Below are 57,414 nucleotides of genomic sequence, written 5' to 3'. Positions count from 1 at the left end.
GCGTATAGGTAGCGATCCCGCCAGTTCGTCGGCTTTCGCCATCAGCTGCACGGCGATACCACGACCAAAGTAGTCGGGATGTACATTCATGATGCCCAGCCCGAGATGAGTTTCACGCGGGTGAAAGAAGCAGGAACCGCACAGCACGCCCTGTTCATCGTGCGCAACCCAGTGCTGTCCGGGATCCAGATGGCGATAGACGTCAACAAACAGCCCGCAGCTGGTCGGTGCTGCGGAAAAGATGGCGCCCATGCCGTGGCGTTGATACCAGGCATTGGTCGACAGATGAATCAGTTGTGCGACCGCCTGGCGATCACTGTTTTCCGCTACTCTCAGTTGCACCTGCATCCGCCCCCTCTTTTCAGATTATGGGTTCAGCGAAATAACGTGAAATCGCAAAATGTAATCGATTTCATTTTCACCATGAGCAAAATGTAATCGATTTCTTTTTTTCGGCAACCTGATTAATCTGTTGAAAGGGGCTGATAAGATGAATTTGTAACCCACATCACAATCCTGAGGCCAGGCGCAGACTTTTTGCCGCGCTTGGGCATATTGTGCGGGGCAATTGGGCAGAAGGAACAGCAAACCATGTCGATCGAAAAGGTGGCGAAACTCGCCGGCGTCTCTGCCGCGACGGTCTCACGGGTATTGAACGGCCAGCAAATCGTCAAACCGGCCACTCGCGACAAGGTACTGGCGGCGATCCGCGCATGCGACTACCAACCCAACCTGCTGGCACGTCAGCTACGCACTTCGCGTAGCCGTATGCTGCTGGTACTGGTTTCCAGTATCACCAATCCTTTTTGTTCCCTGGTAGTACGCGGTATCGAAGAAGAAGCCGAACGCCACGGCTACCACATTTTGCTGTGCAACTCCGAATCCAATCCAACCCGGGAGTCCGCCTATCTCAGCCTGCTGAGCGGTAAAGTGGTCGACGGCGTGATTACCATGGACGCCGTCAGTTGCCTGCCCGGCCTGACCGCAATGATTGGCGATTTTCCCTGGGTACAATGCGGCGAAGGCGATCCCGAGTTCCGTGCCTCTTCAGTCACCATCGACAACCATCAGGCGGCGAGGGCCGGCGTGCGTTATTTAGCTGCACGGGGCCGACGACGTATTGCCCTGATCAACAGCGACATGCGCTATCTCTACTCGCAGCAGCGAGAGCAAGGTTATCGACAGGCGCTGGCCGAAGCCGGATTCGACTATTGTCAGGTGGAATACGTCGAGGGGTTGGAATATGCCGCCGGTGCGTTGGCCATGGCTCGCCTGCTGGATGCCGGGCCGCGACCGGATGCGGTATTCACCATCTCCGACGTGATCGCCGGTGGGGCGATGAGCACCCTGCACCAACAGGGATTGCGCATTCCCGAAGATGTCGCGGTAATGGGCTTTGACGGCGTGCCATTCGGGGCCGTCACCACGCCACCGCTGACCACCGTCGAACAACCGATGCACCAGTTCGGCGTGCGCAGCGTGCAGTTGCTGCTGGAAAAAATCAAAAATCCGCAACAACCACCGCGCAATGAAGTACTTGAGTGGCGGCTGGTTGAGCGTGGCTCAGCCTGATTACAAGCTCAATTCCCCACGCAAAAACGTGTGCGCATAGCCGCCAATCAAGGTGCGATCGCCCTTCAGCTCACAGAACAACTCGCCGCCGCGCGCCGAAATCTGCCGGGCGTGCAGCTGATGGCGACCAAGACGTGCGCTCCAGTAGGGCATCAGCGTGCAGTGTGCGGAGCCGGTCACCGGATCTTCGCCGCCGTCGAGGGTAAAATAACGCGAGACAAAATCCGCCGTCTCACCCGGAGCACTGACAATCACGGCCCGGCCAACCAGGGCAATCAGTGCCGGGATATCCGGCTGTAATGCCCTGACCTGCGCTTCGTTTTCCAATACCACCAACAGCGCATTGGCCTGCCACACTTCCTGCGGATTAGCCCCCAGCAGCGCCGCCAACCCTTCAGGCTCCACAACCTTCAGCGGCGGCCGGGACGGGAAATCCAGGACCAGGCGTTCGCCATCTTCGGCGTCGCGTTTAACGTACAAGTCGCCGCTCGCCGAGCGGAAACGAATATCCTGCAGCGCCGGGTTCACCACGCTGAACATCACGTGTGCCGCCGCCAGCGTGCCATGACCGCACAAATCGACCTCTCGCTGGGGAGTAAACCAACGGATGGCCGACATATCGCCATCGTCCCAGACAAAGCTGGTTTCCGGCAGGCTCAGTTCATTGGCGATAGCCTGCATCTCCGCAGCCGACAACGGCTGCTTCAACAGGCAGACGCCGGCCGGATTGCCCCGAAACCCTTTACCGGTGAAGGCCGCAATATGGAAGTAATTTTCTGCCATTCGCAATTCCTTAATGCCAGATGAGTAACACACAGGCCGCGGTGAGCAACCCCATAGAAACGTTAAAAATGATCCAGGCCTTTTTGCTCCGCAGCAGTCGGCCAATCACCGTGCCAAATCCCAACCAAATCACGCCGGCAATGATGTTCACCACGAATATGCCCAGTGAGATCGCCAGAATCGAGGCGTTGTATTGAGCACCCGCCAGGCTGAAGCTGGCCACCGCCCCCAGCGCCATCAGCCAGGCTTTGGGATTAAGGAACTGTAGCAGCCAACCCTGGTAGAGCCGTATCGGTTTGGGCGGTGCCACGTCGGTTTCCAGCTTTTCATAAGCGGCGGTAGCCACTTTCCATGCCAGCCACAGCAGATACAGGCTACCGAGAATTTTCAGCACCAGATGCAGCGCCGGATAAACCAGAATCAGGCTGCCGACGCCGAACGCCACCAGCAGCAAAATGCTTTGCATGCCGAGCATGATGCCAATCATCAGCAACAGTGAACGCATAAAGCCAAAGTTGGCACCGGAAGTGGTCAGTAACATATTGTTGGGGCCAGGTGTGATCGCGGCCACCCACAGAAAACCTAACATCGAAAGAAATAAACTCGCATCCATCAGGCGGGCGCTCCTCACCCAGGTCATTTTTTGCAGTATTATTGTTAACTCAGGCTAGTGAAGCTAACAGCGCACTAATCATCCCACAATAGTTGCCAATAAGAATTTTACTCAGGTTATGCATGAATCCTTTCGCCCTTTGACCGGGGCCAGTAATCCACACCTGCAAACGCTGCTGCCACGGCTGGTGCGTCGCCGCGTGCAGTTGAAACCCCACTGGCAACGGCTGGAACTGCCCGACGGCGACTTTGTCGATCTCGCCTGGAGCGAAGATCCGGCTCAGGCCAGCGGCAAGCCGCGAGTGGTGCTGTTCCACGGCCTGGAAGGCAACTTCTACAGCCCCTATGCCCATGGCCAACTCAATGCCTGGCGTGAAAAGGGCTGGCTCGGGGTGGTAATGCATTTTCGCGGTTGCAGCGGTGTGCCGAACCGCAAGCAGCGTATCTACCATTCCGGTGAAACGGAAGATGCACGCTTCTTCCTCCAGTGGCTGCGTGCTACCTACGGAGAAGCCCCCACCGCTGCCGTTGGCGTTTCGCTCGGCGGCAACATGCTGGCCTGTTATCTGGCACAACAGGGCGCCGACAGCCTGCTGCAGGCGGCGGTGGTGGTTTCTGCACCACTGATGCTGGAGCCCTGTTCGTGGCGGATGGACCAAGGCTTCTCGCGGGTCTATCAGCACTACCTGCTCGGGCAGTTGAAACAAAACGCCACCCGCAAACTGCTGCACTATCCTGATACGCTGCCGCTCAAACTGCCGCAGCTCAAGGCATTGCGTCGGATCCGCGACTTTGATGATGCCATTACCTCGCGCATCCATGGCTTTAGCGACGCCACCGATTATTACCGCCGTTGCAGCGCCCTGCCGTTGTTACCGTCGATCCAAACGCCGCTGTTGATCATCCATGCCAAGGACGATCCTTTTATGACCGACGAAGTGATCCCCGAAACCGCCACGCTGCCGCACAATATTGAATATCAATTGACCGAGTTTGGCGGTCACGTCGGTTTTGTCGGCGGCACATTGAAAAAACCCCATATGTGGCTGGAATACCGTATTCCATCCTGGCTTGCCCCTTACCTGGAAACAACCAAGTGATCATCCCCTGGAAAGAACTGGAAACCGAGACCCTCAATAGCCTGATCGAGTCCTTTGTGCTGCGCGAAGGTACCGACTACGGCGAGCATGAACGTTCGCTGGAACAGAAAGTGGAAGACGTGCGCCGCCAGCTGAAAAACGGCGAGGTGCTGCTGGTGTGGTCCGAACTGCATGAGACCATCAACATCATGCCGCGCGGGCAGTTCCGCGCCGGACAAGAAGAAATTTAGTGCTTATCGGTTCTATGACTGACGGAAAAAATCAGGTAACAATGAGGGATTGCAAACCAACGCGCAGTATTTTGCCCTAGGCGAAAGGGTGTCAAACAGACCAATAATGATATCTGACACCGGCGCATTAAACACGGAGTGACCCATCACCATGTCCGCCAAACATCCCGTTATCGCAGTGACCGGCTCCAGCGGCGCCGGCACCACCACCACCAGCGTGGCGTTCCGTAAAATCTTTCAGCAGTTGAACATCCGCGCCGCGGAGCTGGAAGGCGACAGTTTCCATCGCTATACCCGGCCGGAAATGGACGCGGCGATCCGCAAAGCGCGCGATCTTGGCCGTCATATCAGCTATTTCGGCCCCGAGGCCAACGACTTTGGTCTGCTGCAACAAAGCTTTAGCGAATACGGCACCAACGGCACCGGCCGTTCACGCAAGTATCTGCACACCTACGATGAAGCGGTGCCCTATAACCAGGTACCAGGTACCTTTACCCCGTGGGAAGCCTTACCGGCACCGACCGACGTGCTGTTTTATGAAGGGCTGCACGGCGGCGTAGTGACCGAGCACAACGACGTGGCCAAGCATGTCGATTTGCTGGTCGGCGTGGTGCCTATCGTTAACCTGGAATGGATCCAAAAGTTAATCCGCGATACCGGCGAGCGCGGCCACTCTCGTGAAGCGGTGATGGATTCGGTGGTACGTTCGATGGAAGACTACATCAACTACATCACGCCGCAGTTTTCCCGCACCCATATCAACTTCCAGCGGGTGCCGACGGTAGATACCTCCAACCCATTCGCCGCCAAGGCGATCCCCTCGCTGGACGAGAGCTTTGTGGTGATCCACTTCCGTGGCCTGGACCAGATCGATTTCCCTTATCTGCTGGCGATGCTGCAGGGATCTTTTATCTCGCATATCAATACGCTGGTGGTGCCGGGCGGCAAAATGGGGCTGGCGATGGAGTTGATTATGGCGCCGCTGGTGCAGCAACTGCTGGAAGGCAAAAAAATCGAATAGCTTACCGGAGCGCGGCAACAAGCCGCGCTCCTTTATCCGTCAGGACACTGCGCGGATCTCAAAGCTGTGGGTCACGCTGGCGGCCTTGCTCAGCATCAATGACACCGAACAGTATTTCTCGGCGGAAAGATTCACCGCGCGCTCAACAATTTTGTCACTTAAATCTTTACCGGTGACGATGAAATGCAGGTTGATATGGGTAAACAGTCGTGGTGCCTCCTCACGCCGCTCGGAGGTTAATTTCACCTCGCAGTCGCGCACATCGTTACGTCCTTTTTGCAGGATCGACACCACATCTATCGCGCTGCAACCTCCCACCGACATCAGTACCATTTCCATTGGGCTGGGGGCTTTATCCCCGGCGTTGCCGTCCATCAGCACCTGATGGCCAGACGCGGATTCACCCAGAAACGTCAACCCTTCCACCCACTTAACTCTTGCCTGCATACTGGTCACTCCGGTTAATTTCTTAAAATCAGACTACGCTTTCGCATAGAAACTGGCAACGGAACCTGATGCTAATCATGCTGAAGCGAGACAACACAAGACACCCGCCTCACTCTGTGCTACAAACAGAGCCGCAATAAATCTTTCCGGGACACTGATTTCAGGGAAACTCCCAGGGAAAGGCTCCTTTACCGGTATGTTAACAGAATGTAGCTTGCAGCTCTCCCGGCAAGTTAATATGCTAGGGCGACAGCGTATATTTATGACACGCCTCAAAACCTGCTGCCAGCCACCATTAAAAGAACGGCGACAGCACGTTTTACAGGGAACTCTGACCCCTGTGACACAAGGCAGCGATAACAACAGAGGATAACAGCGAATGGTTCTCGGCAAACCGCAAACAGACCCTACTCTCGAATGGTTCCTGTCTCATTGCCATATCCACAAATATCCATCCAAAAGTACGCTGATTCACCAAGGTGAAAAGGCCGAAACGCTTTACTACATCGTCAAAGGCTCCGTCGCGGTGCTGATTAAGGATGAAGAAGGTAAAGAGATGATCCTGTCCTACCTTAACCAGGGGGATTTCATCGGCGAGCTTGGATTATTTGAAGAAGGTCAGGAGCGTAGCGCCTGGGTTAGGGCGAAAACCGCCTGTGAAGTGGCTGAAATTTCCTATAAGAAATTCCGCCAGTTGATTCAGGTTAACCCGGACATCCTGATGCGCCTGTCAGCTCAGATGGCAAACCGTCTGCAGATCACATCTGAGAAAGTGGGTAACCTTGCTTTCCTGGACGTTACGGGCCGCATCGCGCAAACCCTGCTGAACCTGGCGAAACAGCCTGATGCCATGACCCACCCGGATGGTATGCAGATTAAAATTACCCGCCAGGAAATTGGCCAGATCGTCGGTTGCTCACGTGAAACCGTGGGTCGTATTCTGAAAATGCTGGAAGATCAAAACCTGATCTCCGCCCACGGCAAAACTATTGTCGTTTACGGCACGCGTTAATTACTGAAAAAACGGCGCGATGATTCGCGCCGTTTTTTTATGCCCCGAGTCATCATGTGGCGCCGACTGATCTACCACCCGGAAGTTAATTACGCACTGCGGCAAACGCTGGTGCTTTGCCTGCCGGTACTGCTTGGCCTGCTGATCGGCCAACTGCAATACGGCCTGTTATTTTCCCTGGTTCCCGCCTGCTGTAACATCGCCGGGCTGGACACGCCTCACAAACGTTTTTTCAAACGCCTGATCGTCGGCGGTTCACTGTTCGCACTCAGCAGTTTGTTACTGCAGCAAGCCCTGTTATGGCAGTTGCCGCTGCCGATACTGATGCTCGGCCTGGCGCTGCTGCTCGGCGTCAGCGGTGAAATCAGCCCGTTACACGCCCGTCTGCTGCCCGCTGCGCTGGTTGCCGCCATCTTCTCCCTCAGCATGGCCGGTTCAGTACCGCTTTGGCATGCGCCGCTGTTATATGTGGTCGGCACCGCCTGGTACGGGCTGTTCACCTGGTTCTGGTTCAAACTGTGGAAAGAGCAGCCGATGCGCGAGTCGCTCAATCAGCTCTATCTGGAGTTGGCGGACTACTTCGAAGCCAAATACTCACTGCTGACCCAGCATACCGATCCACAGACCGCGTTACCGCCGTTGTTGGTTCGTCAGCAAAAGGTGATGGACCTGATCACCCTGCTGTATCAACAGCTAAACTTTCTGCCGCACGCCAGTAACCTCGAACAAAAACGTCTGCAACGAACCTTTCAGGTCGCGCTGGATTTGCAGGAACACATCACCGTCAGCCTGCACCTGCCGGAAGAGGTACAAAAACTGGTAGAACAGAGCCAGGCCGAAGCGATTATCCGCCGCAACGCACAGGTGATTGCCGGCCGGCTACGCACGGTGGCGCACGATATTCTCTACCACCAGCATTCGCAGCGCTTCAATATGGGCAATGAACTGGCAGCATTGGAAAAAGTGGCGGCACAGCACCCGGATAATCCGGTGGGTCAGTTCTGCTACTACCACTTCAGTCGCATCGCCCGTCTGCTACGTACCCAGCATCCACTCTACCGGCGTGACCTGATGGCCAATCAAAACCGCCTGCCGTTTTGGCCGGCGCTGGTCAGTTATCTGTCGTTCAAATCCAATGCCCTGCGTAATGCGGCACGATTAGGCGTCACGCTGGCGGCAGGCAGCAGCCTGGGGATGATTTTCAACCTGCCGAAACCCTACTGGATCCTGCTCACTATCATGCTGGTAAGCCAGAATGGCTACAACGCCACCCGGGTGCGCATCCAGCACCGTGCGCTCGGAACCCTGGCCGGGCTGGTGATCGCCGCCGGTCTGCTGCAATTACAACTGCCCGAGGCCGAAACCCTGAGCGTGATGCTGGTGATTACGCTGCTGGCCTATATGGTGTCACGTAAAAATTACGGATTGGCGGTGATTGGTTTTACGGTGACGGCGGTCTATACCCTGCAATTACTGGCGCTGAACGGCACGAATTTCCTGGTGCCGCGTCTGATCGACACCCTGATTGGCTGCGTGCTGGTGTTCGGCAGTACCATTTGGCTGTGGCCTCAGTGGCAAAGCGGGCTGCTGCGCAAGAATGCCCATCAGGCGCTGGAGAACGATCAGCAGGCGTTACGTTTGTTGCTGGAAGAGCAAGAGCCGGATCCCACTGCACTGGCCTACGCACGCATGCAGGTCAATCAGGCGCACAACGCGTTATTCACCTCACTGAATCAGGCGATGCAGGAACCGGGGTTTGAATCGAACTATCTGGCGGATATGCGCCTGTGGGTGACGCACAGCCAGTTTATTGTCGAGCATCTGAATGCGATGACTATTCTGGCGCGCGAGCACTATATGCTGACGCCAAAACTGGCGGAGGAGTATCTGCAATCTTGCGAGATCGCGCTGCAGAGCTGTCAGCAACGGCTGGAGTACGACGGGCCGAGCAGTGGCAACAGCATTATGCAGCCGCCGGATTTGCACCCAGATATGCCGGTGACCGAAATGGAGCGCCACCTGCGGCGTATTCTTTCACACCTGAGCGTGATGCATACCATCTCGTCATTGGCCTGGAGCCAACGCCCACACCACGGCATCTGGCTGAAACGCAAACTGCGCGATCAATAAGGGCGCCGTCTGGCACCCTTGTCATCAATGCAACGCATTACGCGTTAATCACGTCCTGCACCGCCAACTCAAACAGCGCCATCCCTTCGTCGATGTCCTGGGTCTCCACCACCAGCGAAGGCGCAAAGCGGATTACGTTTGGCCCGGCATTGAGGATCATCAGCCCACGTGCGGCGGCTGCGGTCAGAAAATCGCGCGCCTTACCCTGGTATTGCGGCGTTAATTCAGCACCAATCAGCAGGCCCATGCCGCGAATATCGCTGAAAATACCGTACTTATCGCCAATTTTCTTTAATGCCTGCACGTATAGCCCATGACGCAACTCAATGCCGCTCAGCACTTCCGGCGTATTGATCACGTCCAACGCCGCTTCCGCCACCGCACAGGCCAGCGGGTTGCCGCCGTAAGTGGTGCCGTGGGTACCGACCTGCATCACCGAGGCAATCTCTTCGGTGGTCAGCATGGCGCTGACCGGGAAACCGCCGCCAAGCGCTTTGGCCGTGGTGAGAATGTCCGGCGTTACGCCATAGTGCATATAGGCAAACAGTTTGCCGCTGCGCCCCATGCCGCTTTGCACTTCGTCGAATACCAGCAGTGCCTGGTGTTTGTCGCACAGTTCACGCACGCCCTTGAGGAATTCGGCATTAACCGGAGTAATGCCCCCTTCGCCCTGGATTGGCTCCATCACCACCGCACAGGTATGGTCGTCCATCACTGCTTTCACCGCCGCCAAATCGTTGAACGGCACGTGCACAATGTCGGCCGGTTTTGGCCCAAAACCATCCGAATACTTGGCCTGCCCACCCACCGAGACGGTGAACAGCGTGCGCCCATGGAAAGCGTTATAAAACGCGATAATTTTGGTTTTATACGGACTGTGGCGGGTAATGGCGTAATGACGCGCCAGTTTGAAGGCCGCTTCGTTAGCCTCTGCGCCGGAGTTGGCAAAAAATACCCGGTCGGCAAAGGTGGCGTTGATCAACTTGGTGGCCAGCCGCAGCGCCGGCTCGTTAGTAAAAACGTTGCTGGTATGCCACAGGGTTTCGCCCTGCTGTTTCAGCGCTTCGACCAGAGCCGGGTGACAGTGCCCTAACGCCGTCACCGCAATGCCGCCAGAGAAATCAATGTACTCTTTCCCTTGGCTGTCCCACACGCGGCTGCCTTTGCCCCTGACCGGAACAAACTGCGCGGGTGCATAAACAGGCAGGATAACCTGATCAAAGGTACTGCGGCTTACTGCGGTTTTTTCGGTCATTATGTGGTCCACCCTGAATATGACTCAGTCTTTTGGTTGCAATTGAGTGAAAATATAATCACAAAATATGCATAAAAAACCAATAAAGGGCAAACGCAAATCGTCTTCGCGGTTAAAAAAAACCTAACCGACTAACTTTTAAGGAAATTATCCAACAGCTGGTGCCCCTGCTCGCTAAGGATGCTCTCCGGGTGGAACTGCACCCCTTCCAGCGCCAGTTGGCGGTGGCGGATCCCCATAATCTCATCGCGTACGCCCTCGCGCTCGCTCCAGGCCGTCACTTCAAAACAGTCCGGCAAAGTAGCGGCTTCAAGCACCAGCGAGTGGTAGCGGGTCACGGTCAGCGGGTTGTTCAGTCCGTGAAAAACACCACTGTCGAGATGGCGGATCGCCGAGGTCTTGCCGTGCATCACCTCGCGGGCACGCACGACCTTGGCACCAAAAGCCTGCCCCAGTGCCTGGTGCCCCAGGCAAACACCGAGGATCGGCAGCCTGCCGGCAAAATGCCTAATGGCCGCCAGCGAGATACCGGCCTCGTTCGGGGTGCAAGGGCCAGGAGAGATCACCAAATGCTGCGGGGCCAGCCTTTCGATATCAGCCAGTTGCAGTTCGTCGTTACGCTTCACCAGCACTTCGGCGCCTAATTGGCAGAAGTACTGGTAAAGGTTATAGGTAAAAGAATCGTAGTTATCGATTAGCAGCAGCATAGGGGTTCCAACGGACAGCAGGGTAAGGGGCTCGCCCCGATTGATACCGGTGCATTATACAACGCCCCTGCAATGCTGCCGCCAGCGATAATTTCAGCTTACTTTTTACGGCCGCCCATAATCGAGCCCAGCACCCCACGCAGGATCTGGCGACCAAGGTCACGCGCCATGCTCTTGGCGGCGGTCTGGACGATGCCATCACGCTTACCACCGCGCGGGCCGGTAGAGCCGAACAGGATATCGTTCAGACCGCCCATCAGGCCACCGCCCGGCTGCTGCTGTGCCTGCGGTTGCTGTGTCGGCTGGCCCGGTTGCGGTGTGCCGACGGTAGCAAAACCTTCCGACGACAACTTCTCATAAGCGGACTCGCGGTCAACCATATCCTCGTAGCGACCATACAGTGGCGACTTGTTGATCGCACTGTTCAGCCCTTCGGCCCCCAACATGCCCATCTTGGATTCCGGTGCGATCACCATCGCTCGCTCCACCACATTTGGCCGCCCTTTCTCATCCAGGAACGACACCAGCGCCTCGCCGACGCCCAGTTCGGTGATCGCCGTTTCGGCGTCGAAGGCCGAATTGGCTCGCATGGTTTGTGCCGCAGCCTTCACTGCCTTCTGATCGCGAGGGGTAAAGGCACGCAACGCATGCTGTACGCGGTTGCCTAGCTGGCCCAGCACGCTGTCCGGGATATCCAGCGGGTTCTGGGTCACGAAGTAGATGCCGACGCCTTTGGAGCGGATCAGGCGTACCACCTGTTCAATTTTGGTCAGCAGTGCCGCAGGCGCATCGTTGAACAGCAGGTGTGCTTCATCAAAGAAGAACACCAGCTTCGGCTGTTCCGGGTCGCCCACCTCCGGCAGGTGTTCGAACAGTTCGGCCAGCAGCCACAGCAGGAATACTGAATACAGTTTCGGTTGGTTAATCAGTTTGTCCGCCGCCAGCAGGTTAATCACTCCGTGACCGTTGGCGTCGGTTTTCATCAGGTCATTGATATCGAGCATCGGCTCGCCGAAGAACTGGTTGGCCCCCTGCTCTTCCAGTGTTAACAGCCCGCGCTGGATAGCGCCCACCGAAGCCGAAGAAATATTGCCGTATTGGGTCTGGAACTGTTTGGCGTTGTCACCCACGTACTGCACCATGGCGCGCAGATCTTTCATGTCCAACAGTAGCAACGCGTTATCGTCGGCAATTTTGAACACCAACTGCAGCACGCCACTTTGTACTTCGTTCAGATCCAGCAAACGGCCCAGCAGCAGCGGACCCAAATCAGACACGGTAGCGCGGATCGGGTGCCCCTTCTCACCGTAGATGTCCCACGGAATAATAGTGCAGGCCTGCGGCTGCCAGTCAGTGACGCCAATGGCCGTCAGGCGCGCCTGCAGTTTTTCGGAAGGCACGGCTTCGGTGCCAATCCCCGACAGGTCGCCCTTCACGTCGGACAAAAATACCGGAATGCCGATACGCGAGAATTGCTCAGCCATTTTTTGCAGCGTCACGGTTTTACCGGTCCCGGTCGCGCCGGTGATCAGACCATGGCGGTTGGCCAACGCGGGCAAGATAACCAGATCCTGTTCGGGTTTCCCGTCTTTCATCGCTTTGGCAATAATCCGTGCTTCACTCATTTTCTTTTCCTTGGACGCTGACGTGGCGCGAAAAGCGCCAGTGGATGTCAATAAAGCTATAAGCGTGGCGTAACCCCGTCAAGGACAAACAAAAACGTAGCTACCAACCTGCTCGCGGGAGAATGAATTTAGGATTCCGCTTAACACAGGGTTAGCCGATTATGGTCGACTTGAACAATAAAACAGCAGTGATATAGTAAGCAAGACGCTGTATATACGAGGTACATATCATGTCTGAATCTACCGTTGTGATCCGAGTGGATGATGAATTAAAAATGGCTTTCGCCAGCGCGGCAAAAGCAGCAGATCGTACTGCATCTCAACTGTTACGGGATTTCATGCGGGATTTTGTTAGTCGCCAATCTCAACAAAAAGAATACGAACAATGGCTACAAGAAAAAGTGGAATTAAGCCGGAAAGCGCTTCATGAAGGGAAAATCGTTGATGATGAAGATGTTGAAGCTTACTTCGCCGAACGCAGGGAAAAATCAATGCGGTAATACGATAAGGAAATATCGTGAAACTGAAACTCAAGTGGACGGAACCCGCCATTGCCGACCGTATTGCAATTTATGATTATTTGGCGTCAAAGAACCCAACAGCCGCCGCAGAGATTGATGCTTTAATTTCCGCGGCTGCTGCCCGACTAGCCCAAAACCCATCAAGTGGAAAAGCGGGCCGGGTTCCGGGTACTCGTGAATGGGTTATTCATCATTCTTATTTGCTGATTTATGAATTAACCAACGACCTGCTTATCATATTGGCGGTAGTACACGCCCGACGCCAATGGCCAAAGGGTTAATCAACCACGCAGCCCCAGCTCTTCTTTCAGCGCTTTAAGGTAGCGACGGCTGACCGGTACCGGCTCGCCGACCGGCATGATCATTTCCGCCGCGCCGTTGTCATCAAAGCGAATTTCACGCACCTGCTCCAGGTTAACCAGATACTGGCGGTGACAGCGCACCAGCGGCGTTCGCATTTCCAGCGTGCGCAGTGTCAGCTCGGTGAAGCACTCCATGCCGTCATTGCGGACCACAAACACCCCACTCAACCGTGAACGGATAGCCACCACCTCATCAAAACGCAGCAAATAGATGCGGCTATGGCCGGTGCAGGGAATGTATTTCAGGTAGCCGGCGCTTTCGTCCAGCGCGGCGATATTCTGCTGCCCCCGTTGTTGCTGCAGGCGCTGCAACGTTTTGCTCAGCCGCTTCGGTTCCGCCGGCTTCAGCAGATAGTCAAACGCATGTTCTTCAAAGGCCTGCACCGCGTATTCGTCATAGGCGGTCAGAAAGACGATGTGCGGCATACGGTTGGGATCTAGCATGCCTACCATCTCCAGCCCGGTGATTCGCGGCATCTGGATATCCAAAAACACCACGTCCGGCTGCAGGCGATGGATCCCGCTGATGGCCTCTATCGCATTGGCGCATTCGCCGACAATAGAGATGCCTTCTTCCGCCTCCAGCAAATGCCGCAGGTTATCGCGCGCGGAGGGTTCGTCATCGACAATCAGTACGTTTAACATCAGGCAGCCCTCGCCAAGGGGACATTGATTGTAATCCGGGTGAATGTTTGCGGCTCGCAGGCTACCTGTACACCATAATCATCGCCGTAGCGTACGCGGATACGCTTATCCACCAGGTTCATCCCCAGCCCACTGTTGTTCGGCTGCGATTGGAATAATCCGGCATTGTCGGTCACCTGCAGCAACAGGCATTCCCCTTCGCGCCGCGCACCGATATCAATCCGCCCCACCCCCAACAGCTGCGAAGTGCCATGCTTAATGGCATTCTCCACGATCGGCTGCAGTGAAAATGCCGGCAACCGTACTGCCAACAGGTCTTGCGGCAACGAAACCACGACTTCCAGCCGATCGGCAAAACGCGCCAGTTCGATTTGCAGGTAGGCATTCACATGCTCGAGTTCGTCCGCCAGGCTGACCTCATCGCCGGAACGCTTGAGGTTCTTGCGGAAAAAGGTCGAAAGTGACTGCACCAGCTCACAGGCCCGGTCGCCGTCACGGCGGATCACCGCTACCAGCGTATTCAGGGCGTTAAACAGAAAGTGTGGATTGACCTGCGCATGCAGTAATTTGATTTCTGACTGCGCCAGCAGCTGTTTATGGCGCTCATACTGGCCGGCCATAATCTGCGCGGATAACAGGCTGGCGATACCTTCCCCCAGCGTACGGTTGATGGTGCTGAACAACCGGCTCTTCGGTTCATACAGTTTGATGGTGCCGATCACCCGCTGATTCTCACCGCGCAGCGGGATCACCAGTGTCGAACCCAGTTTGCAACCGGGGTTAATCGAGCAGCTGTAGGAGTGCTCATTGCCGTCGGCGTAGACCACTTCGTTGTTGTCGATTGCACGGTGCGAGTGCTTTGATGAAATCGGCGTGCCCGGCAGGTGGTGGTCGTCACCGATGCCGATAAACGCCAGCAATTTATCGCGGTCGGTTATCGCTACGGCACCGATACCCAGCTCCTGATAGATCACCCGCGCCACCTTCATGCTGTTTTCCTGATCAAACCCCTGTCGCAAGATCCCTTCGGTACGTTCGGCAATCTTCAGCGCCTTGGCGGAAAACGCACCGGTGTATTTCTCGAACATCGCTCGCCTGTCCAGCAGGATTTGCATGAACATCGCGGCCCCCACCGTATTGGCGATCAACATCGGCAAAGCGATATGTTCCACCAGCCGCAGCGCCTCGTCGAACGGCCGCGCAATCGCCAGGATAATCACCATTTGCAGCACTTCGGTCACCAGCGCGACCCCGGCGACAAACAACGGATTAAACAGCAGGTCGATACGCCGGTGACGCATGGCGATGCTATGCACCAGCCCGCCCACCAGCCCTTCCGCCACGGTTGATACCGCACAGGCGATATCGGTCATGCCCCCCAGGGTATAACGGTGCAGGCCACCGGTCAGCCCCACCAGCAGCCCGACCGAAGGCCCACCCAACAGGCCGCCCAATACGGCGCCGATAGCGCGGGTGTTGGCAATGGAACCTTCGACATGCAGACCGAAATAGGTGCCCATGATGCAGAACACCGAGAAAATGACGTAGCACAATAGCTTGTGCGGCAGGCGAATGGTCACCTGCGTCAGCGGAATGAATAACGGGGTTTTGCTCAGTAAATAAGCAATGACAAGATAAACGCACATCTGCTGCAACAGCAGCAGAACCTGGCTAAATTCAAACATGGCAGCAGCTCATCCCTTAACAAAACAGATGCAGAACGCCGGGTTTCCGGTCTGGTTATAAGCTGGCGATTAAAGCATGTGGAGGGGGAAAAAACAGTGATGCAGGCAAGGCTTCCGGGGAAAGCAACGCAGCCGGCCCACCTGGGGCCGGCGCAAAATCATTATGGCAGCACTTTTGCTGACAGGATGACGATAGGTTTGCTCGGAACATTCTGGTACGGACCGACGTTGCCAGTCGGTGCCTGGGAGATTTTATCTACCACGTCCATCCCTTTGACCACTTTGCCGAATACCGCATAGCCGAAATCGCGCTGGCCGTGATCCAGGAAGGCGTTATCTGCCACGTTGAGGAAAAACTGGCTGGTGGCACTGTCTTTGTCAGCGGTACGCGCCATCGAAATGGTGCCGCGCAGGTTGCGCAGGCCGTTATCCGCTTCGTTCTTGATCGGTGCCTGGGTGGATTTTTGTTGCATGTCAGCAGTAAAGCCACCGCCCTGAACCATAAAGCCCGGGATCACACGGTGGAAAATGGTGTTGTTGTAATAGCCGCTGTTCACGTAGTCGACGAAGTTCTTGGTGGAAACCGGAGCCTTCTGACTGTCGAGCGCCAATTCGATATTCCCAGCCGAGGTAGTCAGCATGACATGAGTTTCACCGGCGGCGAGCGCGGCAGGTGCCATTGCTGTCAGGGAACACAGCGCAACGAAGGTCACTAAAGTACGTTTGAACATTAACGGGTCCTTTCTCTAAGAGACAAACAACGGAAAAGCGCATTGATTCTAAAGAGCTGCACCTGCGAGTGCCAGCCATTTACCTATATTTACTTAATAGTGGGACTTATCTCAGTCAGCCCCGGATTTTACTGCCAAAAGTATGATCGCCTTAGACCTTTTTGCCAACTGCATCACGCATTTTTTGCCCTTTTTACGCCTTGGTCGTTTTTTGCGACACAACTCCCGGTTTCATTTCCCATTCCCGTTACTCTAGATAAATGAGAGCGCTCTCATTTAGCGCAAAGATAAGAATAATGAATGTCCGCCGGCACCACCGCCGTGCAATACAGGAGAAATAATGTGAGTGAATTGATGACTGAAACTGAAATCAGCCCCGATTTTGAAAGCACCATCATGGAGCTGCTGGTGTTCTCCGGTGGCGCCCGCAGTAGTGCGCTGATGGCGCTGCAACAAGCGCGTGCCGGCGACTTTGAAGCTTCAGCCAGGCACATGGCCGAATCCAAACAGTCGGTAAAAAAGGCCCATCTGATCCAGACCCAGCTGATCGGCCTGGACGAAGGCTGCGGCAAACTGACCATCAACCTGATTACCGTTCATGCCCAGGACCATCTGATGAACGCCATGGTGATCCAGGATCTGGCGGATGACATGATTGAGCTTTACCGCCGTCAGGCCAAAATGGAGATTCGTGCATGAAATCGTTAAAAATCGCTGTCATCGGCGGCGGCAGCAGCTACACGCCAGAATTGGTCGATGGCTTGATCCAGCGTATCGAAGAACTGCCGGTCACCGAACTGGCGCTGGTTGACGTTGAGCCTGGCCGCGAAAAGGTCGAGATTATTGCCGCGCTGACCGAACGCATGCTGGCGCGCCACGGGCTGGAGCAGGTAAAGGTCAGCGTGCATTTCGAACTGGATGAGGCCATTCGCGACGCCAATTTCGTCCTGACCCAGTTCCGCGTGGGTCAGTTGCCGGCACGCGCCGCCGACGAGCGCCTGGGGCTGAAATACGATTTAATCGGCCAGGAAACCACCGGCGTTGGCGGCTTCGCCAAGGCATTGCGTACCATTCCGGTGATGCTGGATATTGCACGCCGGGTGGAAAAACTGGCGCCTGACGCCTGGATCATCAACTTCACCAACCCAGCCGGCATCGTCACCGAAGCGGTCTCCCGCTACACCAAAGCGAAAATCATCGGCCTGTGCAACGTGCCGATCAGCATGCATCACATGATTGCCAACATGCTGAAAGTCCCTTCTCAAGAGGTACAGCTGCAGTTCGCCGGGCTGAACCACATGGTGTGGGTACATCAGGTGCTGCAAAACGGGCATGACGTCACCGGCAAGGTGATCGACATGTTGTGCGACGGTGCCGCGCTGACCATGAACAACATCAAGGAAGAACCTTGGCAGCCGGACTTCCTGCGCGCCGTCGGGGCGATCCCTTGCCCCTATCACCGCTATTTCTACCAAACCAAAGAAATGCTGGCCGAGGAAATTGCCGCAGCAGCCGAACGCGGTACCCGCGCCGAGCAGGTGATGAAGGTGGAGAAAGAGCTGTTTGAGCTGTATGCCGATCCACATCTCGACAGCAAACCGGAGCAGTTAAGTTTCCGCGGTGGATCATATTATTCGGAAGTGGCGCTGGAGCTAATTCGTGCGATCCATAATAATCTCGGTACGCAATTAGTCGTTAATACCGCAAACCGTGGCGCTATTCGCGGTTTACCGGACGACGCGGTGATAGAAACCAACTGTATCGTCGATGCTCAGGGTGCTCATCCGCTGACCTTCGGCACGCTGCCGGATTCCATGCATGCGCTGACCCAACAGGTGAAAGCCTATGAGCGCCTGACCATCGAAGCCGCAGTGCACGGCGATCGCCGCAGTGGCCTGCTGGCGTTGGTCACCAACCCGTTGGTCGGCAATGCCAATGTGGCGCAGCCGCTGTTGGATGAAGTGCTGGCGGTGAACGCGCCTTATTTGCCTCAGTTTAAATAACCGTCGGGCCAACCGCGGTTGCTGATACATTGCTATACCTAGTATACAGGGGTCGCTGAGTCGGCCCCATTTTTGTCGTAATCAGGAGTCGGATGATGGTGACACTGGAAGATGTCGCAGCCCTGGCGGGCGTGTCCCGCGCCACCGTGTCACGCGTAGTGAATGGCGATACCAACGTTAAGGGGCAAACCCGCGAGAAGGTTGAAAAGGCGGTGGCCCAACTTGGCTACACGCCCAACCCGGCCGCCCGTGCGCTGGCCTCCAGCCACAGCAACACCCTGGGATTGGTCACTACCTCCTATCGCGGCGGTTTCTTCGGCGCACTGATGGACTTTGTGCAAACCGAAGCCGAATCCCACGGCAAGCAATTGCTGGTGACCCAGGGGCGTAACAGTGCGGAAAACGAATGGCAGGCGATCCAGCGGCTGTTCAATCTGCGCTGCGATGGTGTGATCCTGCACGTCCGTTTCCTCAGCGATGACCAATTGCGCCAACTGGCAGCGGAGCAACGCCGCTTTGTGCTGCTCGATCGCCTGGTGCCCGGCCTGGAAGCGCACTGCGTCACTTTCGATCACCAGTACGCCAGCCGCATGGCAACACAACAATTGATTGATGCCGACCACCGCCACATCGCCTGTATCAGCGGCCCGCGCGACCGCCCTTCCAGTCTCTTGCGGCTGCAGGGTTTTGAACAGGCCATGCAGGCAGCGCATATCAAGCCGGTCGCCTGCGCCGAAGGGCTTTACGATCTGGAGAGCGGTTATCGCTGCGCCGATCAACTGCTGAAAATGAAAACCCTGCCCACCGCCATCTATTGCTGCAATGAAGAAATGGCTATCGGCGCACTGCTGGCCGTCAACGAACACCGCCTGCGGGTGCCGCAAGATATCTCGCTGATCTGTTACGACAGCGGCGAACGCGCCCCCTTTGTCCGCCCGGCGCTGACCAGCGTGCATTTCCCGATTAGCGAAATGGCGCAATATGCCGCACGCCTGCTGATTGACCCGGCCACGCCACCGGTTAGCTTTGCGCCGATAGTCATCAGCCGCGACTCGATCGTGACGGCGAGCAAATAGATCACAAAAATATTTCAGAACTACTCATTGATTGCATCAAAAAGTAGATAGGCATCACAAAAACTCCCGTTGTCTGTGCTAGGATCCGCTCCCTGGTGGCCTGATCGGGACTTTTTTCTGCTTTGCCAGGAAAAGCCAGCGGCCTTAATCCAGTTTTAAACTCTTTATAGACTTAATCAGGCCTAAATAATGAATGATAGCAACCGTCTACGGCTTACCTGGATCAGCTACTTTTCTTACGCGCTGACCGGTGCTTTAGTTATCGTCACAGGGATGGTGATGGGGAACATTGCAGAGTACTTTAATCTGCCGGTTTCCAGCATGAGCAATACTTTCACCTTCCTTAACGCCGGTATTTTGATTTCGATCTTCCTCAATGCCTGGCTGATGGAAATTATCCCGCTTAAACGTCAACTGATGTTTGGCTTTGTGCTGATGGTACTGGCTATTGCCGGGCTGATGCTCGGTAAAAGCCTGACCATGTTCTCGTTGTGCATGTTTATCCTTGGCGTGGTCAGCGGTATCACCATGTCGATAGGCACCTTCCTGATCACCCATATGTATGCCGGCCGCCAACGCGGTTCGCGCCTGCTGTTCACTGACTCCTTCTTCAGCATGGCCGGGATGATCTTCCCGATTGTCGCCGCGATGCTGTTGGCGCGTCAGATCGGCTGGTACTGGGTGTACGCCTGCATCGGCCTGCTGTATGTAGGTATCTTTGTGCTGACCCTGTTCTCCGAGTTCCCGGTACTGGGCAACAAGGGCGCCGACGCCGGCCAGCCTGTAGTGAAAGAAAAATGGGGTATCGGCGTGCTGTTCCTGTCGATCGCCGCACTGTGCTACATCCTCGGCCAGCTTGGCTTCATTCAGTGGGTGCCGGAATACGCCACCAAGTCGTTCGGGATGGATATCAGCCAGGCCGGTAAGCTGGTGAGCGATTTCTGGACCTCGTACATGATCGGCATGTGGGTATTCAGCTTTATCCTGCGCTTCTTCGATTTGCAGCGCATCGTCACTATCCTGGCCGCATTGGCGACCGGTGCGATGTACCTGTTCGTCAGCACCGATAACCCGGAACACCTGAGCTATTACATTATGGCTCTGGGCTTCGTTTCCAGCGCGATCTACACCACCCTGATCACTCTGGGCTCGCTGCAGACCAAGGTTTCCTCACCGAAACTGGTTAACTTCATCCTGACCTGCGGCACCATCGGCACCATGCTGACCTTCGTGGTTACCGGCCCGATCGTAGCCAAAGGCGGCGCACACGCGGCGCTGACTACCGCCAATGGTCTGTACCTGGCGGTGTTCGTGATGTGTCTGCTGCTCGGTTTCGTAACCAAGCACCGCAGCCACGGTCACGTGACCCACTGATCTGTCGTCAATGACGTGATATGAAAAGGGCGCCTCGGCGCCCTTTTTTATGCTGATAACCCCCAGCTCAACGCCGGAAATCCACCTTCTCATCCTGCGCCAGATACAGCGTGGTTTCTGCCGGCAGGGTTTCGGCAATCACCGTGCCCTGACGTATCGAGTAACGCACCGGCGTCTGTCGGCGCACCGCATCAAAGCCGCTATCGGCCGGTAATATCACCAGATTGGCGCTGTTGCCAGCCTTCAAGCCATAGTCGCTCAGGTTCAGAGTACGTGCACTGTGGCTGGTAATCAGTTTCAGCCCGTCGTCGATCTGGCCATATCCCATCAGTTGGCACACGTGCAGCCCCATATGCAGCACCTGCAGCATATTGGCAGTGCCCAGCGGGTACCAGGGATCGAACACATCATCATGGCCGAAGCAGACGTTAATTTCCGCCTCCAGCATCTCCTTCACCCGGGTGATGCCGCGTCGTTTCGGGTAGGTGTCGAAGCGCCCCTGCAGGTGAATATTGACCAGGGGGTTGGCGACAAAGTTGATGCCGGACATTTTCAGCAGGCGGAACAGCCGTGAAGTGTAAGCCCCATTGTAGGAATGCATCGCCGTGGTGTGGCTGGCGGTGACCCTGGCGCCCATATCCAGCTTCAGCGCCAACGCCGCCACGGTTTCGACAAAGCGCGACTGTTCGTCGTCTATCTCATCACAGTGAACATCCACCAGCCGATCGTATTTCTGCGCCAGAGCGAATGCCTTGTGCAGGGACTCCACGCCGTACTCGCGCGTAAACTCAAAGTGCGGAATGGCTCCTACCACGTCAGCGCCCAGCCGCAGCGCCTCTTCCAACAGCGTCTCGCCGTTGGGATAAGACATAATGCCTTCCTGTGGAAAAGCGACGATTTGCAGCGTGACCCAGGGTGCGACTTCCTGTTTCACTTCCAGCATCGCACGTAGCGCGGTCAGGGTCGGGTCAGAAACGTCAACGTGGGTACGCACGTACTGTACGCCGTTGGCGATCTGCCATTTCAGCGTCTGCCAGGCGCGTTGTTTGACGTCCTCGTGGGTCAGAAGCGCCTTGCGCTCGGCCCAGCGCTCAATGCCTTCAAACAGGGTGCCTGACTGGTTCCAGGCCGGTTGCCCGGCGGTCTGGGTGGTATCCAGATGGATATGCGGTTCGACAAACGCCGGCAGCGCCAGCCCGCCCTGCGCATCCAGCACGTCGCTGCGCCATTCCCGCCCTTCCGGCTGCGGCACGATATGAGCGATGCGCCCCTGCTCAATGGCCAATTGCCACAGCCCTTCATGCCCGCTCAGACGCAGGTTATCGATAAACTTCAATGGACTCTTGGCCACCCTTCACCTCTGCTGTTCCAGCCTGTTTCATTCATCATACTGGCAGCTCATCCTACTGACAAAGACGCCAATAATTTATTACCCCCACCCATTACTCCCGAATGGGTAGAATTCGCATTAACTGGCTCGTTTCAGCTAAAGATGAATAAAAACCGCAACTTATCAAATAACGATAAAAATCATTCATATACCACATTAGAGGTATATGGAGGGGCGCTTGATTTGCATCAATAAATTGCCCACAGGGAGGAATAAGGTAACGCTAGGAAACCAGAATTTTGAGGCAATAATGAGCAGAGTCAAACTCGCTGTCATCGGCAATGGCATGGTCGGCCACCGGTTTATCGAAGATCTGTTGGAAAAAGCAGACAAAGACCAATTCGACATCACCGTATTTTGTGAAGAGCCGCGCATCGCCTACGATCGCGTACACCTTTCTTCTTATTTCTCCCACCACACCGCCGAAGAACTTTCACTGGTACGTGAAGGCTTTTACGAGAAGCAGGGCGTGAAGGTTTTGGTTGGTGAACGCGCCATCACCATTAACCGCAGCGAGAAAGTCATTCACTCTAATACCGGCCGCACCGTCTACTACGACAAACTGATCATGGCCACCGGTTCTTATCCGTGGATCCCGCCGATTAAAGGCTCCGAAAGTCAGGACTGTTTCGTCTACCGCACCATTGAAGATCTGAACGCCATCGAAGCCTGCGCCCGCCGCAGCAAACGCGGCGCGGTGGTCGGCGGTGGCCTGTTGGGGCTGGAAGCCGCCGGTGCGCTGAAAAGCCTCGGGGTTGAAACTCACGTCATCGAGTTTGCACCGGTACTGATGGCCGAACAGCTCGATCCGATGGGCGGCGATCAACTGCGCCGCAAGATCGAACGCATGGGCGTCAAAGTCCATACCGGTAAAAATACCCAGGAAATCGTCAACGGCGGTGAACAGGCGCGCAAAACCATGCAGTTTGCCGACGGCACCGCGCTGGAAGTGGACTTTATCGTCTTCTCCACCGGCATCCGCGCCCAGGACAAACTGGCCCATCAGTGCGGTCTGGCCACTGCCCGCCGCGGCGGCATCGTGATTAACGACAGTTGCCAAACCTCCGATCCTGACGTTTACGCCATCGGCGAATGCGCCTCATGGCGTGAGCGCACCTTCGGTCTGGTAGCCCCAGGCTATAAAATGGCGCAGGTTACCGCCGACCATCTGCTGGGTCGTGAAAATACCTTCATGGGTGCCGACATGAGCGCCAAGCTGAAACTGCTGGGCGTCGACGTCGGCGGTATCGGTGATGCTCACGGCCGCACCGAAGGCGCACGCAGCTACGTCTATCTGGACGAAAGCAAAGAAGTTTATAAGCGCATCGTGGTCAGCGCCGACAACAAAACCCTGCTGGGCGCAGTACTGGTGGGCGACACCAGCGACTACGGCAACCTGCTGCAGCTGGCGCTGAATGCTATTGAACTGCCGGAAAATCCGGACGGCCTGATCCTGCCAGCGCATGCAGGCAGCAAACCGGCCATCGGCGTCGATTCACTGCCTGAAAGCGCGCAAATCTGTTCCTGCTTCGACGTCAGTAAAGGCGATATCATCAAAGCGGTCAGCATGGGTTGCCATACCGTAGCCGCGCTCAAGTCAGAAACCAAGGCCGGTACCGGCTGCGGCGGCTGTATTCCACTGCTCACTCAGGTGCTGAACGCCGAATTGAGCAAACAGGGCATTGAGGTGAACCACCACCTGTGCGAACACTTCGCTTATTCACGCCAGGAGCTGTACCACCTGATCCGCGTCGAAGGCATCAAATCCTTCGACGAACTGCTGGCCAAATACGGCAAGGGCTACGGTTGCGAAGTCTGTAAACCGACCATCGGCTCGCTGCTGGCCTCCTGCTGGAATGAGTACATTCTCAAGCCGCAACACACGGCGCTGCAGGACACCAACGACAACTTCCTCGGCAATATCCAGAAAGACGGTACCTACTCGGTGATCCCGCGCTCCCCCGGCGGCGAAATTACCCCGGAAGGGTTGATGGTGGTTGGCCAGATCGCCAAGGAATATAACCTTTACACCAAACTGACCGGCTCCCAGCGCATCGGCATGTTCGGCGCACAAAAAGACGATCTGCCGGCCATCTGGAGCAAACTGATTGCCGCCGGTTTTGAAACCGGCCACGCCTACGCCAAGGCGCTGCGCATGTCAAAAACCTGCGTCGGCAGCACCTGGTGCCGCTTTGGCGTCGGTGACAGCGTCGGGTTTGGCGTCAAACTGGAACATCGCTACAAGGGCATTCGCACCCCGCACAAAATGAAGTTTGGCGTTTCCGGCTGTACCCGTGAATGCTCCGAAGCTCAGGGCAAAGACGTCGGTATTATCGCAACCGAAAACGGCTGGAACCTGTACGTATGCGGTAACGGCGGGATGAAACCACGCCATGCCGACCTGCTGGCAGCCGATCTCGACCGCGAGACGCTGGAGCACTACCTCGATCGCTTTATGATGTTCTATATCCGCACCGCCGATAAACTGCAGCGCACCTCGGTATGGCTGGAAAGCCTGGAAGGCGGTATCGATTACCTGCGTAAGGTGATTATTGACGACAAACTGGGGATCAACGACCAACTGGAAGCCGAGATCGCCCGCCTGCGCGATGCGGTTGTCTGCGAGTGGAAAGAAACCCTGGAGCACCCTGAAACCCAGGTGCGCTTCGCCCACTTTATCAACAGCAACCTGCGCGATCCTAACGTCCAGGTGGTCGCCGAGCGCGAACAGCACCGTCCGGCACGTCCGGATGAACGCATTCCCGTCACCCTGCTTGAAGCCGAGGAGAACAACGTATGAGCCAGTGGACAACCCTTTGCGCCATCACCGATATTCTGCCTGGCACCGGCGTGTGTGCCCTGGTCGGCGACCAACAGGTGGCGATTTTCCGCCCCTTTGCCGACGAGCAGGTGTTTGCCATCAGCAATATTGATCCCTTCGCCCAGGCCAGCGTGTTGTCACGTGGGCTGATTGCCGAACATCAGGGTGAGCTGTGGGTCGCCAGCCCGCTAAAAAAACAGCATTTCCGCCTGCACGACGGCTACTGTCTGGAAGATGACAGTCGCTGCGTCGCGCATTTCACCAGCCGGGTTGTGGACGGCATGGTGCAGGTCGCGGCCTGATATTTTTATTTAACCTCAGGGGAAGCAGCATGTTCACCGATACCATCAACAAATGTGCCGCCAACGCGGCGCGCATCGTCAGGCTGGCAAAGCACAGCCCGCTGGGCTTTTGGATCAGCTCGGCGATGGCCGGGGCCTACGTCGGCCTCGGCATCATATTGATCTTCACCCTCGGCAATCTGGTCGATCCATCTCTTCGTCCACTGGTGATGGGTGCCACCTTCGGCATCGCGCTGACGCTGGTGATCATCGCCGGGTCGGAGTTGTTCACCGGTCATACCATGTTCCTGACGCTGGGCGTCAAAGCTGGCACCATTACGCAGGGCCAGATGTGGGCCGTATTGCCGCAAACCTGGCTGGGTAACCTGTTGGGTTCGGTGCTGGTGGCGCTGATGTACTATTACGGCGGCGGCAGCCTGTTGCCGGTGGACACCAGTCTGGTACACAGCGTGGCACTGGCGAAAACCACTGCACCGGCAGAAGTGCTGTTCTTCAAGGGCGTGCTGTGTAACTGGCTGGTTTGCCTGGCGATTTGGATGGCTATCCGCGTTGAGGGTGCCGCCAAATTCATTGCCATCTGGTGGTGTCTGCTGGCCTTTATCGCTTCCGGCTACGAACACTCGGTCGCCAACATGACGCTGTTTGCCCTGTCCTGGTTCGGTAATCACAGCGAAGCCTATACCCTGAGCGGGATCGGTCATAACCTGCTGTGGGTGACACTGGGCAATATCCTGTCCGGGGCCGTGTTGATGGGGCTGGGTTATTGGTACGCCACGCCGCGCGCCGAACGGCCACAGGCTGATAAAGCCGTAGCTCGCCAGACCGCATAATATTCCGGGGCGCCTTGCGCCCCACTGCTGATTGCCCCGAGGATTGCCGATGGATTACCTGCCGATTTTCTGCCAACTGCAACACAAAGCCTGCCTGCTGGTCGGTGGCGGTGAGATTGCCGAGCGCAAGGCCCGCCTGCTGCTGGACGCCGGTGCGGCTCTGACCGTCAACGCCTGTAGCTTCACCCCACAGTTCCACGAATGGGCAGCTCTTGGCCGCCTCACGCTGGCGGCCGGTGAATTCAGCGCAGAGTTACTGGCGGAAAAATGGCTGGTGATCGCCGCTACCGACAAGGTCGAGGTCAATGCGTTGGTATACCAATGTGCCAACCAGCAGCGGGTATTTTGCAACGTGGTCGACGATCCGAAACGCGCCAGCTTTATCATGCCGTCGATTATCGATCGCTCGCCGATTATGGTCGCAGTGTCCTCCGGCGGTAAAGCCCCGGTGCTGGCACGACTGCTGCGCGAAAAGCTGGAAGCCGTACTGCCCCAACATCTTGGCAAGTTGGCACAGTTGGGCGGTTCACTGCGTCAGCGGGTGAAAAAGCACTTCAGCAACATCGGCTCACGCCGCCGTTTTTGGGAAAAGCTGTTTGCCCACGATCGGCTGGCACAGTCGCTGGCCAATAATGACGTAGCGCTGGCGGAGCAGCAAATTGAGCAACTGTTTAGCCATCAACCACAAGAGTGCGGCGAAGTGGTGCTGGTGGGCGCCGGGCCGGGCGATGCCGGTTTGCTGACGCTGAAAGGCCTGCAGCAAATCCAGCAGGCTGACGTGGTGGTTTACGACCGGCTGGTGTCTGATGAAGTCATGACGCTGGTGCGCCGCGATGCCGAACGCATTTTTGTCGGCAAACGGGCTGGCCACCATTGCGTGCCGCAGGAGCAGATCAACCAAATCCTGCTGCAGCAGGCGCAGCTCGGTAAACGCGTGGTGCGGCTGAAAGGCGGTGACCCCTTTATCTTCGGCCGCGGTGGTGAAGAGCTGGAAACCCTGGCCGACGCCAATATTGCGTTCTCGGTGGTGCCGGGCATTACCGCCGCCTCCGGTTGTTCGGCCTACAGCGGCATTCCCCTCACCCATCGCGACCACGCCCAGAGCGTGCGGCTGGTGACCGGCCACGCCAAGAGTGACGGTGGGTTGGACTGGTCAACGCTGGCTGCCGGGCAACAAACTCTGGTGTTTTACATGGGCCTGACGCAGGCGGCGGACATCCAACGCCAACTGATCGCCCACGGCATGCCTGCCGCTACGCCGGTGGCGCTGGTAGAAAACGGCACTTCCTGCCGCCAGCGAGTGATCGAAGGGGAATTAAGCCAACTGGGGACGCTGGCCTTACAGGCTGCCAGCCCAAGTTTAATCATCGTCGGCAGCGTAGTCAGCCTGCGCAGCAAGCTGAACTGGTTCTCAAGCCAGGAGCCGCCGCAACCACTGGCGCAAATGGCCTGATACAGACGTAAAAAAAGCGGCCAGTGGCCGCTTTTTTATGAGTCAAACGTTACTGCGGTGAGACAAAGCCCACAGCCTGGTAAACCTTAGCCAGCGTTTCCTGAGCTCGTGCACGGGCCTTGGCAGCGCCATCACGCATCACTTGCTGCAGCAGGGCCTCGTCATTACGGAAACGATGATAGCGCTCCTGCAGCTCACCCAGCATGCCGGAGACCGCGTCAGCGACGGCACCTTTCAGGTGGCCGTACATCTGCCCTTCAAACTCGGCTTCCAACTGAGGGATGCTCTTGCCGGTCACGCCGGAGAGAATATCCAACAGGTTGGATACCCCCGCCTTGTTCACCACGTCATAACGCACCACTGGCGGCTCTTCCGAGTCGGTCATCGCGCGTTTGATCTTTTTAGCCACCGCTTTCGGATCTTCCAGCAGGCCGATCACGTTATTGCGGTTATCGTCCGACTTGGACATCTTCTTGGTCGGCTCTTGCAGCGACATCACGCGGGCGCCGGACTTGGGAATAAACGGCTCAGGCACTTTGAACACGTCACCGTACAGCGCGTTGAAACGCTGACCGATGTCACGGCTCAACTCCAGATGCTGTTTCTGGTCTTCGCCGACCGGCACCTGGTTGGTCTGGTACAGCAGGATATCCGCCGCCATCAATACCGGGTAGCTGAACAGGCCGGCGTTAATGTTTTCCGCGTAACGGGTGGATTTGTCCTTGAACTGGGTCATGCGGCTCAGTTCGCCGAAATAGGTGTAGCAGTTCAACACCCAGCTCAGCTGCGTGTGTTCCGGTACGTGCGACTGCACGAAGATGGTGCTTTTTTGCGGATCGATACCACAGGCCAGATACAGCGCCAGCGTATCGAGCGTGGCCTTACGCAATTTTTCTGCATCCTGACGTACGGTGATCGCATGCAGGTCAACGATGCAGTAGATGCAGTCGTAATCATCCTGCATTTTTTCCCACTGACGCAGTGCACCCATGTAGTTGCCAATGGTCAGTTCACCGGACGGTTGCGCGCCGCTAAATACGATGGGCTTACTCATGTTTAAATTTCCTGATTCTCTAAAGATGACAGCCCAAGAGCGGGCAACAAATCGGCAAAGCGCTCCAACACGCGGTCGGGATGGCTCAGGGCAATGGCCTCGCCGTAGTTATAACCGTAAGTCAGCGCGGCGCTTGGGCAACCTGCCCCTTGCGCAGCCTGAATATCATTGCGGGAGTCGCCGACAAACAGCAACTCGTTGGCGCGCAGGCCAAGCTTGCCGAGGACCAGATACAGCGGCGCCGGGTGCGGTTTCTTTTCCACCACATCGTCACCGCCGATAATCAGCGAGAAGTAATCAATAATGCCCAATGCGGCCAGCAACGGCGCAACAAACGGCGTTGGCTTGTTGGTCACCAGCGCCATCGGGTAATTTTGCGCAGCCAGTTGAGCCAGGGTTTCTTTCACCTGTGGGAACAGGCGGCTGCCGCTGTCGACGGTTTGCGCATAGAAATGATCGAAGCGCTCGCGCAGTTGCCCGCAGTGCTCCGGCGTGGCTTCCACTTCTGCCCAGCGCAGCGCACGCTGTACCAGCACGTCGGCGCCGTTGCCAATCCAGGTGCCAACCCGGGCCTCACCGGCCTGCGGCAGGCCCATTTCCGCCAAGGCCAGATCGATAGCAGCTGCCAACCCCGGCGCGCTGTCTACCAGCGTGCCATCGAGATCGAAAGCCAGAGCGCGGATGGCTCCAAAATCAGCCATGCGTCACCTTCGCCAACTCGCTGCGCATTTCGTCGATCACCCGACGATAATCCGGCTTGCTGAAGATGGCGGAACCTGCGACAAACATGTCCGCACCGGCGGCAGCGATCTCGGCGATATTGTCGACCTTCACGCCGCCATCCACTTCCAGTCGGATATCACGACCGCTTTCGTCGATCATTTTGCGCACCTGACGCAGCTTATCCAAAGTGCCATGGATAAACGACTGACCGCCAAAACCAGGGTTGACCGACATCAACAGGATCACGTCGATTTTATCCATCACGTAATCGAGGTAGCTCAGCGGCGTTGCCGGATTGAACACCAGGCCGGCTTTACAGCCGTGCTCTTTAATCAATTGAATGGTGCGATCGACGTGTTCGGAGGCTTCCGGATGGAAAGAGATGTAACTGGCGCCCGCTGCAGCGAAATCCGGCACGATGCGGTCGACCGGTTTCACCATCAGGTGAACGTCAATCGGTGCGGTGATGCCGTAATTACGCAGCGCCTGACAAACCATCGGCCCGATGGTCAGATTGGGAACGTAGTGGTTATCCATTACGTCAAAATGCACTACGTCGCCGCCTGCGGCCAACACGTTGGCAGTATCTTCACCCAGACGGGCAAAGTCTGCTGACAAAATGGACGGGGCAATCAAAAATTTTTTCATCCGCTATCTCCAAACGTAGGGTTCGAAATCCATAGGATAACTACGCCGGGGCGTAACCCCGGTTTAACGATACAGCGCTAAAAGCTCGTTCACTTTGCTGCGACCAAGAATATTGCGGCTGATGGTACGACGCGCTTTCACCACGTACAGCGAGGCGTGCTGGTACCAGTCACGCGTCAGCTCGGTATCATGGTTGGAAATCAATACCGGCACCTGACTTTCTACCGCAAGCTGGTGCGCCATCAGCGCCAGGCTCTGCTGGTCGGCCATGCTAAAGCTGTTGGTGTGGTAGGCGGTAAAATTCGCCGTCGCCGATAATGGCGCATACGGCGGATCGCAATACACCACGGTACCACGCTCGGCTTTTGCCATGGTATCGCGGTAATGCTCGCAGACAAAAGTGGCGTTGCGGGATTTTTCAGCGAACCAGTACAGCTCGTCCTCCGGGAAGTACGGTTTCTTATAACGTCCAAACGGCACGTTGAACTCCCCGCGCAGGTTATAGCGGCACAGGCCGTTATAGCAGTGGCGGTTCAGGTAAAGAAACAGCAGCGCACGACGGTAAGCATCGGCACTCATATTGAACTCTTCACGCAGCAGGTAAAACTGTTCTGACTTATTGAATTCATCGGTGAAAAGCAGGCGGGCATCACGCACGAAGTCATCCGTACGCAGTTTAACGATGTTATACAGATTAATAAGATCGCTGTTGATGTCGGCGAGAATATAGGCGTCGTATTCCGTGTTCAGGAAGACTGAACCCGCACCCACGAAGGGCTCGATTAAGCAGTCGCCTGCTGGTAGGTGACGACGGATCTCGTCCACCAGCGGGTATTTTCCACCAGCCCATTTTAAAAAAGCGCGGTTTTTCTTCATGCCGTCAATTAGCTACTTATTATACAATTCAGAGCGGCGGATTGTACTCTGTTTCAGACAGCACATCAGCGCACAAATTTAAGTGATTGATACCCTTCATCCTTCAAGCCGCAGCACCCTTGGCCACGCACAGTTATTCGGCCTGTCCGCAGGCAACTCCAGCCATCGGTCATGGGCGACTCTGTCCGCCCTGAGTAACAGGGGCGCAGTTTGTGCGCCCCTTCAATGCCTGAATGCAGCTTGAAATCTATCGGGTTACTTTTTCAGATCCTGCTGGACCTGACTTACAGGCCGGACCCAGGGTTTTTTCGCCTGAACATCTGCCGGCAGCGTCGCAATGGCACGCTTGGCTTCTGCAGAAGAGGCATAGTTGCCACTCACCAGCACGTACCAGGGCTTGCCGTCACGTTTAGTCGAATAGACCAGATAATGCTGTAATTTCTGCTGCTTGGCGTAGGCGTTCAACGTATCGGAACGCGAGGCGCTGCTCAGTTGCAGAGTGTAATGGCTTGCCGGTGCAGACTGCAGCGAACCGCCGCTGCCGCTAACGGCTCCTGCCTTGGCGCTGGCTGCTCCCGCTTTGGCAGAAGAGGTTGGTGCCGGCGTATACACCGTGGTTGGCGATTTATGCTGTGTGGCCGTGGCCGTCGGCTTGCTGACGGTTTTCGCCGGTGTTTTATGTTGCTGTGGCGCAGTACCCTGAACCGGGCGGACGGTTTCTTTCGCCGCAGCGCCGTTCATCAGGGTTGCCGGGGCCGTTGGCAGCGTCGAAGCTGGGCCCGTCATGCCCTGCGTAGCGGCATCAACCTGACCCTGCTGCGCTGACAATGCATCCGACATATTGCCCGGCAGATCGACACGCTGCTGCGCGCCGCCCTGCGGTGGCTGCGGTTGCGCTTCCGTCGGGGTGCTGGAGATCGGAGGAACGCTGACGGTTTGCGGCTGCGAGCTGCTGCTCACGCCGTTATTGTCATTGGTATCCGTGGTTCCGCCCGGAACACCGGTATTACCGGCAGTCAGTGACGAAGAACCTGACAGATTAATGTCCTTGGCTGCGCCATTCTGTGCGCTATCCTGTGCCGCCTCATGCTTGGTGGGCGCCTTCAACGCCGAGCCAATGCCGATAATCAGCAACAACAGCACCAAAATACCGATACCAATCATTAAATGCTGACGTGAAATGGCAAAACGCGGTCCCGGAGCCGGTTTACGCGAACGTGCAGGACGACGATCGCTGCTATCAGGTCTGAGATCGTCTTCCGGTTTAAACTCATCCATCTGAAACCCTCCAACTAGAGGCAAAAGCCCACCACTGTATACCTACCGTGGCACGGGCAGATTAACCCGATGATGGCAAAGCGACGTCAGTCATGCTTTGCACATTAATTAATATAGATGTAAACGGCGGCTAAGCCACTGTTACTTCGTCCGATTTACTTAGACATTCCGTCAGGAAGGCAAGCTGCGATCGAAGCGAGCACCATATCATGCCCCACTCCGCCACGGACTTCCGCCTGGCCAATGGCCGTCGGCAGTACCAGGCGCAATTCACCGGCCAGGACTTTCTTATCGCGCATCATATGCGGCAGATAAGTTCCCGGAGCCATTTCCTGCGGGCCACACACTGGTAAACCGGCGCGCAACAACAGTGCTTTAATACGTTCAATATCTTCGCGGGAGAACTGGCCGAGACGGTGCGCGGTTTCTGCCGCCATCACCATGCCGGCGGCAATGGCCTCACCGTGCAACCATACACCATAGCCCATTTCGGCTTCGATCGCATGGCCGTAAGTATGGCCCAGATTCAGCAGCGCGCGCAGCCCGCTTTCGCGTTCGTCAGCGGCAACCACCTCAGCTTTCAGCTCGCAGCAGCGACGAATACAGTAGGCCAGAGCCTGCATATCCAGCGCCACCAGGGCATCGATATTGTTTTCCAGCCAGACGAAGAAATCGTGGTCGAGAATAATCCCGTACTTGATCACTTCAGCCAAACCAGAGGAGAGCTCACGCGCCGGTAAGGTTTTCAGGCAATCGAGATCAACCACCACAGAAACGGGTTGATAGAAGGCGCCGATCATGTTCTTGCCGAGCGGATGATTGACGGCGGTTTTACCGCCAACGGAAGAGTCCACCTGCGACAACAGCGTGGTAGGGACCTGAATAAAGCGGACACCGCGCTGATAACAGGCGGCGGCAAAGCCGGTAAGATCGCCAATCACGCCGCCCCCAAGGGCAATCAGCGTGGTATCACGACCGTGCGGCTTTTCCAACAGTGCCGAGAACACCTGCTCGAGTACGGCCAGAGATTTATACTGTTCGCCATCAGGCAAAATCACCTGATCCACCATGACGCCTGCCTGCTCCAACACCTTCCGGACGTGGTCCAGATAGAGTGGCGCCAGGGTTTGGTTGGTGACCAGCATGACCTGTTCACCCGCCTTCAGCGGCATAAAAGAAGCCGGATCGTTAAACAATCCGGCGGCTATGGTTATCGGGTAGCTGCGCTCCCCAAGCGTTACGGTAATTCTCTCCATGTCGCGCTCAGTTCTCAATGTGGTTTATCCCCGCAACGCGGGGAACACAATCAGTCTTCCGCATTTGCCGTGGCGAACACGGAAACCGCTATCAGTTGCTTTCCAGCATGTTGATTATCTGGTTGGCAACCACTTTGGCGCTTTGATCGTCGGTGCGGATGGTGACATCTGCAATTTCTTCGTATAACGGATTGCGCTCTTTCGCCAGCGCTTCAAGCACTTCACGCGGAGGAGAATCAACCTGCAGCAGCGGACGCTTTTTGTCGCGCTGGGTACGGGCCAATTGCTTCTCGATAGTGGTTTCCAGATACACCACTACGCCACGCGCCGACAGACGGTTACGCGTTTCACGCGATTTAACCGAACCGCCGCCGGTAGCCAGCACGATGCCTTGCTTTTCCGTCAGTTCATTAATGACTTTTTCTTCACGATCGCGGAAACCTTCTTCACCTTCCACGTCGAATACCCAGCCCACGTCAGCTCCGGTACGTCGCTCAATTTCTTGATCGGAGTCGAAAAACTCCATATTGAGTTGCTGAGCTAACTGACGGCCAATAGTGCTTTTGCCGGCACCCATAGGCCCAACCAGAAAGATATTGCGTTTCTCTGCCATGTTTTTCGGTATTACTAAGACAATTCGTTAATGTTAACCCGCCCCGCCAATCAAATCAGCGGCGGGACCTAAACTGAAACCTCATGAACGATAGTGCGAGATCAGACGGAAAATTATCTCAACACTCTTGGTAGTTTGGCAACCGAATAAATCGCAATCCACGCCGCAGGAGGGAAACCATACGTTTTTAACGGCGTCTTGGCGCTAACAAAAAAACCTCGGTGCTCAATTCGGTAACCCTTGTAAGCTAAATCGGTCGCAGCGTCAAACGCAGATGCCCCGAAGGTGATAAAAAAGTGCATCTGCTCATCAACTTTAGGCGATTTCCCACGAACCGCACACCCGGTTGCTCAGGCCTTAATCAATGTCGGAGTAATGAATATCACCAGTTCGCGCCGTTTATGCTGTTTGCTGCTCTGTTTGAACAGGGAACCCAGCAACGGCACGTCGCTAATTCCGGGAACCTTATCGGCCCCCTCGGCGCTATGGCGCTGAAATACGCCTCCCAAAACAACGGTTTCGCCATCTTTTACCGTCACCTGAGTTTTGATTTCCTGTTTATCTATCGCCAACGTCTCGCCGGCCGCACGGCTGATTGAACGCCCGGGCATGTTCTGACTGATTTGCAACGTCAGGGTGATACGGCCATTGGGCAAAATTTTCGGCGTCACCTCCATGCCCAGTACCGCTTCCTTGAACTCCATCGACGTCGCCCCGCTGGAACCGCTGTTCACTTCATAGGGAATTTCAGTCCCCTGCTTTATGCTGGCGGTTTGCAGGTTCGCAGTCAGCAGGCGTGGGCTGGCAATGATTTCTACCCGGTTCTCCTGCTCCAAAGCCATCAACTCCAGATCCAATAATCGCCCGCCAATTCGCGCCAGATGGAAACCCGCGCTGACAGCACTGCGCTCCAGTGGTAACCCGACGTTAAAACCGTCCATCTGCCATGAGCTGGCCGGCCGGTCGTCCGGAGCCAACCCCCAGCGTACGCCAAGCTCACGTAAACTCTCGCTGTTGATGGTGACGATATGCGCCGCCAATTGCACCTGAGCCAAAGGCGCATCCATTTCGCCGATCCTTTGCGTTAATAACGCCACGATCGATGCTGTATCGCGGATCAACACCGCATTGGTGCGTTTATCTGCCACCACGCTGCCACGTTCGCTCAGCAATATTCCGCCCTGCGCGTTCAGGTTTTCAGCAACCTCTTCGGCATCGGCATGACTCAACGGCAGGGTTACGCTTTTCAGCGGCTGTTTTTGTGCCAACGCCTGCTGTTGGCGCTGCTTTTCTTGCTCATTGGGTTCAGGAGAGACCATCATGACATTCCCCTCCAGCGTCATTGACAACTTCCCCATACGCAAAATCAACGCCAGTGCCTGGTGCCAGGGCACATTATCCAACCTCAGCGTCAGGTTGCCCCCCACACCGGCAGCGGTGACAATATTCAGCTGTTGATAGTCCGCCAGCGCCTGCAACACCAGCGTAATGGGAGCCTCCTGAAACTCCAGCGAAACGGGTTCTTGCTCCTGTGCTGCACCGGCGATAGCCACACCCCAGAGCAACCCGGCCAACCAACGGCATCCTTTCATTTTTCTTCCTTATGGTTTCTCAGGGTCAACACCACTGCATTCTCAGCGGCCGGACACAGCGGATCGCCCTGGTTCGCTTTCAGCGTTACTTGCCCCTTAACGACCTGCTCCACCCGCCAACGTCCGTCTAACAGGGTTTGTTGGGGTTTTAATCGCAGCCACTTCCCGGCGGTCGTAACCACCCAGGCATGGTGCAACGCCACCTGACCAATGGTGCCCTTCAATTGCCAATTCACCGGTAACTCCGCCGCGCTCGGACAGTCGGGCAGGGGTAATGGCTTAAAAGGATCGCGTGGCTGAGGCTGGGCCATCAGCGCCAGAGGCAGCCACAGTAACCAGAACCCACAGCATTTATTCATTGGGGTTTACCGCCTCTGCCTCTGCCAAAGCCGCCTGGAGAATGAAATGCGCCGTTAGTTCTCCCACCTGCGCCTCAACGGTCATTTGATCAATACGCAACTGGGCTGGAAAACGCTCCAGCAGCCTTAATAAACTGCCGTAATTGAGATGCAGCATCAGGGTTTGGCGCGGCGAATCACCCTGCTGCTGCCAACGCTGCAGCCCGGCCCCCGCTCGTTGCAACGTGCTCGCCAAATCGCTATCGGCGGCAGGCGGGCGGCTGACCTGCTGCAGACTTTGATTCACCTGATCCAGCGTCGGCATACGGGCCAGTTGCTCCCACAAGGGAGTCATCTGTTGCATCAGACGCTGCTGCTGCGCCTCGGTTTGTGTCAGTTGCTGCCATTTTCCTTGCAACAGCAGCAGGCTGAACAGCAGGATCAGGCTGCCCAACACCAGCCACTGGATGGCCAACAGCTTCCACCCCGGCAAACTCAGCCCCCTCGCCAACCACAGCGGCAATGGCTTATCCACCCGGCCCCCATTGCGCCATCAAGGTAAACGAGAACAGACCATCCTGGCGCTGTACCACCTCTGTCAGGCGGTAGTTCTGTAACAGGGGTAACGCCGTCAGTTGCTGCTCAAACTGAAGCACCGCTTCATAACGCCGGCCAAGTCCCCGTAAAGTGATATTCTGCGAGTGGCTTTCCAGCGCGATAAGCCATAGCGAATCAGGTAGCGAAGTGGAGAGCTGCTGCAACAGCTGCAGGTAACGCCGGTTATGCACCCGATTGTTGTCATGCTGTTGCGCCAACGCGGTTAAGCGTGCCAGACGCGCCACCGCCTGTTGCAATTGTTGATAACGTTCGGTCAATTCTGTCTGTTGGCCGCTCAGCATCAGCAGTGCCTCATGCCGCTGTACCTGTTGCTGACTCAACAGGCCAAAAACCACCATCAGTACCGCCAACACCAGCACCAACTGCAAGATGAATACGCGTAACCAAAAGGCATAGCGGCGACGCTGGCCCCCTATGCGCCAGGGCAAAAGATTAACCTGATACATCAGTTGTCCTCAGCGCGCAGCGCCAACCCGCCGGCCAGGGCAAATGCCGCCGGCAATGGGGGTAACGGAGGACGCAGCTGGCTGAAAGCGCTGAGCGGTGACCACGGCAAGCTCCCAGACGGAGGCTGCTCATCCATCACGCTGCTATAGTAAATCTGATGTTCGCCGAGCGATGGGCAGGCGGTACGCATTGCGGCCAACACCTGATTTGCCCCGTCCGCTTCCCGAATCGATACCTGGCCATAGGCAAACTCCGTTCGGTGTGCGGTCACCCATAACCATTCTTCATCGAGGCGGTGCAGCAAACCGGCTTCGCCCGACACGCCTGCGGCCGCCGCCATCACGCGTAGCGCACATGGGGCAATATCAACCACCTGCGGCTGTAAATTGGCCTGACGCAGACAGTTCAGCCACTGTTGCAGCTCTTGCTGACGGGCGGCGGTCAGCAGCAGAGTCGCGTGTTCGGGCAGGGATTGGCGGTAGTCCAGCGCCAACGTTTGGCTATCCAGAGGAAACTTTTTCAGCCCCTGGCTGGTGATGTAGGCACCGCGCGCAGGCTCTTTCAGCCTGGCGTCCGGCAGTGGCAACCTGTGCTGTAAAACCCGCTGCGCGGGCAGAGCAATGCGTAAGGAAATATGTCTTGGTAACTGAACCCGCCATTGGCGCAATGCCTGGATCAGCGCGTCGCTCTGCTCCAGACACCCCTCACGCAGCACCGGTTGCGGCAACCTTTGTTGCCACCAGTGACGCAGTTGCCAGCCATTGCGACGGCGCTGTGCTGCCAGGGCACGAACGCAGTGACTTTGTATATCCAGCCCCACCTGCCATGCTTGAGTGATCATATTTTGCCCGACCTCCTTATCGTCAGATAACAAAAGAACATATCCATGTTGCAGGCTTGCCTTTATACTACCGCGCGGTTGTTTATAAACTGCCCAAATGACATGAAAATGGGAAATCTCAGGTGAAGTTCGTAAAGTATTTACTAATCCTTGCAGTGTGTTGCATCGTGTTGGGGGCAGCCTCGATTTTTGGCTTGTACAAATATGTCGAGCCACAGCTGCCTGACGTCGCAACGCTGAAAGATGTGCGGCTGCAAATACCGATGCAGGTTTACAGCGCCGACGGCGAGCTGATCGCCCAATACGGTGAGAAACGCCGTATTCCGCTAAAATTGAACCAAATTCCGCCGGTTATGGTGCATGCGTTTATCGCCACCGAAGACAGCCGCTTCTATGAGCATCATGGCGTCGACCCAATCGGTATCTTCCGTGCTGCCTCTATTGCGCTGGTCTCTGGCCATGCGTCACAGGGGGCAAGTACCATTACCCAGCAGCTGGCGAGAAACTTCTTCTTAAGCCCGGAACGCACCCTGATGCGCAAGATCAAGGAAGCCTTCCTGGCAATACGCATCGAGCAGATGCTGACCAAAGACGAAATCCTCGAGCTGTATCTGAACAAAATCTATCTGGGGTATCGCGCCTATGGCGTGGGTGCTGCAGCACAGGTTTACTTCGGTAAAGACGTCAGTCAGCTCAGCTTAAGCGAAATGGCGACCATCGCCGGCTTGCCGAAAGCCCCATCTACCTTCAATCCGCTCTACTCCCACGATCGCGCCGTAGCTCGCCGCAACGTGGTGCTGTCGCGGATGCTGGATGAGCATTACATCACTCAGGCGCAGTTCGATCAGGCGCGCAGTGAAGAGTTGGTGGCCAATTACCATGCGCCAGAAATCAGCTTCTCCGCCCCCTATCTCTCCGAGATGGTGCGTCAGGAGATGATCAAGCGTTACGGTGACAATGCTTATACCGACGGCTACAAGGTCTACACCACCGTCACCAAAAAACTGCAGTTGGCGGCGCAGGACTCAGTGCGTAACAACGTGCTGGCGTACGATATGCGCCACGGCTACCGCGGCCCGTCCAACGTGCTGTGGAAAGTGGGTGAAGCGGCCTGGGACCAAAAGCAGATCGTCGATTCCTTGAAGAATCTGCCGAACTACGGCCCATTGTCGCCGGCGGTGATTATTTCAACCAGCGCCGAAGAGGCAACGGCCATGATGGCAGACGGTAGCCATGTGGCGCTGCCAATGTCCACCATGCGCTGGGCACGACCTTATAGATCCGACACTCAGCAAGGCCCAACGCCGAAACGCGTCACCGATGTGGTGCAGGCCGGCCAACAAGTGTGGGTTCGCAAGGTGGGTGAAAACTGGTGGCTGTCACAGGTGCCGGACGTCAACTCAGCCCTGGTTTCGATCAACCCGAATGACGGCGCGGTGAAAGCCCTGGTCGGCGGGTTTGACTTCAACCAAAGCAAGTTCAACCGCGTGACTCAGGCGCTGCGTCAGGTCGGCTCCAATATCAAGCCCTTCCTGTATACCGCCGCGATGGACAAGGGCCTGACCCTGGCCACTATCCTCAATGACCTGCCGATCACCCGTTGGGATCCAGGTGCCGGTACCGACTGGCGGCCGAAGAACTCACCGCCAACTTACGATGGCCCGATTCGCCTGCGTCAGGGGCTGGGACAATCGAAGAACGTGGTGATGGTGCGCGCGATGCGTGCCATGGGCGTCGACTACGCAGCGGAATACCTGCAGCGTTTCGGCTTCCCGGCGCAAAACATCGTGCATACCGAATCACTGGCACTGGGCTCGGCTTCGTTCACCCCAATGCAGCTGGTACGCGGTTACGCGGTGCTGGCTAACGGCGGTTATCTGGTGGATCCGTACTTCATCACCAAGATTGAAGACGATAACGGCAACACCGTGTTCGAAACCAAACCGAAGATTGTCTGCGACAGCTGTAATCTGCCGGTGATTTATGGTGACACTCACCGCTCGGCCGTGCTTTCCGAAGATAACATTGAAAATGTCGCGACGTCGCAGGAAGGCAAAAATGGCAACGTGCCAATGCCGCAGTTGGAGCAGGTGACCCCCGCTCAGGTTCAGCAAGATGGCGATCAACAGTATGCGCCGCACGTTATCAGCACCCCGCTGGCGTTCCTGATGCACGATGCGCTGAACAGCAATATCTATGGCGAACCGGGTTGGATGGGTACCGCCTGGCGTGCAGGTCGTGATCTGAAACGTCGTGATATCGGTGGCAAAACAGGTACCACCAACAGTTCAAAAGACGCCTGGTTCTCCGGCTATGGCCCGGATACCGTGACGTCGGTATGGATTGGCTTCGATGACCACCGCCGTGACCTTGGCCGTGCAACGGTATCCGGTGCGATCCCGGATCAGGTTTCCGGCGGTGAAGGCGGTGCCAAGAGTGCGCAACCGGCATGGGATGACTTTATGAAAACCGCACTGGAAGGCATTCCAGAGCAGAAGGTGACCCCACCACCGGGCATTATCAGCGTCACCATCGACAAGAGCAGCGGTAAGCTTTCCGGCGGTGGCGGCGGCAGCCGTTCCGAGTACTTTATCGAAGGAACTCAGCCGACGGACTATCCTTCACGAGATACCGGCACTACGCTGACGGATCCCGGCGGCGAAAGCCACGAGTTGTTCTAACAAAAAAGGGCCCAGATTCATCTGGGCCCTTTTTCATTTAACCGTCGCGCTTAGCGGGAACCGCGTAAAAATGCCTCGGTGAGGAACAACGCACTCACGTTGCGTGCCTCGCGGAAATCAGGCTCTGCCAGCAACGCCATCATATCCGCTATTGGCCAACGCACCTGCGGCAAGGGCTCCGGCTCATCCCCTTCCAGACTCTGCGGGTAGAGATCGTGCGCCAGTACAATATTCATTTTGCTGGAAAAGTACGACGGGGCCATCGTCAGCTTGCTGAGGAAATCAAAGCGTCTGGCACCAAAACCTACCTCTTCCATCAGCTCACGGTTAGCCGCTTCCAGCACGCCTTCACCCGGATCAATCAAGCCTTTGGGAAAGCCAAGCTCATAAGATTCGGTGCCCACGGCATATTCACGGATCAGCAGCAAATCGTCGCCAATCACCGGCACAATCATCACGGCCTCGCGATCTGAGGGCCGCATCCGCTCATACACCCGCCGTACACCGTTACTGAACTCCAGATCGACCGACTCAACGTTAAATAAACGCGAACGCGCGACCGTTTCCACTTTCAGAATTTTAGGTTTTTGCAGGTGTTTATCCATGATTGCCTCAAATGAGTTATCCGCTAGCAAGCCACAGCATCGGGCGTGCTAACGCGGGTAACCAGAATAATGATGGGCGTGACGCGTAGTCCGCATGCGTTCAAACGCTGACCAAATCCGATCTTGATCACATTGTGCGTTAATGAGAACCTTTGCCGCAACGAGCACAAGCAGTAATTTACTTTTTTTTAACAAGCCTAGCCAGTACCCGCCGCTTTTCTGTTCTCATCCAGTAAAAAGAGCGCATTAAAATAAGATAATGCCGATATCGACAGTGCAACCTGGTTGCTATCATCACACAGGTAAGAAAGGGCAATAAGACGAATATTTTTACCAATAAGTGAGATCCTGACAGAGAATCTGTTCTCTCGTTACGGATCAGGGTGTCTCTTGGTGATTTGGCTGCGTATAATAGTCCAGGATTCATCAGGTTGGTGAGGTTCACGGGTACAGGATGGGGATAGCATGAGCACAATAGTGTTGATATTGGCCTTAGTGCTTGCCTGCCTGATTGCCGCCGGCCTGTATCTTTGGTTCAAAGCCCGCAATCAGCCGCTGCTGATGCGTACGCTGCCCTTTATCAAACCCACCCACCGCAAGCTGACCGGCGAAGAACGCGCCGCCGTTGAGCACTATCTTGGCCAACAAAACAAGCTGAGCAACAAACTGTTGCCCGGCAACAACTCATTGCCTTCTGCCAAACTGGCGCTGACGCCGCAAAGCGACAACGTCTACCCGGTTACCCACGCCATTACCCGCTACGGTCTGGCCAGCGATGAACCCAATAAATGGCGCTATTATCTGGACGCCGAAGAGGTGCATCTGCCGCCGTTCTGGGAGCAGTACATCAGCGCCGATAACCATGTGGAAGTGATTAGAACCCAGACGCTGCCGCTGGTGATCTCTCTCAACGGGCATTCGCTGAAAGACCATATTCACGATCGGCCGCTGCCACCGGTGGTGAAAGCGACCCCGAGCCAAAACGCCTCTATCCGCAAGGAAGAGAGCGAGCATGTCGAACTGCTGAACATCCGCAAGGAAAGCCCGGAAGAACACGCACTCAATCGCCCGAACGGTATCAAAGAGGCCGCCATTATCTCGGCGGCCCTGCTGCTGCTGTTCTTCAGCCTGATAAGCCCGGTCGTGGTGATCCCCTGGATGATTGTCGTCGCCGTGTTGATGATCGCCTGGGCCTGCTGGAACCTGTTCCGCCGCCCTGCCACACGCGAACTAAAAGAAGTGCACTGCCTGCGGGGCACCCCCAAGCGCTGGGGGCTGTTTGGCGAATCCAACCAGGGGCAAATCAGCAATATTTCACTCGGCATCATTGACCTGATTTATCCGCCGCACTGGCAGCCATACATCGCCCAGGATCTGGGTAAAACCACCGACGTGGATATCTACCTTAACCGCCAGGTGCTGCGCCAGGGTCGCTACCTTTCGCTGCATGATGAGGTGAAAAACTTCCCGCTGCAGCAATGGGGCAGGAACGCGGTACTCATGGCCAGTTCACTTTTGGTGCTGCTGCTGTTGCTGACCTATATCCCGCTCAGCCTGCCGCTCAAGCTGAGCATGGCCTGGCTACAGGGCGCGCAAAAAATTGAAGTGACCAACGTACAGGCACTGGAAGGCGCAACGTTACGCATCGGGGATACCCTGAAAGCCCAGGGCACGGGCATGTGCTACGTACCACCGTTAACCAGTGGCACGCGCTCCGCCAGCTTTATGCCGTTCGACTGTTCCGGAATTTACTGGAACAACGCGGCACCGCTGCCGCAGCCGGAGTCGGAAGTGATCGACAAGGCCTCAGCCCTGCTGGCGACGGTCAACACCCAGTTGCACCCTGACGGCTCCGACCAAAAGCTCAACCCACAGTTGGCCAGCGCAATCGAAAAATCCGGCATGATCCTGCTGGATGATTTTTCCGATATCGTGCTGAAAACGCAGGATCTGTGCCAAGCGGATAATGACTGCGTCCGGCTGAAGAACGCACTGGTCAATCTGGGCAACGTCAAAAATTGGGGCACCCTGGTGAAACGTGCCAAATCAGGCTCGCTGCAAGGGGTGAACGTGTTGCTGCGCCCGGTGAGCGCCGAATCGCTGGAAAGCCTGACCAAAGTGGCCGCATCATCCTTCGTCTACAGCGAAACCAGGCAGGCCGCCGCCGCGCTCAACAGCCCGCCACCGGGGGGGTTCCTGATCACCAGTGATGAAGGCAAACAGCTGGTGAATCATCCGCAGCCGACGGTGCCGCTAAACGAATACAACGCACTTGACCAGTGGAATGAGCTACAACGCCTTGCCGGCATGCTGCTGCATACGCCGTTCGAAGCGCAGGGCGTGATCACCAATATCAGCGTCGATGCCAACGGTACCCGTCATATTGCACTGCACAGCGAACCGGATATCATCACCCTGTGGCGCTATCTCGGCACCAGCCTGCTGCTGCTGAGCGTCGCCGTCGTGCTGGGCTACAACAGCTGGAAACTGGTGCAGCGCCGTCGCATCAATCAGCACCGCATCGCCGATATCCAGCGCTACTACGAAAGCTGCTTTAACCCGCAGCTCGCCCCGATGTCATTGCGGCCGATGCCCTGAGCCACTAGCCCCGGCCTGCGCCCTGTCATCAGCTTATGCTACGCTAACGCTATTCCCCTTATCCTGCGGACCGCCGAAGGTTCGCCTATGGAGTTTTCATGGTTCCCGAGTTTGACTGGAGTGAGATTGATACCGTGCTGCTGGATATGGACGGTACCCTGCTCGATCTGGAGTTCGACAGCCACTTTTGGCTCAGCCTGGTACCACAGGCCCTGAGCGAGCAGCGGGCTATTCCCTTCGATGAAGCGCGTAAAATTATTCATCAGGAATATCTGGCCGTACAGCACACCATGAACTGGTACTGCTTCGATTACTGGAGCGAACGGCTGGATATGGATATTTACCGCATGACCAGCGAGGTAGGCAACCGTGCTCGTCTGCGTGAGGATACCGAGCCGTTTTTACAGGCATTACGTGCGGCGGGCCACCAGACGATTTTGTTGACCAACGCCCATCCGCACAGCCTGGCGGTAAAAATTGAGCATACCGGTTTGGATCGGCACCTTGATTTATTACTTTCCACCCACACATTTGGTTATCCGAAAGAAGATCAGCGTTTGTGGCAGGCAGTGCAGCAACACACCGGTTTTGATCCGCAGCGTACGCTGTTTGTCGACGACGGCGAACCGATACTGGATGCCGCCCGTACCTTCGGTATTCGCTACTGCCTGGGCGTGCAAAACCCGGACTCCAGCATGGCGGAGAAAACCTTCCAGCATTACCCATCGATGCGCGATTACCGCCTGTTGATACCGGCGCTGGCCAGGGGGAATTGATGAAAGGAAAAGCAACAGGCGACGAAGCCGTCCGGCTGGACAAGTGGCTATGGGCGGCACGTTTCTATAAGACCCGCGCACTGGCACGGGAGATGATCGACGGCGGCAAGGTGCACTACAACGGACAGCGCGGCAAACCGAGCAAGATTGTCGAGCTTAACGCCGAGATCAAACTGCGTCAGGGAAATGAAGAACGCACGGTGATCGTGCTGGCTTTGACCAGCCAACGGCGCGGCGCCGACGAGGCGCAGCAAATGTATCAGGAAACCGAGGCCAGCATCGTCAACCGAGAGAAAGTGGCGCTCGCGCGCAAAATGAATGCGCTGACCATGCCGCATCCGGACCGCCGTCCGGACAAGAAAGAGCGGCGCGACCTGATTAAATTTAAATTTGGTGAGCAGGAATAACCCCTCACCGCAATGAGAGAAAACTATGTCTAACCATGACCAATTGCACCGTTACCTGTTTGAAAACTACGCGGTGCGCGGTGAGCTGGTTACCGTCAGCGAAACCTATCAGCAGGTTCTGAACAACCACGACTATCCGGCACCAGTCAAAAAACTGCTGGGTGAACTGCTGGTTGCCACCAGCCTGCTGACCGCAACGTTGAAGTTTGACGGCGACATCACCGTGCAGTTACAAGGCGACGGTCCGCTGAAGCTGGCGGTGATTAACGGTAACAACCGCCAGGAAATGCGTGGCGTAGCACGCGTACAGAGCGAAATTGCTGATGACAGCACGCTGCACCAGATGATCGGCAATGGCGTCATGGTGATCACCATCGCCCCCACCGAGGGCGAACGCTATCAGGGCGTAGTGGCGCTGGAAGGGGAAACGCTGGCCGAGTGCCTCGAGGCTTACTTCCGTCAGTCAGAGCAGTTGCCTACCCGCCTGTTCATCCGTACCGGTGAGTCTGAAGGTCAACCGGCCGCGGGTGGCATGCTGCTGCAGGTCCTGCCGGCGCAGGACGGTAACGCCGATGACTTCGATCATCTGGTGCAACTGACCAATACGGTGAAAAGCGAAGAGCTGTTCGGCCTGCCGGCCAACGAAGTGCTGTATCGCCTGTATCATCAGGAAGAAGTCACCCTGTATGAACCGCAGGACGTTGTCTTCCGTTGTACCTGTTCACGCCAGCGTTGCGCCGATGCGCTGATCACGCTGCCGGCGGAAGAAGTGGCCCAAATGCTGGAGCAAGACGGCAATATTGATATGCACTGCGATTATTGCGGCAATCACTATGTCTTCGACGCCATGGACGTCGCCGCGCTGTACACCGGTAACACCGGTGAAAGCGAGCAGTTGCACTAAGTAGCACCTTATATCGGCGGGCGCGCCCTGCGCCTGCCGGTTTTCTTCGTTTGCACGTTTGCTTTTTTCCGTGTGCTATCTCTCATAACGTAACGAAAAACCGACTAAAACGTTAAATATTTGATACCTATCGCGGTTACTCGCTGCTGAATCCCTACAATTGGCGCCAGAAATTCTGTGACCAAGGAGTAGTGACATGCGTGTTAAAGGTATAACCCCTCAGGATCTGGCCGCTTATGGGATTCATAACGTCGGCGAAATCGTTCACAACCCGAGTTATGACTTGCTGTTCAAGGAAGAAACAGACCCATCTCTGGAAGGTTTTGAGCGTGGGGTGGTAACCAAACTGGGTGCTGTATCCGTCGACACCGGTATTTTTACCGGCCGTTCCCCGAAAGATAAGTACATTGTCCGTGACGACATCACCCGCGACACCGTGTGGTGGGCCGATCAGGGTAAAGGTAAAAACGACAACAAACCCCTCAGCCCGGAAACCTGGGCAGACCTGAAACAGCTGGTCACCACACAACTCTCCGGCAAACGTCTGTTTGTGATGGATACCTTCTGCGGCGCCAACGCCGACTCCCGTCTGAAAGTTCGCTTTATTACCGAGGTAGCCTGGCAGGCGCACTTTGTTAAGAACATGTTCATCCGTCCGACGGATGAAGAGCTGCAGGATTTCGAGCCAGACTTCGTGGTCATGAACGGCGCCAAATGCACTAACCCGAACTGGCAGCAACAGGGCCTGAACTCGGAAAACTTTGTCGCCTTCAACCTGACCGAGCGCATGCAACTGATTGGCGGCACCTGGTACGGCGGCGAAATGAAAAAGGGTATGTTCTCCATCATGAACTACCTGTTGCCGCTGAAAGGCATCGCCTCAATGCACTGCTCGGCCAACGTAGGCGAGAAAGGCGACGTGGCGGTATTCTTCGGCCTGTCCGGCACCGGCAAAACCACCCTGTCCACCGATCCGAAACGCCAACTGATTGGCGATGACGAGCACGGTTGGGATGATGACGGCGTGTTTAACTTCGAAGGCGGCTGCTACGCCAAAACCATCAAGCTGTCTGAAGAAGCCGAGCCGGATATCTATCACGCCATCAAACGCGATGCGCTGCTGGAAAACGTCGTCGTTCTGGCTGACGGCACCATAGATTTCAATGATGGTTCGAAAACCGAGAATACCCGCGTTTCCTATCCGATCTATCACATCCAGAATATCGTGAAGCCGGTTTCCAAAGCGGGTCACGCCACCAAGGTGATCTTCCTGACCGCAGACGCCTTCGGCGTACTGCCGCCGGTATCTCGCCTGACCGCTAACCAGACCCAGTACCACTTCCTGTCTGGCTTTACCGCCAAGTTGGCCGGTACCGAGCGCGGCGTGACCGAGCCGACCCCAACCTTCTCCGCCTGCTTCGGCGCAGCCTTCCTGTCGCTGCACCCAACGCAATACGCCGAAGTGCTGGTGAAACGCATGCAGGCCGCCGGCGCGCAGGCCTATCTGGTGAACACCGGCTGGAATGGCACCGGCAAACGTATCTCGATCAAGGATACCCGCGGCATTATCGACGCGATCCTCAGCGGTGAAATCGATAAGGCAGAAACCATTACTCTGCCTATCTTCGACCTGGCGATGCCAACCTCACTGCCGGGCGTTAACCCGGATATCCTGGATCCACGCGCCACTTACGCCAGCATTGAGCAATGGCAAGAGAAGGCACAGGATCTGGCCGAGCGTTTTGTCACCAACTTTGACAAATACACCGATACCCCTGCAGGTGCCGCGCTGGTCAGCGCCGGTCCAAAACTGTAAAACCTTCTTTTTACAGCTTCATCTAAGGCGTGGATCCCACGCCTTTTTTTATTTTTATCGGTTGTTATTTAATCAACACAAAGGGATAATAAGCACTGCAATCATTGATAGCAAAGGAGGTTTCAATGGCTACCATAACCGTCAGGAATCTGGACGACGAGGTAAAAGAGTTGCTGCGCGTTTCTGCAGCGAAAAATGGCCATTCCATGGAGGAGGAAGCTCGTATGATTTTGAAACAGGCATTAGTGAAAAAAACGCCACGCTATGGTTTAGGTACTCGCATACATCAACACTTTGCCGAGTTGGGTGGCGTTGAACTGGAAATCCCACCGCGTGATAAAACACCAGCGCGCATTGTCACCTTTGATGACGATGATGACCAGGTATGATTATTCTCGATACCAATGTAATTTCAGAGTTACTGCGCCCGGCACCTCATTACCATGTTTTAAGGTGGCTGGATCAACAAGATACGTATCAATTCTATCTGAGCGCTGTCGTGATAGCGGAGCTATATACTGGCATAACCTGCATGCCCCATGGCAAAAAGCAGTTTGAGTTACAGTCCAATCTCGGCGTAATGCTGCAGGAAGAGTTTCTGGACAGGGTTTTACCCTTTGACACTGGCTGCGCTCTGCAGCATGCGGAGTTAATGGGTGCCAACCGCCGCCAAGGCATCGGCGTCAGTTTCCCAGACACCCAAATCGCCGCCACCTGCCTGCATTACGGTGCTGCCCTGGCCACGCGTAATACCAAAGACTTTATCCATTGCGGAATTGAATTAATCGACCCCTGGCAAGCCAGCACCGGTCGGCGTCTGCATGAAGAAGCGGCGGAATATTACGTCATGAGCAGAAAACCCTGACAGGGCAGCTTCGCTGTCAGGGGAGTTTGGCGCTGTCTTTCACTGCCTGATGCCCGTTGGCCGACTCTTTCTTTTCCATCGGCAACGGAATATAAGCCCTGATCAACAACCCGCCGCGTTCGCTGGTGCCAATATCCAAAGCGCCGTGATGACCATCAATAATACGCTGTACGATAGCCAGGCCAAGCCCGGTTCCGCTGGTGCTGCGTGCGCTGTCGCCACGGACAAACGGCTGCAGCAGATGTTTCAACTCTTCCGGTTTAATGCCCGGGCCGTCGTCTTCCACCTGGAACCAGCCGCGCTGCAGCTCACGGCCACTACTGACTTTGATCCAGCCGTTGCCGTAACGTGCCGCATTCACCACCATATTCGCCGCCGCACGCTTGATCGACAGCGGATGCACATTCATCATCAGTTCACCCGGTGCCATGGCAGTTTCGATAACCCGCTCATAGCCACTCTCGGCCGCAACCACTTCACCCAGAATTCCATTCAGATCGCTTAACTCGGTCTGCATCTCCTGGCCGGTGCGCAGATAATCAATAAACTGCTCAATGATGGCGTTGCACTCTTCAATGTCTTTATTGATCGACTCCGCCAGATAGCCGTCTTCGGCACTCATCATCTCGGTTGCCAGACGGATGCGCGTCAGCGGTGTGCGCAGGTCGTGGCTGACGCCGGCCATCAGCAGCGTGCGGTCATCCGCCAGTTGCTTAACGCCCGATGCCATCTGATTAAAGGCCCGCGTTACCGAACGTACTTCAGATGCGCCGTACTCACGCAACGGCGGCGGAATAATACCCTTGCCGACCTGCAGAGCCGCATGCTCCAGCTCCACCAGCGGGCGGTTTTGGATACGAATAAACAGCCAGGCACCGCCTATCGCCAACAGCATAATTGCCAGGGTATAACGGAACAGCGGCGAGAAATCGCCCTGGTGAATCTCAGTCAGCGGAACGCGCACCCAGATATCCGGCTGCAGCCAGGTCTTCAGCCACACCACCGGTGAGTTTTTGTTCACTTCTACCCGGACATCGGTTGGCCCACCGAGCTGCTGAGCCATTTGCTGGCTGAGGAATTGATAGTGCTGCGCCCAGCGCAGACCGCTCTCCTCCGCCGCCGAGTTGGTGTAGAGAGAAATCCCCAGTTCGCGATAGATTTCACGACGGAACGCCGGCGGCACCTCCAGCAAGGTCCCATCCTCCAGCTGCAGCTTATCGGTCATCAGCATACGAACTTCGTAGGCCAATACCTTGTTGAACTGCTGCAAACTGGGCAGGATGGCGAAGTTCAGCACCACCAGATAGGTCGTCACCAGGCTGACGAACAGCAAGGTGACGATCAATAGCAGGGTTCGGGCAAACGAGCTACGCGGTGAAAAGCGTAATCGTCTCATGCCTTGCTGCCGTCCGGGACGAAGACGTAGCCAAGACCCCAAACGGTCTGGATATAACGTGGATGCGCAGGATCTTCCTCAACCATACGACGCAGACGAGAAATCTGCACGTCGATGGAGCGTTCCATGGCGCTGTATTCACGGCCGCGGGCCAGGTTCATCAACTTGTCACGCGACAGCGGTTCACGCGGATGGCTCACTAACGCCTTCAGTACCGCGAACTCGCCGCTGGTCAACGGCATAGGCTCGTCTTCACGGAACATTTCGCGGGTACCCAGGTTCAGTTTGAATTTGCCAAAGGCAATCACCGCTTCTTCTTGCGAAGGCGCGCCCGGCAGTTCATTAGCCTGACGACGCAATACCGCACGGATACGGGCCAGCAGTTCACGCGGGTTGAACGGTTTTGGGATGTAATCGTCAGCGCCGATTTCCAGACCGACGATACGGTCAACTTCTTCACCTTTGGCGGTCACCATAATGATCGGCATAGGGTTGCTTTGGCTGCGCAGACGGCGGCAGATAGAAAGCCCGTCTTCGCCCGGCAACATCAGGTCCAGCACCATCAGGTGGAAGGATTCACGTGTCAGCAAGCGATCCATTTGCTCAGCGTTGGCTACGCTGCGAACCTGAAAACCCTGTTCGGTTAAATAACGCTCTAAAAGCGCGCGCAGGCGCATGTCATCATCGACGACCAGAATCTTATGATTCTCTTGCATTGTAGTACTCCCAAAGGCTTTATTGCCTGACGTGAATATTGTTAAAAAACCATGGCAATTCGGACAGCGATTATTGGTATATATTCTAGACTAAATTGTTACAAAGCTTATTCTTTTACCGAGTTATCAATATCTTTCATTCCGCAGACTAATTAATCCGCACATTATTGTCTCGTTTCGCGGTAAAAAGCTCACTCAGCCCTCCCGGAAGAATGACATCATCACCGTGGACTGCTGGGGACTGGCCCTCAAATTAATAACGTATTTATAACCTGATTAGCCCTGATTCCGGCGAGTGTAGCCTCAGTCTAAGCCGCCAGTGACAATGCACCTAATGTTCTGCCGTACATTCATCGGCACTATTGTCGTCATCGCGTTGGAATAACCCTCGTATTTCGCCCCGCAGCCATTGATTGCCACGGTCATGATGAGCGCGCTCATGCCAATACTGCATCACCGGGAACTGAGGTATTGGGAAAGGCACCGGATAAATATGCACCTTACCCGCAGCCTGCAGTAACTGTGCCGCCTCATAGGTCACCGTGGCAAGCAGGTCCGTTTGGGCAATGATCTGGGTCAGGCTCAGAAAGTGGCTGGTCTGCAGTTTGACGTTGCGCACAATCCCCTGCTCCCTCATCGCCTGTTCAGCAATTTCCTGGCTGCGAATACGCAAACGAGCGGTCACGTGTTCAGCCTGCAAGAACTGCGGCAATGACAGTGTTTTGCCAATCTGCGGATGGCCCTGGCGCACCGCACAGCAGAATCCACTGTAAAATAACCGCTGCTGATAAAAAACGGCGCGACGCAGGTCGGGAAAATAGCCGATAGCCAGATCGACCCGTCCGCTTTCCAGCGCCTCTTCCAATTGCGCCGGAGCCAGCTCATGGCTGACCACCGCCATCCCCGGGGCCACCTGGGCCAGATGGTTAATCAGAGGAGGTAAAAAATACTGCTCTCCGATGTCCGGCATACAGAGCGTTAGCGTTCTGCGGTTAGCCGCAGGATCAAACCCCACCGGTTGTAAAACATCGTCGCGGATCATCGACAGCACCCGCTCGACGGAGGGCATCAGTTCACTGGCCCGGTCAGTCGGGCGCATTTCGTTATTAATCCGCACAAACATCGGGTCGTCAAACAGTTGACGCAGGCGAGCCAGCGCATGGCTCACTGCCGGCTGGCTGATACCCAGCATCTGCCCCGCCAGGCCGACGCTACGCTGGCGAAAGATAGCGTCAAACACCACCAATAAATTCAAATCGACGTTCTTCAAATTCATTTTTCTTATTCGCCCAATAAATCACATTCGATTGATTGATTGTAGGCAGCAGATATTCTCTCAGTACATAAGAATTTTCATTTCATTAACAAAAATGCATCACAGGAGCGGTTATGCAGACAGGTGACCAGACCCACTCAGCCAGGCCAAAAGCACTGCACTGGATCGATGGCCAATGGCAGGATTCGACCAAACAAGGCATCAGTATCAGCCCGGCGGATGGCTCCGAACTGGGAGAATTTGCCGACGGCGGCACCGAGGAAGCCGCGATGGCGATTGCCGCCGCCCAACGCGCATTTGTGCCGGCATGGAGCCGCGACCGACAGCTGCGGGCCCGCTGCCTGAATCAAATGGCCGATCGATTTGAGCAGCATGCAGAAACCCTGGCCCGGATCCTGGCGCAGGACAACGGTAAACCGCTGAGCGAAGCCCGCTTTGAGGTTCAGTTCATTCCCAGCAAACTACGCTACGCCGCCGCACTGGCACTGACCACTTACGGGCGTGCCATGGAGATCCAGCCCGGCGCCTTATCCCGGGTGCTGTACGAGCCGCTGGGCGTGGTCGGGGTGATCACTCCGTGGAACTCACCGGCCATTCTTACCATCAGATCGCTGGCCCCGGCGTTGGCCGCGGGCAATACCGTCGTCATCAAACTTCCGGCTCAGACCGCTCAGGTTAACGCCGCATTCGCCCGCATTCTGGCCGAAGTCGACAGCCTGCCGCAGGGGGTGGTGAACCTGTTCACCGAAAGCGGCAGCGAAGGTGCCATGTTGCTGGTCAGCAGCCCGGCAGTCCCGGGCATCAGCTTTACCGGCAGCACCCGCACCGGACGCACATTGGCGGCCAACGCCATGCAGCGGGTCAAACGCATCTCGCTGGAATTAGGTGGGAAAACGCCGCACCTGCTGTTCGAAGACGCCGACCTGGATCGCGCCTTGCCGATGATCGTGCGTTCACTCACCACCTTCAGCGGTCAATTCTGTGTTACCGGCAGCCGTTTACTGGTGCAGCGCGCGATCTATCCGCAGGTTAAAGCCCGCATGGCCGCCTTGCTGGAGGCGGTAAAAATCGGGCCGTCGCTGGAGCCGGGCGTTGAGTTGGGGCCGTTGATCGACCAACAAAGCGTCCTGCGGGTCGATGCCATGGTCACTGCCGCGCTGGCCCAGGGGGCCAAGGCCGTGGTTCGCGGTGGACCGGTAGTGGAAGGCCCCCTGGCCAAAGGCGCGTTCTACCGGCCGACCCTGCTGGAAGTGCCCAACAGCGATATGGACATTGTGCAGCAGGAGGTTTTCGGGCCGGTGCTCACGCTGGAGGCCTTTGACGACGAAGCGCAAGCGATCGCCTCCGCCAATCATAACGACTACGGGTTGGCCGCCAGTATTTGGTCGATGGATGCCAACCGCCCGCACCGGGTAGCGCGGGAAATTCAGGCCGGCAGCGTGTGGATCAACGACTGGGCGCAAATTCACGATGAGTTCGAAGAAGGTGGATACAAACAGAGCGGCCTGGGGCGTTTGAACGGTATCGCCTCGCTGGACAGCTTTATCGAATACAAACACGTCTATCAAAATGTGGGGGTCACCGACCCGCAGAGGAATGACTAAATGAGCATCGATATTCAGCAACTGCAAAAGAAACATCTGTTCCCGCTATGGGAGTCACTGCATGGCCTGGTCCCCAATCAGCCAGAACCTCAGGCTACGCCCTATCAATGGCATTACGCTGAGGTCAAAGACGCGCTGCTGGATATCGGCTCAAAGATCGACATCGAACGTGCCGAACGCCGCGTGCTGGTCATGGAAAATCCGTCGCTGCCACCGGGCTCGTCACGCATCACCGACACGCTGTATGCCGGAATGCAAATGGTGCTGCCGGGTGAAATTGCCCCATTGCATCGCCACACCCCCACCGCGCTGCGCTTTATTCTGGAAGCCGAAGGCGGCAACACCACGGTGGACGGCGAAAAGACTACGCTGCACCCGGGGGATTTTATCATTACCCCTTCATGGCGTTGGCACCAGCACCAAAATGACACCGATAAACCGATATTCTGGCTCGATGGCCTGGATGCCCCGCTGCTGCACTTTCTCAAGGCCGGGTTTCGGCAAGATCGCCTGCCCGCAGGCCAAACGTTGGAGCCACGCCCTGAGGGCGATGCTCTGGCCCGTTACGGTACCGGCCTGATACCGCTGGAGTACCGCCCAACGGGGCAGAGCCAGCCCTCGCCGATATTTAACTATCCGTATCAACGCACCCGCGAAGCGCTGGAACAATTAAAGCGCCATAGCGAGATCGACCCGGCCAGCGCCATCAGCCTGCGTTATATCAATCCGGCCAACGGCGATTGGGCCATTCCCACCCTCGGCACCGTCATCACGCTGCTGCCAAGAGGCTTTACCAGCCTCTACCAACGTGGCAATGCCAGCCAGGTGCTGGTGGTGATGGAGGGAGAACTGGAAGTCCGGTTAACCGGCGGGATTCACTTCCGGCTAAAACCGAAAGACATTTTTGCGCTGCCTTCGTGGCTCAGCTATCAGCTGTCAGCACCTGACGGCGATACGGTCTGCTTTAGCTTTTCCGATCGCCCGGTGCTGGAAAAACTGGGGATCTGGCGGCACGAGATCACGCCTGAGGGCTAATACCACCAGCTCAATCGGCCCATTCAGCGGCTAACACCATCACATTTTTGCTTTCAGAGGGCCTATATCATGAAGATCTGCCGTTTCAATCACGACCGGATAGGGATCATCCGGCAGCAGCGGGTGTACGACATCACGCCAATGTTTCACGATATCCCCCCCGCCCACTGGCCCACACCGCCTGTCGACTGGATGATTAGCCATTTCCCCGACATTGCCTCACAGCTGGGTGCGAACTGGGAACGGCTGGAAAACTACCCGCTGGAGCAGGTAAGCCTGAACGCACCAGTGGCCAATCCCGGAAAAATTGTCGCTGCGCCAATTAATTACCGCGATCATATTGCCGAAGCCAATGCCGACCAGCAAATCAACCATGGCAAGGTCTATACCGATATCAGCGAATACGGCCTGTTTCTCAAAGCCAACAGTTCGCTGTGCGGGCCGAACGAAATCATACCTCTGCCAATCCCCGGCCGACGAACCGATCCAGAGGTCGAACTGGCGGTGATCATTGGTCAACGTGCCCGGAACTTGCCCGTCGATCAGGCGCTGGAGGCGGTGTTCGGCTACAGTATCGGCATAGACATGACAGTGCGCGGCTCGGAGTTTCCCTCTTTTCGTAAATCGGCCGATGGGTTTTCGGTACTCGGCCCGTGGATTGTCACCCCTGACGAAATCGGCGATCCGAACACCCTGGATCTCAGCATTCGGGTCAACGGCCAACTCAGACAGCACTCCAACACCCGCCACCTGATTTATAACGTACAACGCCTGATCGCCTATGCCTCGGCGATGTTTACCCTGTGGCCAGGGGACGTGATTTATACTGGTACGCCGTCTGGGGTCTCCGCGATACAGGCTGGCGACCGCATCGAGGTCAGTATCGAGCGCATAGGTGCGATGTCGGTCACGATCGCCGACAGCGTCCCCTGACTGGCCCTATTTTCGATGCCTCTGGCCCCGTATCTGTCGTACACTTCGCGCTATAGGTTCCACTATTGCCACGGTAACAGGTTGCATGAGAACACCGCTTATCACCCGTGAAGGGTACGACAAACTGAAACAAGAGCTGGACTACCTCTGGCGCGAAGATCGGCCAGAGGTCACTAAAAAAGTGACCTGGGCGGCCAGCCTCGGCGACAGAAGTGAAAATGCCGACTATCAGTACAACAAAAAACGGCTGCGGGAAATCGATCGCCGGGTACGTTACCTGACCAAATGCCTCGAACAGTTGAAGGTCGTCGACCACTCACCGCAGCAAGAAGGCAAAGTCTTCTTCGGCGCCTGGGTGGTGGTGGAAAACGAAGACGGTGAGATTAAACGCTTTCGCATCGTCGGCTATGACGAGATTTTTGGCCGCCGGGACTACATCTCCATCGATTCACCGATGGCCCGCGCCCTGCTGAAAAAAGAAGTGGGGGACGCCGCCACCGTCAACACTCCGGCAGGAGATGCGCTGTGGTATGTGAATGAGATCGAGTACGTTAAATAGAGCTGGCGACTAACAAGTCCATTATTAGGGAGAGCGTGCCGAAGGGGTCGTAGCGGGCTTGCCCGCCGACCAATTTGCCGGGAGCAAATTGGAACGACTGCCAGTCGGCCCGTAGGGTGGGACACATGGATGTGTCCCATAATGGCCCCTCGGTGCGCTAGGCCCGAGTATCTCGGGCTAAAATCAAACTTAAAAGATTTCAGTTTTTTCCGAGCGGCCGCCCGCCGCCGCGGTACAGGCCGTTTTGCGCGCCATGGCTACCGAGAGGCGGCCCGCTTCACTGGCATTTTCCCCGCGCAATCCGTATAACTGTCCCCCTGTTTACTAACCATTCCCAACAGATACCAGACATATGAATGACCCACTGAGCCGCATTATTGCAACAGAACTGCAGGCCCGGCCGGAGCAAGTTGACTCCGCCATCCGTCTGCTGGATGAAGGTAATACCGTGCCCTTTATTGCACGCTATCGTAAGGAAGTCACCGGGGGTCTGGACGATACCCAACTGCGCCAGCTGGAAACCCGCCTGGGTTATCTGCGTGAACTGGAAGACCGCCGTCAGACCATCCTTAAATCGATCGACGAGCAGGGCAAACTGACCGAACAACTGGCGGGGGCGATCACCGCCACGCAAAGCAAAACCGAACTCGAAGATCTCTACCTGCCGTACAAACCCAAGCGCCGCACCCGTGGCCAGATCGCGATTGAAGCCGGTCTGGAGCCCCTGGCAAACACCCTGTGGCAAGATCCTCAGCAGCAGCCTGAACAGCTGGCCGAAGGCTACGTTGACGCCGACAAGGGCGTAGCGGACGTGAAAGCCGCCCTCGACGGCGCGCGTTACATTCTGATGGAGCGCTTTGCCGAAGACGCCGCGCTGCTGGCCAAGGTTCGTAATTACCTGTGGAAGCACGCGCATCTGGTCTCCAAAGTGGTGGAAGGCAAAGAAGAAGCCGGCGCGAAATTCCGCGACTACTTCGATCACCACGAACCTATTGCCCAGGTGCCTTCACACCGTGCGCTGGCCATGTTCCGTGGCCGCAACGAAGGCGTGCTGCAACTGGCGCTGAACGCCGACCCACAGTTTGAAGAAGCCCCGCGCGAAAGCCAGGCGGAACAGATCATCATCAGCCATCTCGATTTGCGCCTGAATAACGCCCCGGCAGATGCCTGGCGCAAAGCGGTGGTCAACTGGACCTGGCGCATCAAGGTGTTGCTGCATCTGGAAACCGAACTGATGAGCACCCTGCGCGAACGTGCGGAAGATGAAGCAAT

At 56.2% G+C, this 57,414-nt stretch carries 56 protein-coding genes (2 of these 56 cut by a window edge); 29 read left to right on the top strand and 27 right to left on the bottom strand.

Features of this window, described 5'->3' with window-relative positions; genetic code table 11:
• Window positions 1-348, bottom strand: partial view of a GNAT family N-acetyltransferase gene (locus M2406_RS21340; RefSeq protein WP_126501841.1) — the 5' portion only. It extends 570 nt beyond the left edge of the window; only the first 348 of its 918 coding nucleotides appear in the window; its start codon is at window positions 346-348; the stop codon falls past the left edge of the window.
• Window positions 349-591: 243 nt separating this feature from the next.
• Between M2406_RS21340 and M2406_RS21335 the strand changes: the two genes are divergently transcribed.
• A complete protein-coding gene (locus M2406_RS21335) occupies window positions 592-1,572 on the top strand; it encodes a LacI family DNA-binding transcriptional regulator (RefSeq protein WP_012147251.1) in 981 nt (326 codons plus the stop codon).
• Here the strand turns inward: M2406_RS21335 and M2406_RS21330 are convergent, their stop codons facing one another.
• Window positions 1,573-2,355, bottom strand: coding sequence for a PhzF family phenazine biosynthesis protein (locus M2406_RS21330; RefSeq protein WP_259191312.1), 783 nt, complete (start codon window positions 2,353-2,355; stop codon window positions 1,573-1,575).
• 10 nt (window positions 2,356-2,365) lie between these two features.
• A complete protein-coding gene (locus M2406_RS21325; RefSeq protein ID WP_012147253.1) occupies window positions 2,366-2,968 on the bottom strand; it encodes a LysE family translocator in 603 nt (200 codons plus the stop codon).
• 118 nt (window positions 2,969-3,086) lie between these two features.
• Here M2406_RS21325 and M2406_RS21320 point away from each other — a divergent pair, with 118 nt between their 5' ends.
• From M2406_RS21320 to M2406_RS21310, 3 genes are all read left to right on the top strand, one after another.
• Window positions 3,087-4,067 carry a hydrolase gene (locus M2406_RS21320; RefSeq protein ID WP_012147254.1) on the top strand — a complete coding sequence of 327 codons (981 nt, stop codon included), beginning with the start codon at window positions 3,087-3,089 and terminating at the stop codon, window positions 4,065-4,067.
• Window positions 4,064-4,297 (top strand): YheU family protein, encoded by a 234-nt coding sequence (locus M2406_RS21315; RefSeq protein WP_012147255.1) that lies wholly within the window; start codon window positions 4,064-4,066, stop codon window positions 4,295-4,297. The genes M2406_RS21320 and M2406_RS21315 overlap by 4 nt, the downstream gene beginning before the upstream one ends.
• A 151-nt stretch (window positions 4,298-4,448) precedes the next feature.
• On the top strand, window positions 4,449-5,318 hold the full coding sequence (locus M2406_RS21310) for a phosphoribulokinase (protein WP_012147256.1): 870 nt from the start codon (window positions 4,449-4,451) through the stop codon (window positions 5,316-5,318).
• 39 nt (window positions 5,319-5,357) lie between these two features.
• Here the strand turns inward: M2406_RS21310 and M2406_RS21305 are convergent, their stop codons facing one another.
• Window positions 5,358-5,765, bottom strand: a complete 408-nt coding sequence (locus M2406_RS21305) for an OsmC family protein (protein ID WP_012147257.1) — start codon at window positions 5,763-5,765, stop codon at window positions 5,358-5,360.
• 379 nt (window positions 5,766-6,144) lie between these two features.
• Here M2406_RS21305 and crp point away from each other — a divergent pair, with 379 nt between their 5' ends.
• Both crp and M2406_RS21295 read left to right on the top strand, forming a co-directional pair.
• On the top strand, window positions 6,145-6,777 hold the full coding sequence (gene crp / locus M2406_RS21300; protein ID WP_004718520.1) for a cAMP-activated global transcriptional regulator CRP: 633 nt from the start codon (window positions 6,145-6,147) through the stop codon (window positions 6,775-6,777).
• A gap of 54 nt (window positions 6,778-6,831) precedes the next feature.
• Complete coding sequence (locus M2406_RS21295; RefSeq protein WP_115183619.1) at window positions 6,832-8,907, top strand: YccS/YhfK family putative transporter; 2,076 nt, start codon at window positions 6,832-6,834, stop codon at window positions 8,905-8,907.
• 37 nt (window positions 8,908-8,944) lie between these two features.
• Here M2406_RS21295 and M2406_RS21290 read toward each other — a convergent pair whose 3' ends face one another.
• From M2406_RS21290 to M2406_RS21280, 3 genes are all read right to left on the bottom strand, one after another.
• The gene (locus M2406_RS21290) at window positions 8,945-10,162 is read right to left on the bottom strand and encodes an aspartate aminotransferase family protein (protein WP_115183618.1); all 1,218 of its coding nucleotides are present in this window, start codon (window positions 10,160-10,162) and stop codon (window positions 8,945-8,947) included.
• Between the two features lie 131 nt (window positions 10,163-10,293).
• Window positions 10,294-10,869: an aminodeoxychorismate synthase component II gene (locus tag M2406_RS21285; protein WP_259191310.1), complete on the bottom strand. Its 576-nt coding sequence runs from the start codon at window positions 10,867-10,869 to the stop codon at window positions 10,294-10,296.
• A gap of 98 nt (window positions 10,870-10,967) precedes the next feature.
• Complete coding sequence (locus tag M2406_RS21280; RefSeq protein WP_259191309.1) at window positions 10,968-12,494, bottom strand: DUF853 domain-containing protein; 1,527 nt, start codon at window positions 12,492-12,494, stop codon at window positions 10,968-10,970.
• A gap of 230 nt (window positions 12,495-12,724) precedes the next feature.
• Between M2406_RS21280 and M2406_RS21275 the strand changes: the two genes are divergently transcribed.
• Window positions 12,725-12,994, top strand: a complete 270-nt coding sequence (locus M2406_RS21275; protein WP_012147262.1) for a hypothetical protein — start codon at window positions 12,725-12,727, stop codon at window positions 12,992-12,994.
• Between the two features lie 17 nt (window positions 12,995-13,011).
• Complete coding sequence (locus M2406_RS21270; RefSeq protein ID WP_012147263.1) at window positions 13,012-13,296, top strand: type II toxin-antitoxin system mRNA interferase toxin, RelE/StbE family; 285 nt, start codon at window positions 13,012-13,014, stop codon at window positions 13,294-13,296.
• On the opposite strand, the gene btsR is transcribed toward M2406_RS21270, so the two are convergent.
• The 3 genes from btsR to ppiA all read right to left on the bottom strand — a co-directional run bounded on the left by btsR (window position 13,297) and on the right by ppiA (window position 16,438).
• Entirely contained in the window at window positions 13,297-14,022 is a 726-nt protein-coding gene (gene btsR, locus M2406_RS21265) for a two-component system response regulator BtsR (RefSeq protein WP_012147264.1), read from the bottom strand. It lies immediately after the preceding gene.
• Window positions 14,022-15,707 carry a sensor histidine kinase gene (locus M2406_RS21260; RefSeq protein ID WP_112363696.1) on the bottom strand — a complete coding sequence of 562 codons (1,686 nt, stop codon included), beginning with the start codon at window positions 15,705-15,707 and terminating at the stop codon, window positions 14,022-14,024. Before M2406_RS21260 ends, btsR begins: the two co-directional genes overlap by 1 nt.
• A gap of 161 nt (window positions 15,708-15,868) precedes the next feature.
• Window positions 15,869-16,438 (bottom strand): peptidylprolyl isomerase A, encoded by a 570-nt coding sequence (gene ppiA / locus M2406_RS21255; protein WP_012147266.1) that lies wholly within the window; start codon window positions 16,436-16,438, stop codon window positions 15,869-15,871.
• 354 nt (window positions 16,439-16,792) lie between these two features.
• Between ppiA and M2406_RS21250 the strand changes: the two genes are divergently transcribed.
• The 4 genes from M2406_RS21250 (at window position 16,793) to tsgA (ending at window position 20,891) form a co-directional block, all read left to right on the top strand.
• Window positions 16,793-17,137 carry a PTS lactose/cellobiose transporter subunit IIA gene (locus M2406_RS21250; protein WP_259191342.1) on the top strand — a complete coding sequence of 115 codons (345 nt, stop codon included), beginning with the start codon at window positions 16,793-16,795 and terminating at the stop codon, window positions 17,135-17,137.
• On the top strand, window positions 17,134-18,441 hold the full coding sequence (locus M2406_RS21245; protein ID WP_012147268.1) for a 6-phospho-beta-glucosidase: 1,308 nt from the start codon (window positions 17,134-17,136) through the stop codon (window positions 18,439-18,441). The genes M2406_RS21250 and M2406_RS21245 overlap by 4 nt, the downstream gene beginning before the upstream one ends.
• Window positions 18,442-18,536: 95 nt before the next feature.
• Window positions 18,537-19,517, top strand: a complete 981-nt coding sequence (locus tag M2406_RS21240; protein ID WP_259191341.1) for a LacI family DNA-binding transcriptional regulator — start codon at window positions 18,537-18,539, stop codon at window positions 19,515-19,517.
• A 189-nt stretch (window positions 19,518-19,706) separates the two neighbouring features.
• Complete coding sequence (tsgA, locus tag M2406_RS21235; RefSeq protein WP_012147270.1) at window positions 19,707-20,891, top strand: MFS transporter TsgA; 1,185 nt, start codon at window positions 19,707-19,709, stop codon at window positions 20,889-20,891.
• Window positions 20,892-20,958: 67 nt separating this feature from the next.
• On the opposite strand, the gene M2406_RS21230 is transcribed toward tsgA, so the two are convergent.
• Complete coding sequence (locus M2406_RS21230) at window positions 20,959-22,227, bottom strand: cytosine deaminase (protein ID WP_310473639.1); 1,269 nt, start codon at window positions 22,225-22,227, stop codon at window positions 20,959-20,961.
• 304 nt (window positions 22,228-22,531) lie between these two features.
• On the opposite strand from M2406_RS21230, the gene nirB reads away from it, so the two are divergent.
• Genes nirB through cysG form a run of 4 tightly spaced genes read left to right on the top strand, consistent with a single transcriptional unit; the run spans window position 22,532 to window position 27,687 of the window.
• Complete coding sequence (nirB, locus tag M2406_RS21225) at window positions 22,532-25,081, top strand: nitrite reductase large subunit NirB (protein WP_259191305.1); 2,550 nt, start codon at window positions 22,532-22,534, stop codon at window positions 25,079-25,081.
• On the top strand, window positions 25,078-25,404 hold the full coding sequence (gene nirD / locus M2406_RS21220; RefSeq protein ID WP_012147273.1) for a nitrite reductase small subunit NirD: 327 nt from the start codon (window positions 25,078-25,080) through the stop codon (window positions 25,402-25,404). The genes nirB and nirD overlap by 4 nt, the downstream gene beginning before the upstream one ends.
• A gap of 29 nt (window positions 25,405-25,433) precedes the next feature.
• Entirely contained in the window at window positions 25,434-26,234 is an 801-nt protein-coding gene (gene nirC, locus M2406_RS21215) for a nitrite transporter NirC (protein WP_115183612.1), read from the top strand.
• A 49-nt stretch (window positions 26,235-26,283) separates the two neighbouring features.
• Window positions 26,284-27,687, top strand: a complete 1,404-nt coding sequence (cysG, locus tag M2406_RS21210) for a siroheme synthase CysG (protein WP_259191304.1) — start codon at window positions 26,284-26,286, stop codon at window positions 27,685-27,687.
• Window positions 27,688-27,736: 49 nt separating this feature from the next.
• Here cysG and trpS read toward each other — a convergent pair whose 3' ends face one another.
• The 12 genes from trpS to pilM all read right to left on the bottom strand — a co-directional run bounded on the left by trpS (window position 27,737) and on the right by pilM (window position 37,971).
• Window positions 27,737-28,741 (bottom strand): tryptophan--tRNA ligase, encoded by a 1,005-nt coding sequence (gene trpS / locus M2406_RS21205; RefSeq protein ID WP_012147276.1) that lies wholly within the window; start codon window positions 28,739-28,741, stop codon window positions 27,737-27,739.
• Between the two features lie 2 nt (window positions 28,742-28,743).
• Window positions 28,744-29,442, bottom strand: a complete 699-nt coding sequence (locus M2406_RS21200) for a phosphoglycolate phosphatase (RefSeq protein ID WP_012147277.1) — start codon at window positions 29,440-29,442, stop codon at window positions 28,744-28,746.
• Entirely contained in the window at window positions 29,435-30,112 is a 678-nt protein-coding gene (gene rpe, locus M2406_RS21195; protein WP_012147278.1) for a ribulose-phosphate 3-epimerase, read from the bottom strand. The genes M2406_RS21200 and rpe overlap by 8 nt, the downstream gene beginning before the upstream one ends.
• A gap of 63 nt (window positions 30,113-30,175) precedes the next feature.
• Window positions 30,176-30,988, bottom strand: coding sequence for an adenine-specific DNA-methyltransferase (dam, locus tag M2406_RS21190; RefSeq protein WP_012147279.1), 813 nt, complete (start codon window positions 30,986-30,988; stop codon window positions 30,176-30,178).
• A 255-nt stretch (window positions 30,989-31,243) separates the two neighbouring features.
• Window positions 31,244-32,266 carry an SPOR domain-containing protein gene (locus M2406_RS21185; protein ID WP_012147280.1) on the bottom strand — a complete coding sequence of 341 codons (1,023 nt, stop codon included), beginning with the start codon at window positions 32,264-32,266 and terminating at the stop codon, window positions 31,244-31,246.
• A gap of 155 nt (window positions 32,267-32,421) precedes the next feature.
• A complete protein-coding gene (gene aroB / locus M2406_RS21180; protein ID WP_026142563.1) occupies window positions 32,422-33,522 on the bottom strand; it encodes a 3-dehydroquinate synthase in 1,101 nt (366 codons plus the stop codon).
• A 91-nt stretch (window positions 33,523-33,613) separates the two neighbouring features.
• Window positions 33,614-34,135, bottom strand: coding sequence for a shikimate kinase AroK (gene aroK, locus M2406_RS21175; protein WP_004391482.1), 522 nt, complete (start codon window positions 34,133-34,135; stop codon window positions 33,614-33,616).
• A gap of 350 nt (window positions 34,136-34,485) precedes the next feature.
• Window positions 34,486-35,727, bottom strand: a complete 1,242-nt coding sequence (hofQ, locus tag M2406_RS21170; protein ID WP_259191297.1) for a DNA uptake porin HofQ — start codon at window positions 35,725-35,727, stop codon at window positions 34,486-34,488.
• The gene (locus M2406_RS21165) at window positions 35,724-36,086 is read right to left on the bottom strand and encodes a hypothetical protein (protein ID WP_259191294.1); all 363 of its coding nucleotides are present in this window, start codon (window positions 36,084-36,086) and stop codon (window positions 35,724-35,726) included. Before M2406_RS21165 ends, hofQ begins: the two co-directional genes overlap by 4 nt.
• A complete protein-coding gene (locus tag M2406_RS21160) occupies window positions 36,079-36,600 on the bottom strand; it encodes a hypothetical protein (protein WP_259191293.1) in 522 nt (173 codons plus the stop codon). The genes M2406_RS21165 and M2406_RS21160 overlap by 8 nt, the downstream gene beginning before the upstream one ends.
• Window positions 36,593-37,129 (bottom strand): PilN domain-containing protein, encoded by a 537-nt coding sequence (locus tag M2406_RS21155; protein WP_259191292.1) that lies wholly within the window; start codon window positions 37,127-37,129, stop codon window positions 36,593-36,595. The genes M2406_RS21160 and M2406_RS21155 overlap by 8 nt, the downstream gene beginning before the upstream one ends.
• Window positions 37,129-37,971, bottom strand: coding sequence for a type IV pilus biogenesis protein PilM (pilM, locus tag M2406_RS21150; protein ID WP_259191291.1), 843 nt, complete (start codon window positions 37,969-37,971; stop codon window positions 37,129-37,131). The genes M2406_RS21155 and pilM overlap by 1 nt, the downstream gene beginning before the upstream one ends.
• 122 nt (window positions 37,972-38,093) lie before the next feature.
• Here pilM and mrcA point away from each other — a divergent pair, with 122 nt between their 5' ends.
• On the top strand, window positions 38,094-40,652 hold the full coding sequence (gene mrcA / locus M2406_RS21145) for a peptidoglycan glycosyltransferase/peptidoglycan DD-transpeptidase MrcA (protein WP_259191290.1): 2,559 nt from the start codon (window positions 38,094-38,096) through the stop codon (window positions 40,650-40,652).
• A 50-nt stretch (window positions 40,653-40,702) separates the two neighbouring features.
• On the opposite strand, the gene nudE is transcribed toward mrcA, so the two are convergent.
• Complete coding sequence (gene nudE / locus M2406_RS21140; protein ID WP_012147288.1) at window positions 40,703-41,257, bottom strand: ADP compounds hydrolase NudE; 555 nt, start codon at window positions 41,255-41,257, stop codon at window positions 40,703-40,705.
• 465 nt (window positions 41,258-41,722) lie between these two features.
• On the opposite strand from nudE, the gene M2406_RS21135 reads away from it, so the two are divergent.
• From M2406_RS21135 to M2406_RS21105, 7 genes are all read left to right on the top strand, one after another.
• The gene (locus M2406_RS21135; RefSeq protein WP_115183604.1) at window positions 41,723-43,855 is read left to right on the top strand and encodes an intracellular growth attenuator family protein; all 2,133 of its coding nucleotides are present in this window, start codon (window positions 41,723-41,725) and stop codon (window positions 43,853-43,855) included.
• Between the two features lie 98 nt (window positions 43,856-43,953).
• The gene (gene yrfG, locus M2406_RS21130) at window positions 43,954-44,631 is read left to right on the top strand and encodes a GMP/IMP nucleotidase (protein ID WP_012147290.1); all 678 of its coding nucleotides are present in this window, start codon (window positions 43,954-43,956) and stop codon (window positions 44,629-44,631) included.
• Complete coding sequence (gene hslR / locus M2406_RS21125) at window positions 44,631-45,038, top strand: ribosome-associated heat shock protein Hsp15 (protein ID WP_112364262.1); 408 nt, start codon at window positions 44,631-44,633, stop codon at window positions 45,036-45,038. The genes yrfG and hslR overlap by 1 nt, the downstream gene beginning before the upstream one ends.
• Window positions 45,039-45,063: 25 nt before the next feature.
• Window positions 45,064-45,942 (top strand): Hsp33 family molecular chaperone HslO, encoded by an 879-nt coding sequence (gene hslO, locus M2406_RS21120; RefSeq protein WP_012147292.1) that lies wholly within the window; start codon window positions 45,064-45,066, stop codon window positions 45,940-45,942.
• Window positions 45,943-46,138: 196 nt separating this feature from the next.
• Window positions 46,139-47,758, top strand: coding sequence for a phosphoenolpyruvate carboxykinase (ATP) (gene pckA / locus M2406_RS21115; protein WP_112364261.1), 1,620 nt, complete (start codon window positions 46,139-46,141; stop codon window positions 47,756-47,758).
• Window positions 47,759-47,883: 125 nt separating this feature from the next.
• Entirely contained in the window at window positions 47,884-48,147 is a 264-nt protein-coding gene (locus tag M2406_RS21110) for a FitA-like ribbon-helix-helix domain-containing protein (RefSeq protein WP_012147294.1), read from the top strand.
• The gene (locus M2406_RS21105; RefSeq protein WP_259191289.1) at window positions 48,144-48,623 is read left to right on the top strand and encodes a type II toxin-antitoxin system VapC family toxin; all 480 of its coding nucleotides are present in this window, start codon (window positions 48,144-48,146) and stop codon (window positions 48,621-48,623) included. The genes M2406_RS21110 and M2406_RS21105 overlap by 4 nt, the downstream gene beginning before the upstream one ends.
• 16 nt (window positions 48,624-48,639) lie before the next feature.
• Here M2406_RS21105 and envZ read toward each other — a convergent pair whose 3' ends face one another.
• The 3 genes from envZ to M2406_RS21090 all read right to left on the bottom strand — a co-directional run bounded on the left by envZ (window position 48,640) and on the right by M2406_RS21090 (window position 52,011).
• Complete coding sequence (gene envZ, locus M2406_RS21100; RefSeq protein WP_012147296.1) at window positions 48,640-50,019, bottom strand: two-component system sensor histidine kinase EnvZ; 1,380 nt, start codon at window positions 50,017-50,019, stop codon at window positions 48,640-48,642.
• Window positions 50,016-50,735: a two-component system response regulator OmpR gene (ompR, locus tag M2406_RS21095; protein WP_004709363.1), complete on the bottom strand. Its 720-nt coding sequence runs from the start codon at window positions 50,733-50,735 to the stop codon at window positions 50,016-50,018. The genes envZ and ompR overlap by 4 nt, the downstream gene beginning before the upstream one ends.
• A gap of 331 nt (window positions 50,736-51,066) precedes the next feature.
• Window positions 51,067-52,011 carry a LysR family transcriptional regulator gene (locus M2406_RS21090; RefSeq protein WP_112364259.1) on the bottom strand — a complete coding sequence of 315 codons (945 nt, stop codon included), beginning with the start codon at window positions 52,009-52,011 and terminating at the stop codon, window positions 51,067-51,069.
• Between the two features lie 113 nt (window positions 52,012-52,124).
• Between M2406_RS21090 and M2406_RS21085 the strand changes: the two genes are divergently transcribed.
• The 5 genes from M2406_RS21085 to M2406_RS21065 all read left to right on the top strand — a co-directional run.
• Window positions 52,125-53,615, top strand: a complete 1,491-nt coding sequence (locus M2406_RS21085; RefSeq protein ID WP_129939629.1) for an aldehyde dehydrogenase family protein — start codon at window positions 52,125-52,127, stop codon at window positions 53,613-53,615.
• Window positions 53,616-54,650 carry a cupin domain-containing protein gene (locus M2406_RS21080; protein WP_112364257.1) on the top strand — a complete coding sequence of 345 codons (1,035 nt, stop codon included), beginning with the start codon at window positions 53,616-53,618 and terminating at the stop codon, window positions 54,648-54,650.
• 69 nt (window positions 54,651-54,719) lie between these two features.
• A complete protein-coding gene (locus tag M2406_RS21075) occupies window positions 54,720-55,583 on the top strand; it encodes a fumarylacetoacetate hydrolase family protein (RefSeq protein WP_259191285.1) in 864 nt (287 codons plus the stop codon).
• Window positions 55,584-55,668: 85 nt separating this feature from the next.
• Window positions 55,669-56,142, top strand: coding sequence for a transcription elongation factor GreB (greB, locus tag M2406_RS21070; protein ID WP_115183602.1), 474 nt, complete (start codon window positions 55,669-55,671; stop codon window positions 56,140-56,142).
• 352 nt (window positions 56,143-56,494) lie between these two features.
• Window positions 56,495-57,414, top strand: the 5' end (the start) of a protein-coding gene (locus M2406_RS21065; protein ID WP_259191284.1) for a Tex family protein. 1,414 nt of this gene lie beyond the right edge of the window; only the first 920 of its 2,334 coding nucleotides appear in the window; its start codon is at window positions 56,495-56,497; its stop codon lies beyond the right edge, outside the window.

The sequence above is a fragment of the Serratia sp. BIGb0163 genome (genome assembly GCF_024809935.1).
GTDB lineage: Bacteria > Pseudomonadota > Gammaproteobacteria > Enterobacterales > Enterobacteriaceae > Serratia > Serratia quinivorans.
This window is presented reverse-complemented; position numbering and strand designations above follow the sequence as displayed.

Coding starts and splice junctions, on each gene's coding strand:
- M2406_RS21335 (WP_012147251.1), top strand. CDS start 592: ATGTCGATCGAAAAGGTGGCGAAACTCGCCGGCGTCTCTGCCGCGACG.
- M2406_RS21330 (WP_259191312.1), bottom strand. CDS start 2,355: ATGGCAGAAAATTACTTCCATATTGCGGCCTTCACCGGTAAAGGGTTT.
- M2406_RS21325 (WP_012147253.1), bottom strand. CDS start 2,968: ATGGATGCGAGTTTATTTCTTTCGATGTTAGGTTTTCTGTGGGTGGCC.
- M2406_RS21320 (WP_012147254.1), top strand. CDS start 3,087: ATGCATGAATCCTTTCGCCCTTTGACCGGGGCCAGTAATCCACACCTG.
- M2406_RS21310 (WP_012147256.1), top strand. CDS start 4,449: ATGTCCGCCAAACATCCCGTTATCGCAGTGACCGGCTCCAGCGGCGCC.
- M2406_RS21305 (WP_012147257.1), bottom strand. CDS start 5,765: ATGCAGGCAAGAGTTAAGTGGGTGGAAGGGTTGACGTTTCTGGGTGAA.
- crp (WP_004718520.1), top strand. CDS start 6,145: ATGGTTCTCGGCAAACCGCAAACAGACCCTACTCTCGAATGGTTCCTG.
- M2406_RS21295 (WP_115183619.1), top strand. CDS start 6,832: ATGTGGCGCCGACTGATCTACCACCCGGAAGTTAATTACGCACTGCGG.
- M2406_RS21290 (WP_115183618.1), bottom strand. CDS start 10,162: ATGACCGAAAAAACCGCAGTAAGCCGCAGTACCTTTGATCAGGTTATC.
- M2406_RS21285 (WP_259191310.1), bottom strand. CDS start 10,869: ATGCTGCTGCTAATCGATAACTACGATTCTTTTACCTATAACCTTTAC.
- M2406_RS21280 (WP_259191309.1), bottom strand. CDS start 12,494: ATGAGTGAAGCACGGATTATTGCCAAAGCGATGAAAGACGGGAAACCC.
- M2406_RS21275 (WP_012147262.1), top strand. CDS start 12,725: ATGTCTGAATCTACCGTTGTGATCCGAGTGGATGATGAATTAAAAATG.
- btsR (WP_012147264.1), bottom strand. CDS start 14,022: ATGTTAAACGTACTGATTGTCGATGACGAACCCTCCGCGCGCGATAAC.
- M2406_RS21260 (WP_112363696.1), bottom strand. CDS start 15,707: ATGTTTGAATTTAGCCAGGTTCTGCTGCTGTTGCAGCAGATGTGCGTT.
- ppiA (WP_012147266.1), bottom strand. CDS start 16,438: ATGTTCAAACGTACTTTAGTGACCTTCGTTGCGCTGTGTTCCCTGACA.
- M2406_RS21250 (WP_259191342.1), top strand. CDS start 16,793: ATGACTGAAACTGAAATCAGCCCCGATTTTGAAAGCACCATCATGGAG.
- M2406_RS21245 (WP_012147268.1), top strand. CDS start 17,134: ATGAAATCGTTAAAAATCGCTGTCATCGGCGGCGGCAGCAGCTACACG.
- M2406_RS21240 (WP_259191341.1), top strand. CDS start 18,537: ATGGTGACACTGGAAGATGTCGCAGCCCTGGCGGGCGTGTCCCGCGCC.
- tsgA (WP_012147270.1), top strand. CDS start 19,707: ATGAATGATAGCAACCGTCTACGGCTTACCTGGATCAGCTACTTTTCT.
- nirB (WP_259191305.1), top strand. CDS start 22,532: ATGAGCAGAGTCAAACTCGCTGTCATCGGCAATGGCATGGTCGGCCAC.
- nirD (WP_012147273.1), top strand. CDS start 25,078: ATGAGCCAGTGGACAACCCTTTGCGCCATCACCGATATTCTGCCTGGC.
- nirC (WP_115183612.1), top strand. CDS start 25,434: ATGTTCACCGATACCATCAACAAATGTGCCGCCAACGCGGCGCGCATC.
- cysG (WP_259191304.1), top strand. CDS start 26,284: ATGGATTACCTGCCGATTTTCTGCCAACTGCAACACAAAGCCTGCCTG.
- trpS (WP_012147276.1), bottom strand. CDS start 28,741: ATGAGTAAGCCCATCGTATTTAGCGGCGCGCAACCGTCCGGTGAACTG.
- M2406_RS21200 (WP_012147277.1), bottom strand. CDS start 29,442: ATGGCTGATTTTGGAGCCATCCGCGCTCTGGCTTTCGATCTCGATGGC.
- rpe (WP_012147278.1), bottom strand. CDS start 30,112: ATGAAAAAATTTTTGATTGCCCCGTCCATTTTGTCAGCAGACTTTGCC.
- dam (WP_012147279.1), bottom strand. CDS start 30,988: ATGAAGAAAAACCGCGCTTTTTTAAAATGGGCTGGTGGAAAATACCCG.
- M2406_RS21185 (WP_012147280.1), bottom strand. CDS start 32,266: ATGGATGAGTTTAAACCGGAAGACGATCTCAGACCTGATAGCAGCGAT.
- aroB (WP_026142563.1), bottom strand. CDS start 33,522: ATGGAGAGAATTACCGTAACGCTTGGGGAGCGCAGCTACCCGATAACC.
- aroK (WP_004391482.1), bottom strand. CDS start 34,135: ATGGCAGAGAAACGCAATATCTTTCTGGTTGGGCCTATGGGTGCCGGC.
- hofQ (WP_259191297.1), bottom strand. CDS start 35,727: ATGAAAGGATGCCGTTGGTTGGCCGGGTTGCTCTGGGGTGTGGCTATC.
- M2406_RS21165 (WP_259191294.1), bottom strand. CDS start 36,086: ATGAATAAATGCTGTGGGTTCTGGTTACTGTGGCTGCCTCTGGCGCTG.
- M2406_RS21155 (WP_259191292.1), bottom strand. CDS start 37,129: ATGTATCAGGTTAATCTTTTGCCCTGGCGCATAGGGGGCCAGCGTCGC.
- pilM (WP_259191291.1), bottom strand. CDS start 37,971: ATGATCACTCAAGCATGGCAGGTGGGGCTGGATATACAAAGTCACTGC.
- nudE (WP_012147288.1), bottom strand. CDS start 41,257: ATGGATAAACACCTGCAAAAACCTAAAATTCTGAAAGTGGAAACGGTC.
- M2406_RS21135 (WP_115183604.1), top strand. CDS start 41,723: ATGAGCACAATAGTGTTGATATTGGCCTTAGTGCTTGCCTGCCTGATT.
- yrfG (WP_012147290.1), top strand. CDS start 43,954: ATGGTTCCCGAGTTTGACTGGAGTGAGATTGATACCGTGCTGCTGGAT.
- hslR (WP_112364262.1), top strand. CDS start 44,631: ATGAAAGGAAAAGCAACAGGCGACGAAGCCGTCCGGCTGGACAAGTGG.
- hslO (WP_012147292.1), top strand. CDS start 45,064: ATGTCTAACCATGACCAATTGCACCGTTACCTGTTTGAAAACTACGCG.
- pckA (WP_112364261.1), top strand. CDS start 46,139: ATGCGTGTTAAAGGTATAACCCCTCAGGATCTGGCCGCTTATGGGATT.
- M2406_RS21110 (WP_012147294.1), top strand. CDS start 47,884: ATGGCTACCATAACCGTCAGGAATCTGGACGACGAGGTAAAAGAGTTG.
- M2406_RS21105 (WP_259191289.1), top strand. CDS start 48,144: ATGATTATTCTCGATACCAATGTAATTTCAGAGTTACTGCGCCCGGCA.
- envZ (WP_012147296.1), bottom strand. CDS start 50,019: ATGAGACGATTACGCTTTTCACCGCGTAGCTCGTTTGCCCGAACCCTG.
- ompR (WP_004709363.1), bottom strand. CDS start 50,735: ATGCAAGAGAATCATAAGATTCTGGTCGTCGATGATGACATGCGCCTG.
- M2406_RS21090 (WP_112364259.1), bottom strand. CDS start 52,011: ATGAATTTGAAGAACGTCGATTTGAATTTATTGGTGGTGTTTGACGCT.
- M2406_RS21085 (WP_129939629.1), top strand. CDS start 52,125: ATGCAGACAGGTGACCAGACCCACTCAGCCAGGCCAAAAGCACTGCAC.
- M2406_RS21080 (WP_112364257.1), top strand. CDS start 53,616: ATGAGCATCGATATTCAGCAACTGCAAAAGAAACATCTGTTCCCGCTA.
- M2406_RS21075 (WP_259191285.1), top strand. CDS start 54,720: ATGAAGATCTGCCGTTTCAATCACGACCGGATAGGGATCATCCGGCAG.
- greB (WP_115183602.1), top strand. CDS start 55,669: ATGAGAACACCGCTTATCACCCGTGAAGGGTACGACAAACTGAAACAA.